Origin of the sequence: Bordetella tumbae, from assembly GCF_965139195.1 — a bacterium.
Taxonomy (GTDB): Bacteria; Pseudomonadota; Gammaproteobacteria; order Burkholderiales; family Burkholderiaceae_B; genus Bordetella_A; species Bordetella_A tumbae.
Map to the genome: position 1 here is coordinate 1 of NZ_CBCSJH010000001.1, position 55,030 is coordinate 55,030.

Annotated in this window: 60 protein-coding genes, 1 tRNA gene and 1 pseudogene (1 of these 62 cut by a window edge); 20 read left to right on the forward strand and 42 right to left on the reverse strand. The window is 58.9% G+C overall.

The annotated features are described in order from the left end of the window. Positions 1-272: 272 nt before the first annotated feature. The 7 genes from ACNA0J_RS00005 to ACNA0J_RS00035 all read right to left on the reverse strand — a co-directional run bounded on the left by ACNA0J_RS00005 (position 273) and on the right by ACNA0J_RS00035 (position 9,340). Positions 273-2,009, reverse strand: a complete 1,737-nt coding sequence (locus ACNA0J_RS00005; RefSeq protein ID WP_415815154.1) for a dipeptide ABC transporter ATP-binding protein — start codon at positions 2,007-2,009, stop codon at positions 273-275. 9 nt (positions 2,010-2,018) lie between these two features. Next, positions 2,019-2,945: an ABC transporter permease gene (locus tag ACNA0J_RS00010; RefSeq protein WP_415815156.1), complete on the reverse strand. Its 927-nt coding sequence runs from the start codon at positions 2,943-2,945 to the stop codon at positions 2,019-2,021. 10 nt (positions 2,946-2,955) lie between these two features. Further along, a complete protein-coding gene (locus tag ACNA0J_RS00015) occupies positions 2,956-3,927 on the reverse strand; it encodes an ABC transporter permease (protein ID WP_094824062.1) in 972 nt (323 codons plus the stop codon). Between the two features lie 202 nt (positions 3,928-4,129). Then, complete coding sequence (locus tag ACNA0J_RS00020; RefSeq protein ID WP_415815157.1) at positions 4,130-5,734, reverse strand: ABC transporter substrate-binding protein; 1,605 nt, start codon at positions 5,732-5,734, stop codon at positions 4,130-4,132. 405 nt (positions 5,735-6,139) lie between these two features. After that, positions 6,140-7,525 carry a GTPase/DUF3482 domain-containing protein gene (locus ACNA0J_RS00025; RefSeq protein WP_415815159.1) on the reverse strand — a complete coding sequence of 462 codons (1,386 nt, stop codon included), beginning with the start codon at positions 7,523-7,525 and terminating at the stop codon, positions 6,140-6,142. Beyond that, positions 7,518-8,963: a DUF2868 domain-containing protein gene (locus tag ACNA0J_RS00030; protein WP_415815161.1), complete on the reverse strand. Its 1,446-nt coding sequence runs from the start codon at positions 8,961-8,963 to the stop codon at positions 7,518-7,520. The genes ACNA0J_RS00025 and ACNA0J_RS00030 overlap by 8 nt, the downstream gene beginning before the upstream one ends. Continuing rightward, positions 8,963-9,340: a YkvA family protein gene (locus ACNA0J_RS00035; RefSeq protein WP_415815163.1), complete on the reverse strand. Its 378-nt coding sequence runs from the start codon at positions 9,338-9,340 to the stop codon at positions 8,963-8,965. The genes ACNA0J_RS00030 and ACNA0J_RS00035 overlap by 1 nt, the downstream gene beginning before the upstream one ends. Before the next feature lie 243 nt (positions 9,341-9,583). Here ACNA0J_RS00035 and ACNA0J_RS00040 point away from each other — a divergent pair, with 243 nt between their 5' ends. The 17 genes and pseudogenes from ACNA0J_RS00040 to ACNA0J_RS00120 all read left to right on the forward strand — a co-directional run bounded on the left by ACNA0J_RS00040 (position 9,584) and on the right by ACNA0J_RS00120 (position 24,219). Beyond that, positions 9,584-10,138 (forward strand): Csu type fimbrial protein, encoded by a 555-nt coding sequence (locus tag ACNA0J_RS00040; RefSeq protein ID WP_415815165.1) that lies wholly within the window; start codon positions 9,584-9,586, stop codon positions 10,136-10,138. Between the two features lie 71 nt (positions 10,139-10,209). Next, complete coding sequence (locus tag ACNA0J_RS00045) at positions 10,210-10,731, forward strand: Csu type fimbrial protein (protein WP_415815167.1); 522 nt, start codon at positions 10,210-10,212, stop codon at positions 10,729-10,731. 72 nt (positions 10,732-10,803) lie between these two features. Then, complete coding sequence (locus ACNA0J_RS00050; RefSeq protein ID WP_415815169.1) at positions 10,804-11,583, forward strand: fimbrial biogenesis chaperone; 780 nt, start codon at positions 10,804-10,806, stop codon at positions 11,581-11,583. 4 nt (positions 11,584-11,587) lie between these two features. Continuing rightward, positions 11,588-13,966: a fimbria/pilus outer membrane usher protein gene (locus ACNA0J_RS00055; RefSeq protein ID WP_415815171.1), complete on the forward strand. Its 2,379-nt coding sequence runs from the start codon at positions 11,588-11,590 to the stop codon at positions 13,964-13,966. Further along, a complete protein-coding gene (locus ACNA0J_RS00060) occupies positions 13,963-14,907 on the forward strand; it encodes a Csu type fimbrial protein (protein ID WP_415815173.1) in 945 nt (314 codons plus the stop codon). The genes ACNA0J_RS00055 and ACNA0J_RS00060 overlap by 4 nt, the downstream gene beginning before the upstream one ends. 249 nt (positions 14,908-15,156) lie before the next feature. After that, a pseudogene (locus tag ACNA0J_RS00065) lies at positions 15,157-15,303 on the forward strand (type II toxin-antitoxin system RelE/ParE family toxin); the annotation flags it as partial. A 6-nt stretch (positions 15,304-15,309) separates the two neighbouring features. Continuing rightward, complete coding sequence (locus ACNA0J_RS00070) at positions 15,310-15,603, forward strand: addiction module antidote protein (protein ID WP_415815175.1); 294 nt, start codon at positions 15,310-15,312, stop codon at positions 15,601-15,603. 1,235 nt (positions 15,604-16,838) lie between these two features. Beyond that, the gene (locus ACNA0J_RS00075) at positions 16,839-17,768 is read left to right on the forward strand and encodes a hypothetical protein (protein WP_415815177.1); all 930 of its coding nucleotides are present in this window, start codon (positions 16,839-16,841) and stop codon (positions 17,766-17,768) included. 93 nt (positions 17,769-17,861) lie between these two features. Continuing rightward, positions 17,862-18,155: a helix-turn-helix transcriptional regulator gene (locus tag ACNA0J_RS00080; RefSeq protein ID WP_415816461.1), complete on the forward strand. Its 294-nt coding sequence runs from the start codon at positions 17,862-17,864 to the stop codon at positions 18,153-18,155. A gap of 3 nt (positions 18,156-18,158) precedes the next feature. After that, on the forward strand, positions 18,159-18,395 hold the full coding sequence (locus tag ACNA0J_RS00085; RefSeq protein WP_415815179.1) for a helix-turn-helix domain-containing protein: 237 nt from the start codon (positions 18,159-18,161) through the stop codon (positions 18,393-18,395). A 275-nt stretch (positions 18,396-18,670) separates the two neighbouring features. Beyond that, a complete protein-coding gene (locus tag ACNA0J_RS00090; protein WP_415815181.1) occupies positions 18,671-18,931 on the forward strand; it encodes a hypothetical protein in 261 nt (86 codons plus the stop codon). After that, positions 18,924-19,127 (forward strand): hypothetical protein, encoded by a 204-nt coding sequence (locus ACNA0J_RS00095; RefSeq protein WP_415815183.1) that lies wholly within the window; start codon positions 18,924-18,926, stop codon positions 19,125-19,127. The genes ACNA0J_RS00090 and ACNA0J_RS00095 overlap by 8 nt, the downstream gene beginning before the upstream one ends. Then, a complete protein-coding gene (locus tag ACNA0J_RS00100) occupies positions 19,124-19,447 on the forward strand; it encodes a hypothetical protein (RefSeq protein ID WP_415815185.1) in 324 nt (107 codons plus the stop codon). Before ACNA0J_RS00095 ends, ACNA0J_RS00100 begins: the two co-directional genes overlap by 4 nt. After that, the gene (locus ACNA0J_RS00105) at positions 19,444-21,681 is read left to right on the forward strand and encodes an AAA family ATPase (RefSeq protein WP_415815187.1); all 2,238 of its coding nucleotides are present in this window, start codon (positions 19,444-19,446) and stop codon (positions 21,679-21,681) included. Before ACNA0J_RS00100 ends, ACNA0J_RS00105 begins: the two co-directional genes overlap by 4 nt. Before the next feature lie 469 nt (positions 21,682-22,150). Continuing rightward, complete coding sequence (locus ACNA0J_RS00110) at positions 22,151-22,579, forward strand: hypothetical protein (protein WP_415815189.1); 429 nt, start codon at positions 22,151-22,153, stop codon at positions 22,577-22,579. 6 nt (positions 22,580-22,585) lie between these two features. Beyond that, a complete protein-coding gene (locus ACNA0J_RS00115; RefSeq protein WP_415815191.1) occupies positions 22,586-23,080 on the forward strand; it encodes a hypothetical protein in 495 nt (164 codons plus the stop codon). Between the two features lie 71 nt (positions 23,081-23,151). Continuing rightward, positions 23,152-24,219: a head maturation protease, ClpP-related gene (locus ACNA0J_RS00120; RefSeq protein ID WP_415815193.1), complete on the forward strand. Its 1,068-nt coding sequence runs from the start codon at positions 23,152-23,154 to the stop codon at positions 24,217-24,219. An 87-nt stretch (positions 24,220-24,306) separates the two neighbouring features. On the opposite strand, the gene ACNA0J_RS00125 is transcribed toward ACNA0J_RS00120, so the two are convergent. The 9 genes from ACNA0J_RS00125 to petA form a co-directional block, all read right to left on the reverse strand. Next, positions 24,307-24,861 carry a hypothetical protein gene (locus tag ACNA0J_RS00125; protein WP_415815195.1) on the reverse strand — a complete coding sequence of 185 codons (555 nt, stop codon included), beginning with the start codon at positions 24,859-24,861 and terminating at the stop codon, positions 24,307-24,309. 332 nt (positions 24,862-25,193) lie between these two features. Beyond that, complete coding sequence (locus tag ACNA0J_RS00130; RefSeq protein ID WP_415815197.1) at positions 25,194-26,027, reverse strand: KilA-N domain-containing protein; 834 nt, start codon at positions 26,025-26,027, stop codon at positions 25,194-25,196. 461 nt (positions 26,028-26,488) lie between these two features. Further along, positions 26,489-27,727: a tyrosine-type recombinase/integrase gene (locus ACNA0J_RS00135; RefSeq protein ID WP_415815199.1), complete on the reverse strand. Its 1,239-nt coding sequence runs from the start codon at positions 27,725-27,727 to the stop codon at positions 26,489-26,491. Between the two features lie 175 nt (positions 27,728-27,902). Next, a tRNA-Thr gene (locus ACNA0J_RS00140) sits at positions 27,903-27,978 on the reverse strand. A gap of 132 nt (positions 27,979-28,110) precedes the next feature. Then, positions 28,111-28,575, reverse strand: a complete 465-nt coding sequence (locus ACNA0J_RS00145) for a ClpXP protease specificity-enhancing factor (protein ID WP_415815201.1) — start codon at positions 28,573-28,575, stop codon at positions 28,111-28,113. A 17-nt stretch (positions 28,576-28,592) separates the two neighbouring features. Further along, a complete protein-coding gene (locus ACNA0J_RS00150) occupies positions 28,593-29,204 on the reverse strand; it encodes a glutathione S-transferase N-terminal domain-containing protein (protein ID WP_415815203.1) in 612 nt (203 codons plus the stop codon). Positions 29,205-29,364: 160 nt separating this feature from the next. Continuing rightward, positions 29,365-30,207 carry a cytochrome c1 gene (locus ACNA0J_RS00155; protein WP_415815205.1) on the reverse strand — a complete coding sequence of 281 codons (843 nt, stop codon included), beginning with the start codon at positions 30,205-30,207 and terminating at the stop codon, positions 29,365-29,367. Positions 30,208-30,226: 19 nt separating this feature from the next. Further along, on the reverse strand, positions 30,227-31,615 hold the full coding sequence (locus tag ACNA0J_RS00160; protein ID WP_415815207.1) for a cytochrome b: 1,389 nt from the start codon (positions 31,613-31,615) through the stop codon (positions 30,227-30,229). A gap of 63 nt (positions 31,616-31,678) precedes the next feature. Further along, positions 31,679-32,320, reverse strand: a complete 642-nt coding sequence (petA, locus tag ACNA0J_RS00165; RefSeq protein WP_415815209.1) for a ubiquinol-cytochrome c reductase iron-sulfur subunit — start codon at positions 32,318-32,320, stop codon at positions 31,679-31,681. Positions 32,321-32,466: 146 nt separating this feature from the next. Between petA and mscL the strand changes: the two genes are divergently transcribed. Then, positions 32,467-32,913 (forward strand): large conductance mechanosensitive channel protein MscL, encoded by a 447-nt coding sequence (mscL, locus tag ACNA0J_RS00170; RefSeq protein WP_415815211.1) that lies wholly within the window; start codon positions 32,467-32,469, stop codon positions 32,911-32,913. A gap of 129 nt (positions 32,914-33,042) precedes the next feature. Here mscL and ACNA0J_RS00175 read toward each other — a convergent pair whose 3' ends face one another. Next, entirely contained in the window at positions 33,043-33,819 is a 777-nt protein-coding gene (locus ACNA0J_RS00175) for a Nif3-like dinuclear metal center hexameric protein (protein ID WP_415815213.1), read from the reverse strand. Between the two features lie 20 nt (positions 33,820-33,839). Here ACNA0J_RS00175 and ACNA0J_RS00180 point away from each other — a divergent pair, with 20 nt between their 5' ends. After that, entirely contained in the window at positions 33,840-35,027 is a 1,188-nt protein-coding gene (locus ACNA0J_RS00180) for a trypsin-like peptidase domain-containing protein (RefSeq protein WP_415815215.1), read from the forward strand. 33 nt (positions 35,028-35,060) lie between these two features. On the opposite strand, the gene tatC is transcribed toward ACNA0J_RS00180, so the two are convergent. The 25 genes from tatC to ACNA0J_RS00305 form a co-directional block, all read right to left on the reverse strand. Beyond that, on the reverse strand, positions 35,061-35,864 hold the full coding sequence (gene tatC / locus ACNA0J_RS00185) for a twin-arginine translocase subunit TatC (RefSeq protein ID WP_415815217.1): 804 nt from the start codon (positions 35,862-35,864) through the stop codon (positions 35,061-35,063). After that, positions 35,861-36,403, reverse strand: coding sequence for a Sec-independent protein translocase protein TatB (tatB, locus tag ACNA0J_RS00190; protein ID WP_415815219.1), 543 nt, complete (start codon positions 36,401-36,403; stop codon positions 35,861-35,863). The genes tatC and tatB overlap by 4 nt, the downstream gene beginning before the upstream one ends. Before the next feature lie 94 nt (positions 36,404-36,497). Beyond that, positions 36,498-36,728: a Sec-independent protein translocase subunit TatA gene (gene tatA, locus ACNA0J_RS00195; RefSeq protein ID WP_094824085.1), complete on the reverse strand. Its 231-nt coding sequence runs from the start codon at positions 36,726-36,728 to the stop codon at positions 36,498-36,500. Between the two features lie 18 nt (positions 36,729-36,746). After that, entirely contained in the window at positions 36,747-37,115 is a 369-nt protein-coding gene (locus tag ACNA0J_RS00200) for a histidine triad nucleotide-binding protein (protein WP_415815221.1), read from the reverse strand. Positions 37,116-37,128: 13 nt separating this feature from the next. Then, on the reverse strand, positions 37,129-37,476 hold the full coding sequence (locus ACNA0J_RS00205) for a phosphoribosyl-ATP diphosphatase (RefSeq protein WP_415815223.1): 348 nt from the start codon (positions 37,474-37,476) through the stop codon (positions 37,129-37,131). Next, on the reverse strand, positions 37,473-37,877 hold the full coding sequence (gene hisI, locus ACNA0J_RS00210) for a phosphoribosyl-AMP cyclohydrolase (RefSeq protein ID WP_415815225.1): 405 nt from the start codon (positions 37,875-37,877) through the stop codon (positions 37,473-37,475). Before hisI ends, ACNA0J_RS00205 begins: the two co-directional genes overlap by 4 nt. Before the next feature lie 9 nt (positions 37,878-37,886). Continuing rightward, on the reverse strand, positions 37,887-38,729 hold the full coding sequence (gene hisF, locus ACNA0J_RS00215) for an imidazole glycerol phosphate synthase subunit HisF (RefSeq protein ID WP_415815227.1): 843 nt from the start codon (positions 38,727-38,729) through the stop codon (positions 37,887-37,889). Further along, complete coding sequence (gene hisA / locus ACNA0J_RS00220) at positions 38,726-39,466, reverse strand: 1-(5-phosphoribosyl)-5-[(5-phosphoribosylamino)methylideneamino]imidazole-4-carboxamide isomerase (RefSeq protein WP_415815229.1); 741 nt, start codon at positions 39,464-39,466, stop codon at positions 38,726-38,728. Before hisA ends, hisF begins: the two co-directional genes overlap by 4 nt. 60 nt (positions 39,467-39,526) lie before the next feature. After that, positions 39,527-40,180, reverse strand: coding sequence for an imidazole glycerol phosphate synthase subunit HisH (gene hisH, locus ACNA0J_RS00225; protein WP_415815232.1), 654 nt, complete (start codon positions 40,178-40,180; stop codon positions 39,527-39,529). A gap of 22 nt (positions 40,181-40,202) precedes the next feature. Next, the gene (hisB, locus tag ACNA0J_RS00230; protein ID WP_415815234.1) at positions 40,203-40,790 is read right to left on the reverse strand and encodes an imidazoleglycerol-phosphate dehydratase HisB; all 588 of its coding nucleotides are present in this window, start codon (positions 40,788-40,790) and stop codon (positions 40,203-40,205) included. Positions 40,791-40,807: 17 nt separating this feature from the next. After that, positions 40,808-41,908 carry a histidinol-phosphate transaminase gene (gene hisC, locus ACNA0J_RS00235; protein WP_415815236.1) on the reverse strand — a complete coding sequence of 367 codons (1,101 nt, stop codon included), beginning with the start codon at positions 41,906-41,908 and terminating at the stop codon, positions 40,808-40,810. Beyond that, the gene (gene hisD, locus ACNA0J_RS00240) at positions 41,905-43,209 is read right to left on the reverse strand and encodes a histidinol dehydrogenase (protein WP_415815238.1); all 1,305 of its coding nucleotides are present in this window, start codon (positions 43,207-43,209) and stop codon (positions 41,905-41,907) included. The genes hisC and hisD overlap by 4 nt, the downstream gene beginning before the upstream one ends. A gap of 95 nt (positions 43,210-43,304) precedes the next feature. Then, positions 43,305-43,985 carry an ATP phosphoribosyltransferase gene (gene hisG / locus ACNA0J_RS00245; protein ID WP_415815240.1) on the reverse strand — a complete coding sequence of 227 codons (681 nt, stop codon included), beginning with the start codon at positions 43,983-43,985 and terminating at the stop codon, positions 43,305-43,307. Beyond that, positions 43,982-45,250 carry a UDP-N-acetylglucosamine 1-carboxyvinyltransferase gene (gene murA / locus ACNA0J_RS00250; protein WP_415815242.1) on the reverse strand — a complete coding sequence of 423 codons (1,269 nt, stop codon included), beginning with the start codon at positions 45,248-45,250 and terminating at the stop codon, positions 43,982-43,984. The genes hisG and murA overlap by 4 nt, the downstream gene beginning before the upstream one ends. Beyond that, positions 45,250-45,495, reverse strand: coding sequence for a BolA family protein (locus tag ACNA0J_RS00255; protein WP_415815244.1), 246 nt, complete (start codon positions 45,493-45,495; stop codon positions 45,250-45,252). Before ACNA0J_RS00255 ends, murA begins: the two co-directional genes overlap by 1 nt. Positions 45,496-45,499: 4 nt before the next feature. Next, entirely contained in the window at positions 45,500-46,312 is an 813-nt protein-coding gene (locus ACNA0J_RS00260) for an ABC transporter permease (RefSeq protein WP_415815246.1), read from the reverse strand. Further along, positions 46,309-47,118: an ABC transporter ATP-binding protein gene (locus ACNA0J_RS00265; protein ID WP_415815248.1), complete on the reverse strand. Its 810-nt coding sequence runs from the start codon at positions 47,116-47,118 to the stop codon at positions 46,309-46,311. The genes ACNA0J_RS00260 and ACNA0J_RS00265 overlap by 4 nt, the downstream gene beginning before the upstream one ends. A gap of 88 nt (positions 47,119-47,206) precedes the next feature. Further along, positions 47,207-47,839, reverse strand: a complete 633-nt coding sequence (locus tag ACNA0J_RS00270; protein WP_415815250.1) for an MlaC/ttg2D family ABC transporter substrate-binding protein — start codon at positions 47,837-47,839, stop codon at positions 47,207-47,209. Positions 47,840-47,868: 29 nt separating this feature from the next. Then, positions 47,869-48,672 carry an MlaA family lipoprotein gene (locus ACNA0J_RS00275; RefSeq protein WP_415815252.1) on the reverse strand — a complete coding sequence of 268 codons (804 nt, stop codon included), beginning with the start codon at positions 48,670-48,672 and terminating at the stop codon, positions 47,869-47,871. Positions 48,673-48,767: 95 nt separating this feature from the next. Next, the gene (mlaD, locus tag ACNA0J_RS00280) at positions 48,768-49,277 is read right to left on the reverse strand and encodes an outer membrane lipid asymmetry maintenance protein MlaD (protein ID WP_415815254.1); all 510 of its coding nucleotides are present in this window, start codon (positions 49,275-49,277) and stop codon (positions 48,768-48,770) included. Between the two features lie 14 nt (positions 49,278-49,291). Beyond that, positions 49,292-50,080 (reverse strand): lipid asymmetry maintenance ABC transporter permease subunit MlaE, encoded by a 789-nt coding sequence (gene mlaE / locus ACNA0J_RS00285; protein WP_415815256.1) that lies wholly within the window; start codon positions 50,078-50,080, stop codon positions 49,292-49,294. Beyond that, a complete protein-coding gene (locus tag ACNA0J_RS00290; RefSeq protein WP_415816463.1) occupies positions 50,077-50,937 on the reverse strand; it encodes an ABC transporter ATP-binding protein in 861 nt (286 codons plus the stop codon). Before ACNA0J_RS00290 ends, mlaE begins: the two co-directional genes overlap by 4 nt. Positions 50,938-51,132: 195 nt before the next feature. Then, the gene (locus tag ACNA0J_RS00295; RefSeq protein ID WP_415815258.1) at positions 51,133-52,119 is read right to left on the reverse strand and encodes a Bug family tripartite tricarboxylate transporter substrate binding protein; all 987 of its coding nucleotides are present in this window, start codon (positions 52,117-52,119) and stop codon (positions 51,133-51,135) included. A gap of 84 nt (positions 52,120-52,203) precedes the next feature. Further along, positions 52,204-52,830 (reverse strand): OmpW/AlkL family protein, encoded by a 627-nt coding sequence (locus ACNA0J_RS00300; RefSeq protein ID WP_415815260.1) that lies wholly within the window; start codon positions 52,828-52,830, stop codon positions 52,204-52,206. Between the two features lie 121 nt (positions 52,831-52,951). Beyond that, positions 52,952-53,893 carry a LysR family transcriptional regulator gene (locus tag ACNA0J_RS00305; RefSeq protein WP_415815262.1) on the reverse strand — a complete coding sequence of 314 codons (942 nt, stop codon included), beginning with the start codon at positions 53,891-53,893 and terminating at the stop codon, positions 52,952-52,954. A 207-nt stretch (positions 53,894-54,100) separates the two neighbouring features. Here ACNA0J_RS00305 and ACNA0J_RS00310 point away from each other — a divergent pair, with 207 nt between their 5' ends. Next, on the forward strand, positions 54,101-55,030 hold the 5' portion of the coding sequence (locus tag ACNA0J_RS00310) for a Bug family tripartite tricarboxylate transporter substrate binding protein (protein ID WP_415815264.1). Its footprint extends 54 nt past the window's final position; 930 of the gene's 984 nt are visible here — the first part of the coding sequence; its start codon is at positions 54,101-54,103; the stop codon falls past the right edge of the window.

The window sequence follows — 55,030 nt, forward strand, 5'->3', positions numbered from 1 at the left end:
TCTATGGAGGCGTCCCNGTCGCGTGCCTGGGCGGGGCGCCGGGCCTATCGCACGGACTCGGCCCATGAGCAGGGGGCTCGGCCTCGCTGCGCGAGGCTAAATCCGTGCTCTACGGCCCGGCGCAGCAGGCCGGCACGCGCCCGGGACTCGCGATTGAGATGAACAACGGATGCTGGTTCAAAGGCGGCGGGTATGGACTTTGTCTGGCGGGCTGGCGAGTTTGTGAGATCGTCGATGTGTCGGCTGCAGGTGTGTGCTCTCGGGCAATCGTGTCAGACGGTGGTTGCCTCGATCTCCAGGGATTCCCGGGACATGGCTTGTAATTGCGGCATCAGGTTCAATAGGTGGCGGGTGTAGTCGTGCTGCGGGGTCTTGAATAGGGTTTCGGTGTCTGCGACCTCTAGTAGTTCTCCGTGACGCATGACGCCTACACGGTCGCACATCTGGCGGATGACCGGGAGGTCGTGGCTGATGAACAGCATGGTCAGGCCCAGTTGTTCCTGCAGGTCTTTGAGCAGATTCAGGATCTGCGCCTGGATGGATACGTCCAATGCCGAGGTAGGCTCGTCGCAGATCAGAAAGCGCGGGCGTGTTGCCAACGCGCGGGCGATACATATGCGTTGGCGCTGTCCGCCGGAAAACTCGTGTGGATAGCGGGGCGCAGCGTTCGTGCCGAGTCCGACTACATCGAGCAAGTCGGATACAACACTACGCACCTGTGTTTCGTTATCGGCCAGTTTGTGAAATCGAATCGGCTCTGCGACGATGTCGAGTACGCGCATGCGTGGGTTGAGCGATGAAAACGGGTCCTGGAACACCATCTGGATTTGGCGTCGAAAGGCGTTCATACGTTTTTCGTCTTTTAACGCGGTGAGGTTGGTGCCATTGAAAGTCACGGATCCGCTGCTGGGGGTATATAGCCCGCTGATCAATCGTGCTACGGTCGATTTGCCTGAGCCCGATTCGCCTACCAGGCCAAAGACTTCGCCCTGTGCAATGGATAAGTTGACTTGCTTGACGGCATCCAGCGTGCGGCGATTGCGCGCCAGAAAGGCGCTTTTGAGCACGAAGCGCATGCCGATGTCTTGCACCTGCACCAGTGGCCCATCGGTACGTTCGCCAAAATCACGCCGTTGGCCTAACCAGTGCGTGGCCACGTCCATCGGTTTGACCGGAGTCTTGACGTCTTCGATGTAGGTCACCAAGGGGAAACGCCGCAGTTTGATATCGGGGCGAGGAACGGCCGATATCAAACTGCGTGTGTAGGCGTGATCGGGGTTGCCCAGGATTTTTGCGGTGGGGCCATGCTCGACCAGTTTGCCGCGATAGAGCACGGCGACACGATCGGTGATGTCTGCGATCACGCCCATGTCGTGCGTGATGATGATCATGCCGACCTGTTTTTCTTTACATAGCTTGCGCAGCAGATCGAGGATCTGGGCTTGAATCGATACGTCCAGCGCCGTGGTGGGTTCGTCGGCAATGATGATCTCGGGTTCGCAGCACAAGGCCAGCGCGATCACCACACGTTGACGCATTCCCCCCGAGAACTGATGCGGATACTGTTTGACGCGCAGTTCTGGCTGGTCGATGCCGACTTGCCTGAGCAGATCAACCGCACGTTGTTGAGCTTGTGCGTGGCTTAAATCCAGATGCACGAGCATGGTTTCCACTAACTGGCTTTCTACGGTTTGCAACGGGTCCAGCGATGTCAGCGGGTCTTGAAAGATCATGCCGATGCGACGTCCTCGCACTTTGCGTTTTTCGGATTCGGACAAGGTATCGATGCGTTGTCCATCCAGATGCACCTCGCCGCCGGCCAGGCGGCCTGGATATTCCAACAGGCCGATGACGGCGTTGCCAATGGTGGATTTTCCCGCGCCGGACTCCCCGACCACGCCGAGAATTTCGCCACGATCCAGCGAGAGCGATACGCCATCGACGGCGACCAGGGTACCGCGCCGGCTGGCGAATTCGATGCGCATGCGGGCAATATCAAGTAATGCCATGACAGTCCTTTAGCGCAATTTGGGATTGAGTGCGTCGCGTAGCCAATCACCCAGCAGGTTGACTGACAACACCAATGCGACCAGGGCAATGCCTGGGAAAATCGATATCCACCACATTCCGGAAAACAGATAGCTGTTGCCGATACGAATCAAGGTGCCCAGCGATGGCGCGGTGGGCGGAACCCCAACGCCCAGGAACGACAGCGTGGCTTCGGTGATGATGGCAATGGCCAGATGGATGGTGGCGATGACCAGTACCGGGCCCATGACATTGGGCAAGATATGCCGGCGCAAAATCGTCAACGGACCAATGCCTATCAGTTTGGCGGCCTGCACGTATTCTTTGTTGCGCTCGACCATGGTCGAGCCGCGCACCGTTCGCGCGTACTGCACCCAACCCGAAATACCGATGGCAAAGATCAACACATACAGCGCCAATTGATCGTGCATGTCGCGCGGCAAGAGACCGCGTGCCACGCCGTCGATCAATAGCGCGATCAAAATCGCGGGGAATGATAGTTGTACGTCGGCGATACGCATGATGATGCTGTCGACACGGCCGCCAACGTAACCGCTGATCAAACCCAGCGAGACGCCCAGCACCATGGAAAACAGCACCGATGCAAAGCCAACAAACAGTGATACGCGAGAGCCATACAGAATCGCCGACAAAATGTCGCGGCCCTGATCATCGGTACCGAGTAAAAAGTCGGCCGTGCCATCGGGGTTCCACGCCGGTGGTGTGTTGGCATCCATGATATTCAACGATGCCAGATCGAACGGATTGTGTGGTGCGATGATCGGTGCGCAAAGTGCACCGATCACGATGACCAGAGTGATGACGGCAGAAATGACGGCGCTGGGTGTGCGTTTGAAGCTATACCAAAGGTCGCTGTCGGCCGCGCGTGCAAACAATGGGGCCATGCGGGCAATCATGAATGCTCCTTCACTTGCTTTGCACGCGCAGGCGCGGGTCGACGACGACATACAGAATGTCGACGATGAGATTGATCAGCACAAAAAAGAACGCAGTCAATACCAGATAGGCGGCCATCACCGGGATATCGACGGTGCTGATGGCCTGGATGAAGAGCAGCCCCATGCCGGGCCACTGGAACACGGTTTCCGTAATGATGGCAAAGGCGATGATGGAGCCCAACTGCAGGCCCGTAATGGTGATCACGGGAACCAGCGTGTTTTTTAATGCGTGGCGGAAATTGATCAAGCGCTGCGGCAGGCCGCGTGCACGGGCGAATTTGATGAAGTCCGCGCGCAGGATCTCCAGCATCTCGGCGCGTACCAGACGCATGATCAGCGTCATTTGAAACAAGGCCAGCGTGATCGCCGGCAGGATCAGTGCAGCCAGACCCGATGGCGTGAGCAGACCCGTCGTCCAGCCGCCGATGGCGATGACTTCACCGCGCCCGAAGCTGGGCAGCCAACGCAACTGCACGCTGAATACCAGGATGAGCAAAATGCCGATCAGAAAAGTCGGCAAGGAAATGCCTGCCAACGATAAGGCCATGAAAGCCCTGGACAGTACGCCGTGGCGGCGCAGCGCGGTATAGATGCCCATGGGAATGCCAAAGGCCAAGGCCATCAACGCAGAGACAAAAGATAGCTCCAACGTGGCAGGCAGGCGCTGCTCGATGAGGTCGCTGACAGGTTGGCGCTGCCGATACGAGATGCCGAAATTTCCCTGTGCAGCGTTGCTGACAAAGCGCGCATACTGTACGACGAATGGATCATTGAGTCCTAAACTTTCGCGCAGCTCGGCGCGTTGAGCCTCGGTGGTGTCTTGCCCTACCATGCTGACGATCGGGTCGCCAACATAGCGGAACATGGCAAAGGCAATGAGCGCGACGGTCAACATGACCAGGACCGATTGCAGCAGGCGTCGCCCGATAAAAGCCAGCATGAGCGGATTCCGTGAGGGGAAAATCAGATACGTGGGATGTGACGGTTCGTGCGTATCGTGTTTTCGTAAGCGGTGCATCGCGCAGCAGGGATCGAGCCTGCCGCGCGAGACATGAATTCAGCTTGTCCCGCGCTGCGCAAAGATGCGAGATAACCAGCGAGTCTTGTCCTGATCAGTCTGCTCATCCTCGCGCAGCGGTTCGTCAAGGCATGACGACGTTGCGTAGGTCCAATACATCGTCGGCGCGTTGCACGACTTGGAGCGAATCTTTGATACCCCATGACATCGGTTGCTGATGCAAGGGCAGGTAGCCGTAGTCTTTGCGCACGATCTCAAAGGCTTCTTTGATCATGGCATTGCGTTTTGCCTGATCGGTTTCCACGCCGATCTTGTTGGTGAGCTCGTCGACTTTCGGATTGCAATAGCCGCCGAGATTGAACTGGCCTGCTGCTGTCTTGCTGTCTCGGCACGACGTCAGGTTCAACAGCACGTTGTGGGCATCGGTGGAGCTCGGCGTCCAGCCGAGCATGTACATGCTGGTGTCGTTGCCGGCTTGCAGCAGAATTTTTCCGAAGTACTTGGACTTGGTCTGCGCGAGCAGATTGATCTTGATGCCGATGCGCGCCAGCATGCCGGCGACAGCCTGGCAGATCTTTTCGTCGTTGACGTAGCGATCGTTGGGGCAGTCCAGTGTGACGGTAAAGCCATCGGGATAGCCGGCATCGGCCAGCAGTTTCTTGGCCTGGGCGGGATCGGGTTTGTAGGGTTCGCCATAGGAGGCATCGTAGCCGTTGACCGAGGTCGCAACTAACGAGCCCAGGGGTTTGGCAGCGCCGCGCATGATCTTTTGGTTGATGGCATTGACGTCTACTGCCAGAACGACTGCCTCGCGCACGCGGGCATCTTTGAAGGGGTTTTTACCCTTGATGTTCGAGTACAGCAGTTCGTCGCGATGTTGGTCCATCCCGATGAACACGGTACGGGCCTCGGGCTCGGTCAAGGGTTTCACGCCGGGGGCGTCTTCCAGGCGTTTCCAATCCTGTACCGGCACGGGCTGCACGATGTCCATCTCGCCCGAGATCAGTGCCGCGACACGCGTGGCCTCTTGCGTGATCGGTTGGAAGACGACTTCGTCGATGTTGGTCTTGATGTCCTTATTCCAATAGCCGTCAAAGCGTTTGAGCGTGGTTTTTACATCGGGTTGGCGCTCTACCAGGACGAATGGTCCGGTGCCATTGGCATGCAGGTTGGCGTAGTTGCCCTGGTTGTCCCCTTTGACGTTCGTGGCCTCGGTGGTTTTGTTTTTCTCGGACCATGATTTGCTCATGATGTAGAGAAAGGTCCATTCGCGCGGCAAAATCGGGTTGGGGGTAGGCGTTGTGACCTCTATCGTGTAGTCATCGATTTTCTTGACTTCGGAAGCTTTGGCGCCGTAGCCCTTCATGTCCGAGCCCGGCGTCATGCTGCGCTTCCACGAGAAAATCACATCGTCTGCCGTAAAGGGCGAGCCGTCATGAAACTTGACTCCCTTGCGGAGCTTGAACACCCATTTCGTCGGCTCGGTATTTTCCCAACTCTCCGCCAATAGCGGGACGAGTTTCATGTCGCCGTCGTAACCGGCGAGCGTCTCGTAGATGTTGCCCTGAAAGCCCAGCGTAAAGGTTTCGTTTAACGCCATGGGGTCCATCGACGTGGCATCGCCCTGATAGGCCCAATGCAAGGTCTTGGCATGTGCGGCGCCCGCAAATGTCGCGGCGCAAATGGCCAGCGCCAGCGCCGAACGCTTGATGATAGGTGTGATACGCATAGCCCTTTGTGCTCCGTGTAATGCGCGGATTGCGCGACAGAAGTAACAGGGCCCCCGCCCCTAGGGTTTGTGCAGGCCGGGGGCTCGGCATATTGCTTATGACGATGCGAGGCCTCGCAGGGGACGATGGACGGCGGCGTGCGCAAGGTGGTGCGCAACGGTGACGGCGATCACTGCGTAGGACGTCGTGTTCACGATAGACCTGGCCTCGGGTGATTCGGTTGCCTGGCGTGGGATAAGTGCTGCCAAGGTACGTCGAATCTTATAGAGGCAGTGATTTAAGCGTCAACTGTTTTGGCTTGGGGTTAGTACTCGGTTGCGGCTAGTGAAAAACCCGGGTGTATGTGGGCGTGAGGCGATTGGCAAAGCCTGGGCTGGGCGGCAGATTTCCCCAGATGCACTGGCTCAGGATGTGCCATCCTGCGCCGCCAGAATGCGTGCCAGCTCAGCCACGGTGCGCTTGCGGCGTTCGTCGTCCTCGTGGCCCTTGTTCAATGCGGACCACTCGGGGCGGCTGCGGGCTTCTTTCAGGACGTCGGGCAGGCGGCCCGAGCGCCATGCGTCGTCGGCAGGCCGATCCAGATGGACGGGATCGCGTGCGGCATGGCCGCGGCGCTCCAATGCGTTGATCAGCTGACGTTGCCGCATTGCCAACAGGCGTAATACTGCATCGTCAATGGTGATTTCGCGATAGCCGCGCAGTTTGCCCATCAGCCGCCCGCCAAAGCGTTCGACGCCCTGCCAGAGGCCTCCTGCGGCCGCGCCGATCAGCATGCCGGTACCCAGGCTCAGGCCTGCGCTGAGCATATCGACGGCGGCGCCAGCCATGGCGCCCGCGGCCATGCCGGTACCTAGCTGGATCCCCATGTCTTTCAGAGCCTGTGGGTGAAACAGATCCATGCCCCACCGGGTGTCGGTCAATGGCAGATCATCGTCGGCATAATCGCTGCGGTGAAAGTTGTATAGCGCGAGCAAGGCATCGACGCAGGCCTGTTCGCGACGCCGCACTTGGTCACGTAGCGTGGCGGCGTGTGTCTGCAGGGCCTCGTCATCGGGCGGGCTGGCTGTCCGTAGCGCGGCTACGTCTATCAACAGGTCCGCGGCCAATTGCCAGGCGGCTTGGCTGCGTTCGGTGCGCTGGCGTACCAGCGCATCCGAGAGGCGATGAAGTGTCGCAGCATGACGATCGAGCAAGACCGCCAATTTGGCATACAACTGGCGTTCGCCATCGAGAGGAGGCGCCACCGTGTCGAACTCCAGGGCTGCATGCAACCCCAGACGCGACATCGCCTCGCGCCATTCATCGGCACGGTGTGCCGGCGCATTGACGAAATTCAACACCGGCAACAGGGGCCTGCCGCATGCCGCCAGCAGGGCCAATTCGTCCCGATGTTTGCTCAGCACAGGATCGCGTGCGTCGATCACGTACAGGGCTGCATCGCAGTCCAGCATTTTGGTCAATACGCGAGCTTCTTGTTCGTAGCGCCGGTGCGCCTCCGGCGAATCCAGAAAACGGCGAATGCGTGCGGGACCATCGCGACGCGTATCGGGGTCGTCGAGTCTTTCGAGGTACTCCAGCAAGGCGATGCTGTCTTCCATGCCTGGGGTGTCAAACCATTCCAGCACAGGCCTGCCATCCAATTTCAGGCGTGCGCCCTCGACATGGCGGGTGGTGCCAGGACTATCTGCGACCTGACCGAATTCGCTATTGCGCGTCAGCGTGCGCAGCAACGACGTCTTGCCGGTATTGGTGTGTCCAACGACTGCGATTTTCAGCATCGGATCAGTCATTGCCCGTCTCCAGCCAGCGCAGGGGATGGTCGGTATTTTGCACTATGGCAGTCGGCGCCATGCCTGCCGCCATGAGGCGTTCGCGCCATGTTTGCAGGCGGCTCGATGACGAGGAATGCGCCTGGTCTGTGTATAACCATACGCGCGTCTGACTGGCCTTGTCCGTCAGCGAGGCGATCAGTCCCAGCGTGCCACGATCAGGCGTCTGGCGGGCGTCGCACGCGACCAGCAGACGCGGGGTATGGCTTTGGGCCAATGCATCCTGCAAACGATTGCGTTGCTCGCGGGAATCCAGATTGCCTGCGTCGACCACGCCGACGGGGACGTCCTCAGGCGGCCAGGGCAGATCGGCGGGCAGTTCCAAACCGACTAACAGAGGCTGAGTGTCCAATGCGTCCAGCGCGTCTGATCCGATGATGCGCCCGCTGCTGATCTGCGGTTGATGTAAAGGATCGACCGGCCGGTCGATGCCGCTGGACTGTATTGCCGGCAGCAGGCGATCACGCAATGCGGCGTAGCCAGGCAACGACGGATCGATATGCAGACGCCGCTGTGCACGGATCGTTTGCGTCAGGCACATCAGCCAGGCAACGAGCCGGGGCAGCAAGCCATACACGACGATCACGCCGATGAGCCAGATAGACCATTGCGCCTGTGCCGCTGCAGGCAGAACCTGACTGTTGTCGCTGGCTCGCACGATGTCGTCGGCCGGGATGGCGAAGCCCAGTTGCGCGGGTAACCAGCCGAGCGCGCGCGTCAGAAAAACGAAGGTGTCAGGTTGCAGTAGCGTTGTCGCCCAGACAAAGCGATAACTGGCAGTAGACAGCATCACCAGCAAGGTGATCAGCGCTGCGCCCAGCCCCGCCAGCCACAGGGTGTGGCTGATCGTACCGAATAAGCTGCGCAAGGCCCCTGCCCGTGCCAGCAGGTTCATCAACGCTTGCGGCACAAGTGCCGCGTCGGGGCCGCGCGCAAATTTGCGGGTTGCCCAGAGCCACAGGCGTCCTAACCCGGTGGCCTGGCTGGGACGCAGCAAAAATGACGCCAGCCAGAGCAAAAACGTCAACGCATGCAGGCCGAGCAGCGCACCGACTGCCCACAACACATTAACGGGGCGCGTTCCATCGCCTAGTGTGCCCGCTGCTGAACCGATGCCGGCCAGGACAGCGATCAACAGCAATAGCAGCAGGCTGATGACTGCGCCTTGGCGCCAGCGTCCAATCAGCCCATCCAGACCCTCGCGGCGGCCGAGCCATTGTGCGCGCAGCAAGACGCGGTCTTGCAACGCGTCGGGCCCATTGCGGGCGTGGCGTACGGCGTCGGCGTCCTCGAGAGGTCCCCAGTGTTCTTCGCGCAGACGTATGGTTTCGGCCAGCCAGTGAGTTTGCCACGGCGGGTTGTTCTGGAAAGCCGTCGTAGGGGCGGCAGGGGGAACCATCAATGAGTGGGTGGCGCGTCGGTCTTGTCTGAGGTGCCAAACCAGTCCTGCAGCTTGGCGCTGGCTTGCTGTTTGACGTCGTCATTGATGTAGAACGCCACGGTCGCCAGCGCCGCGGTCATGACGCTCAGGTCATCGGTGTAGCCAACGAGTGGCGCCAAGTCCGGGATGGCGTCCAACGGCAGCACGAAATAACCCAGTGCGCCATAAATGACCCGGCGCGCCCATTTGGGCGTGTCGGGGCTTTTCACGGCGTAGTACAGCCATAGAGCCTTTTCCACTGCCTGCCGGCCCGCAGCCGACGCATGGCGCGTCGCCTTGCGCCAGAAGCGCTGGTCGGAATAGGCCTTTTCGTAGGTGGGATTCGCAGTTGACATGGTGCGTCGGGCATCAGGCCCAATGTGATCAGGTAACAGCCCATTGTAGACCCCCCGGTAGAGCTCGGGGGGCAGGCAACTAGGAAGGATTATTTCGCATAAAAACAAAAATAATTAAAAATTGTGTTGATTAATTTCTGAAGGAAGCGCTAAATTTCAGATTATTGTCTCAATAAATGTCTATTAATTTCATTAACTCATTGATCGTGGCTCCCGATGCCACCCTTCCCTGCGGAGAGACTCATGATGTTCAGCAAAAGATGGATAGCCGTTTGCGCAGTAATGACCACGTTCGGTCAGATGTCGATTGCGAACGCGGGTTCGATATCTGGGCAGATCGGCGTGCAGATGGTCATCGAGCCAAGTTGCATGGTCACCAGCGGGAGCGATGCCAGTAGCGGGACAGAACAATGGGGGACCCTGGATTTTGGCACTCACAGCGATTTGGTCAATACCAAGAACGCTCAATTTGTCGGTGTGTCAGGTAACGCCGCGCTCGAGATCTCATGCAGTCAGGGGCTGACGTCGGCCGTCCTGACCATCGACGGCGAGATGGACGGCGATCTGCGCTATATGACGAATACGAGCTCGTCATCCAGCAGAATCGCGTATCGATTGTATGCGGATTCCGCATTTAATCTTGCCATCTCAGCGGGCGTCGCAGTGGAGAGCAATGGCCCGTCAGCCGATAAGCCTCGCTATATGCTCTTCGGCCGAGCGCAGCCTACCGAGCAGTCAATCGTAATGCCCGCTGCGGGCACGTATACCGACACGCTGCTGGCGACGTTGACCTGGTAGCCGAGCGCTCCATGCCCCCGGTGGGGGAGCGCCACCCTCCTGCGGCTCGTGTACCGACACCGAGGTGAGTCATGCGGATGCTGCCATGGCTGCTAGTCTTCGTTACCGCTCAAAGTGCCGCTGATCTCTCCCCCGTCAGCCGCGCGTTTCAGGTGCAGGCGGTGGTGATCAACGGTTGCGTATTCGGTACCAGTGCCTCGAGCGCCGTGAGCGATTTGGGGACCATCGATTTCGGTACCGCCACGGACCTCTCCAGCGGGCGGGATGCGGTGAGTACGGCTGGCAATGGCTCCGTCACACTGACCTGCACGCCAGGCATGAGTGTGAGCGTGGCGTTGGGCAGCGGTTTGCATGGAGCAAGCACCAGCGCGCGTTATCTCAAGCGAGTGAATGGTGCCGAGTTGTTGGCCTATCAGCTATATCAGGACACGCAGCGTACGACCGTGTGGGGTACGGGCGCACAGGCGTTGACGATCAACAATTTTCCGCCATCCACCCAGACCTATACGGTCTATGCGCGGATGCTCAATCGCAGTGGTTTTCCGGTTGCTGGCGAGTATCGCGACACCGTCGTGGTCGAGCTGAGTTATTGAGTTCTATATGAGAACAATCGCACCGTGAGGCGGATCGAGGCGTTCGTAATAGCACATTGCACGGAGTGTGAGATGGTTGGATTATTTCGCTGGTTGCTATGGCGATGGTGTTTGTCGTTGTCGATGTTGGTGTGCGGTGTGGGACACGCAGCGAGTGCGCTCCTCATCTGGCCGGTCAATCCCGTGCTGGAATCGGATCAGTCGGCGACGGCGCTATGGCTGGAAAATCGCGGCAAGCATCCCGTTACGATGCAAGTGCGTTTGATGGCCTGGAGTCAAGCCGACTACGAGGACCACTACGCCGCACAGAAGGATATTGTGGCCAGTCCTCCCTTTGCGCGGATCGAGCCCGGCAAGCGGCAGCTGGTGCGCTTGATCCGCCAAGGCCCGCTGCCCACGCGCGCCGAGGACTCCTACCGATTGTTGATTGACGAGGTTCCGGACGCGGCCGCCCAACCACAGCCGCAGAGTATAGGCGTGAGGTTTCAGATGCGTTATTCGCTGCCCTTTTTTGTTACGGGCTCAGGCGTGTGGACGCAGCCACGCAGCGATATGGAGCGAGACCCCGCCAGTGCGACGTTGCCAAAATTGAGTTGGCAATTGACGACCGTGCATGGCATGCGCTATCTCGATGTGAGCAATGAGGGGACGGTGCACGCGCGTCTGAGCCAGGTAAGTTGGTCCGGCAATGGTGCGAAAGTCACATTCAACAATGGTCTGTTGGGATACGTGCTGGCCGGGCAGCGCATGCGTTGGAAACTGCCAGACCATGTGATGACGCCTGCACCCGGTATGCAATTGTCGGCGCAATTGGCGGACAACGCTCCTCCTGTCGACATTCCCGCACAGTGAATCGATGTCTCGAGTGCCGTGGGTCATTGTCGCTGCAGGGGCGGCATGGATGGTGTGTACGGCCAACGCCGCACATAGCGCTAAAGGGTTGCCGCCCGCGCCCGAGGCAATGCAATCGGACGTTGTGCTGAATTACTATCTGGGCGTCACCGTGAATGGTCAGGACCGTGCTCGCGTTGAACCCATGCAACAGCGGGATGGCCATTATTGGATGCAGGCCGACACCCTGCGTAGCCTGGGCCTGCAAGTGCCCGCCAGCGCTGCAGGGCCTGTGGCAGTTGATCAACTCGCGGGGGTGACGGTCGATTACGACGGCGCGAGTCAGATGCTGCATCTGACCGTGCCTGGCGATTGGCTGCCTATGCAATACGTGGGCGCGACAAACCCGATCGCGCCAGTACAGGCGCGCAGCAGCTTCGGGGCGCTGTTCAACTATGACGTCTATTACTCCGATCCGGCAAATGGCGGGCTGAGGTATATGTCGGCATTGACTGAGCAGAGGCTGTTTGATGGTTTCGGCATGATCTCGAATACGGGAGTCTATACGCGTTACCTAGGCTCTGGTACCGAGTCTGGCGGAGCGCGGGACAGTTATATGCGCTACGACACGTACTGGCGGTATAACGATCAACGCAATATGTTCAGTTATCAGTTGGGCGACTACGTCAGCGGTTCGCTCAACTGGAGCAACTCCGTGCGTCTGGGAGGCTTACGTTTTTCGCGCGATTTTTCCGTGCGCCCCGATCTCGTGACATATCCGATGTTGAATTTCAGCGGCGATGCGGCGGTGCCCAGCGCTGTGGACCTTTTCATTAACGGCGCCAAGGCCAGCAGCACCGAGTTGCAGCCAGGTCCGTTCACGCTGTCTAACGTACCGTATATCAACGGCGCGGGCCAGGCCACGGTGGTGACGACGGATGCTTTGGGCAGGCGGGTGACAACGAGCGTGCCCTTTTATGTGTCGAATACGCTGCTGGCGCCGGGGTTGAGCGACTTCGATCTGTCTGTGGGAAAGTTGCGGCGGGATTATGGCGTGCGCAATTTTTCATACGGCACTACGGCGGCGAGTGGGATTTATCGCTACGGCGTAAATCCGTATTTGACGCTCGCCGCCCACGGAGAAATTGCGACCGGTCTTAAACTCATCGGTGCGGGAGCCGATATTGGTGTGGGCGTATTGGGCACATTGAGTCTGGCGGCCAGCAACAGTCGCAGCAATAGCAGCCCTGATGCAAACGGCCGGCAGTATCTGGCGGGCTATTCCTATTACTCGGGCCGCTTTGGTCTGGCCCTGCAGCGCGTGCAACGTGTTGGAGACTATGACGATCTGAGTACATTAGGCACGATGTCGCGCCTGGCTCGGCGCAGCGATCAAGCGACTGCGACGATTAATTTGAACAGTCTGGGCTCCGTAGGAACGGGTTATTTCGACGTTCACGCCGATGATGGCAGCCGTACGCGTTTGCTTAATCTCTCGTACAGCCGTTCGCTGTGGGGCAATAGCAGCGTTTATTTATCGGTCAACAAGGAGCTCGGCGCCAAGGGCTATAGCGCGCTGCTGCAGCTTGTGATCCCGCTAGACCGTTACGGCATGATGAGCTCGGCGGTGACGCGCGATTCCGAGCACAACTACACCGAGCGCGTCTCATGGAGCCGCGCAGTACCGAGTCAGGGTGGTATTGGGGCAAACGTGAGTTATAGCGGTGGCGGTCAGCATTATCAGCAGGCGGATATGACTTGGCGCACGCAAATTATGCAACTGCAAGGCGGCCTGTATGGCGAGCGCGGAAATTACACCCGCTGGGCAGGACTGAGCGGCTCGCTAGTGTGGATGGACGGCGCGGTTTTCGCCAGCAATCAAATCAACGATGCGTTTGTGGTCGTCAGCACACAAGGCTATGGCAATGTGCCCGTGCGTTATGAAAATCAGCTCATGGGGCAGACCAATGATCGCGGGCAATTGCTCGTTCCTTGGGTCACGTCTTACACCCCGGCAAAGTTCGCGATCGATACATTGCAATTGCCTGCGAATGTGCGCGCCGGTGATACCGAAAAGCGAGTGGCCGTCAGTCAGGGCAGCGGATTTCTATTGGATTTTTCTTTGCAAACACGAGTGTCCGCCACCGTGACGTTGGTGGATACCGATGGCCAGCCGCTCTCGTTGGGTAGTCGTGCGACAGAACTTAATAGTGGTGTCAGCAGTGTGGTCGGCTGGGACGGCCAGGCCTATTTTGAAGGCTTGCAACGCGACAACCGCGTAAAGGTCGTTACGCCCGAGGGACGGCAATGTCAGGTCGCCTTTACGCTCGATCCGAAGCAGACACAGATCGCTCAGGTCGGGCCCTTGAGCTGTGCATTGCGCGCGCTGGAGGGCTCACCATGAAACATGTATTGCTGGTCTGGTTTGCCATCATTGCGATGCTGACCAGCTCGATAGCGTGGGCGGCGACATGTACCGCATCGAACGGTACGGTCAACTTAGGGACATTGAGTTCGTTCGCCGCGGCTAGCCCATCCACCTCGACGCAAGGCAGTACGGGCTTTAAATGCACGGGGAACTCGTCGTCCCTATCAAGCACCAACACTATCGATGCCACGTTAAACACGAATAGCAATGCGCTGGGAACAACGCCCCGCCTGCGTAACGCCGAAGCGGGCGCCTATCTGCCCTATGCGATTTGTGCAGATGCAAGCTGTGGGACGATTTATAACCTCGGCTCGACCGTGAAGTGGAATGCCTCGACGGTGACGGGCCTGCTGAGTCTTTTCACCGCCCCAGGCGGCGCGTTGCCTCTGTATGTGAGACCCGAGGCGGGCATTCAATTGCCCAAAGGGATTTATACCGACACGATCAACGTGGGCTGGTCATGGAGTGTTTGTTCTCAGGAGATCCTTGGCCTCTGTCATAACGAAACCAAAAGCGATGCGAAAGCGATCAACGTGACACTTGAGGTATTGAACGATTGTTTTATCGACAGTGCGCCAGATTTAAGTTTCGGCAGTGCTGCGCTGATTTCGGCTTTCACGCCTGTCACTCAGAATGTCCAGGTGCGTTGTACGCCGCAGGCTACTTATAGCGTGGGCTTCGATATGGGAAATAATCCGGCGGACGGTTGGCGCAGGATGTTGAGCGGCGCCAATGCGCTGCAATACAACATCTACATTCCTGACACTTCGACAGTATGGAATACCACGACCATGGTGGTTGGCACGGGTAACGGTGCTGCTCAGCTAATTCCCTATCGCGCGATTATCAATCCTGCGCAAAATAATGTGCCCGCGGGGGGCTACACGGATACGGTGCGCATGATTTTGAGCTATTGAATGCCTCGCTCGGACCCCCTGCACCACGATCGCCTGTGACGGTTGCTTGTTAGGCGCGTTGACCGACCTAGATTTATTCGTGTGTTCATACTCATTCATACGCGAGCCCGATTACCGAGCGGCCATTTGGGAGGGCCGGATGGATCCAACCCTCGTCTGAGGATTATCCGCTAATAGGATCGGTCGGATTCGACTGGATGCTTGGCGAGAATGCAGAATTTCAGGATTTAGGCGGATAGGCTGGCGGACCGTATCGATTATGGTCCGGGTTATCGGGTGTATTACATTCCGCGTGGATCTGTGTTGGTGATATTGCTGTGTGGTGGCGATAAGAGCACACAAAAGGCCGATATTGCGCGAGCTAAAGTTATTGCCAATTCGCTTGATTTGGACTGATTTGCCATGACCAAAATACAAACGCGCCCGTGGGACTCTGCCGCCCATCTCCGTACCGATGAGGAAATGGCTGCCTACCTTGATGCGGCACTTGAAGAGGCGGGGGACGATCCGCGATTCATTGCGCACGCGCTCGGTGTAATTGCCCGTGCGCGTGGCATGAGTCAACTTGCCCGTGATACAGGCGTTAAGCGGGAGAGTCTTTACCGGGCGCTCTCGGGTGACGGTAATCCCGAATTTGCCACCATTTGGAAGGTCGTACGAGCGCTGGGTATTCGGTTGCATGCCGAATTGGCGTGATCGCAAGGAAGACACGGCGCTGACGGCATCAAATTGCTGTGTGAACCCTAGTACTGCGTGTGGTGCGGTGAAAGGAATGGAACAAAGTTCGGAGACCCGCATAAACACTCGATATTCTGTTATTTAAAGTTCATTGCGCCCCCAAAAGCGCCCCCAAATTTATGGCATTGGAGGGAGACGACCATATACGTTCGTAGACTATTCCGGCCTGACGAACGGTCAAAGGGGTGAGGTGCTATTTCCGCACCCCATCGCTGTGGTTACTTCGGGCAGTCTTTGTCCGGGTGCGGTTGCGAAACACGACGTCATCATTGAGGTGCACAGACACGGTGTTGATCCCGATGACCTCGCGTTTCGTTAGGTCATCTACGCGGAATTCCTGCGTTGCCGTCATTCTGATAGTCTGAGTTATCCACAGGCCCCCTCCTTTAAACGGTACTGTTCCGTTTTCGGGACTCTTGGGTTGAGCAAAGGGCGGAATTTTCACCCGAGAATTTGTCGCCTCTAGATGCCGGGAATTACCGGAATCGAGATTGCTGGAATTCCGGCAATGCACCGTGGCTCAATTCCTCATATCTGAGGAATTCTCTACCCAGACGGGACATAGTGTCGGGCGCTGAAAGCCGGGTACCTAGTTGCATACCGTGTGCGCATTTGCGAAAGACGGTTTTCCGTCTATCCCTGTTTTGCCATGTCGGCGGCGAGCGCAGCTCTCAGGCCCACGGTTGTCGGCTCCACTTCCGAAGGGAGTGGAAATACTAAGAAATCTCGAAACCCGAGAGGAAGCCAATCGCATCGAATATGCGTATTTCTGCTCTTCTTTTGATTAAGTTGCTCATCCCCAGAGAGTGTGCACCTTAATATTTTTTCGCCCGGCTCATCGCCCGGAAACCCGCATGAATACTGGCTTTGATTAAGATTCTCAAGGTTGGGATTTTTAAGATGTTCATCCCCCCTTTGATCACCTAAATAACATTGGCCAAACAGGGCGGAAATCCGCCTTCTGAGGCGATCTACCGTCGCTGCGCAACAGTCGGTTTTTTGGTTCTTGGCCAGCCGTCCGGACATGAATTACCGCATTAACAATTTTCGCGGGCCTTGCTGTGAATACGTCCAGTATCATCTATATGAATATAGATTCGTCTATGCCAGCACCTAACCCGACGGGGTGAAAAGCCGGAACGTCTACCGGCCTGGTGCTGGCTTCAAATTTGGACGGCATAGGACGATGCAGAATGGGTAAGGCTTTCTCGTTTGATGACTCAGTTGATCCCTCAGGAGATTTGGTGTGGTGTATCAATGTGCAGCCGGAAAACGCTTGGTACCGGGAAGTGTTCGACCTCTACATTGAAACTAGATGTCGATTTGCGGGCCAGAGCCTAAGCATGGAGACGGTAACTAAGTTGTCGGATCAACTAGCGAATAACTGCGAGCAAGAGATCTCCAGAAACAGGCGTGAGCTGCTAGACGGTTTGAGAAGTGGAGATCCGGAGCGCCGTCTCCAGATCTCCAGGACTTTGCATCAGGGGGGCGTTGGGTTATCACTGGATGAGGTTTTGGAGGAACTTAACGATGAGTCGGATTGGATTCCGCCCGCACAAGGAACGGCTGAAGGCTTGTTCGTTGTGTTAAGAATTTTTGATGTCGACGATCCACCGCGACCTATCTATAAACGATATTTGTCATCTGACATGGATATCAGTCCCGTATCTATGATGGCTGCTTTCGTATTGAATAGATTGAACGATGTGCTGTGGGCGCAGGCACATGATGTTTTGGATATCGATCAGAACAATTTGCGACAAGCGCTTGAGGGTTTGCGGTACCTTGGAATGCTTCAGGAGGAGGAGGGAAAGCAATCCTTGTTCGCTGATGCGGGGGCGCCAGCTTCTAATGGCTTAGGGCGGCTAGGCGGAATTGGTCGGAGTCAAAAATATCTGGTAATTGCCAAAGAAGCGAGACGATTGGCCACCGAGATGCTCCCGGATAGTGGTCAATGGAAAAGTCGACAGCAAGCTGTACGTACCATTCTTCCGTCAGTATTAGAGTTCGCTCGCAAGAACAACACTATCTATTCAGATATGCAAGCGGAATCAACTATTTATGGCTATTTGAAGCCTCTGCCAGATAGCATGTTTGCTAGCAAAAATAGGTCGCCTGCCTAGCAAAAGGGGCGTGCCAGCTGGTAGCTGCCCTATCTTGTATTACGTAGGTCCAGCATCCTGACTCCATGATCAATGACATGGAGCGCATCCGGGATGCACGCCACCACGATAAGTCCGGGTCGTACCGCACCGTCTACCAAGCCGGTACACTGCACAGAAACCTACACCGCCGCTTTGCCCGCTACAGGCTACGTTCGTTTGCCTGTGGTTGCAGCAGTCAGCGGGCTGGCCAAGTCAACAGTATGGAAATGGTGTGCTGAAGGTCGACTCCCGAAGCCGCTAAAACTCTCCCCGCGTGTCAGCGCCTGGCTGGTATCGGATATCCGTGCATGGTTGGCGGATCCCGCTGGATGGCAGGCTGCTAACGCCTCCAAGGTGGAGGGCTAAGCGATGCCTCTTGCCGGGAATAGCGCAGAGGCGCAACGAGGGCGTTTACTAGCTGCGCTGAAGCGCGGGCCGGTAGATACCGTTCACGCATACCGCCATCTAGACATTCTCCATGTGCCGCGCCGAGTGTTCGAGCTCCGTAAACAGGGCTACGACATCAGCACTCATTGGACGCAACGCTACACCGAATCCGGTAACTCGCATCGTGTGGGTGTGTATGTGCTTGGGGGCGAGGCATGATTACGCTTGCGCTGCTGACGATACTTCGCCATAATTTGGCCGTCGCGAAAACAAACGCGACCTGGTTTGGCGACCAGATTTTCGATAGGCGGATGACCGCCGCCAGGCGGTTTTTTTACGTCCGCACGCTATTGCGCACCCTCTTTGGGCGGGCGATTGCGGGGAGGGCTCACGCCCTGCCGGTGTCCTATCGAGCCGGTTCGCCAACCCTGCTTTCTGCCCGCCCACCTCATTTGGCGATGAGGAGCGGGTCTAACGACTCGATAGGAGGCGCTATGCGTGCCAATGCCCTCGCTCGTTCTGAGCAAACGTCTTTCCCCTTTACAACTACTGAAGCCGTACACGCTGCTCATCGCTGGTTTGCTGATGCCAAGCCCTCGATGACGTTGGCCGCATGGCGTGACCACCTGCTTGCGTTGCATCTGGCGGGTGTACGCGCTACCGATCCGCGCGAATGCACGGCACGTACGAATGTCTGGAACCAGGCTTTTTGCACCGGTGTCGCTCAAGCCATCTCGGGGGCGCATCATGGTTAATCAGACTCAGCACACTGATCCGCTCGAAACAGAGAACAACGCCGCGCAGTTGTCGTCTTTGCTGATGCTGCTGCATGGCAATGGCCAGGAGAGCTTTAACGCGCTGTCCGAACGTGATCGAGACAACATTCTTTGGCTCGCGTCCGATCTGGCGTGCAAGATCGATGTTGCCGTCAACGGTGAGGTGGCCAAATGAGTGCGCCTACTTATATCGACACTGCACAGCATTTCTTTAGCGACCGGGTACACCAAGAGGCCGCACGTCGCAGGGCTGGACCGTTCGTGACGTTCTCTGAAAACGCTGTTGATGCAGCCGCTGGTATCGAGACGGTGTCTGGCATTCTGCTCAGCCATGCTGTGGACACGGAGTCGGATAGCAATCATCGAACGCTTTCGCCTCAGGACGTGATGTCGTTGCTGGGCCTCATCAAGTTTGCAGCTAAGTCGCTGCGGTTGGAGGCATGTGGGCTCAGCGACTGGGCCGAAAAGCACTTCGTTCCGGAGGCTGATCAATGACCATCACTATGTCTATTGAGGAACAATTTTCGGGGGCGCTGCACGCAGTCGGGCTGATGCCGAAAGTCATTGTGGCCGACGGCAAGCTGCATCGCTTTGATACGAACAAGCCAGGGCGCAAGAGCGGTTGGTATGTTTTGCACGATGATGGTCTTGCTGCTGGCGCTTATGGCGACTGGGCCACGGATCTGCAAGAGACCTGGTGCGCAAAGGCGGAGCGTCAGCTTTCAGAGCATGAAAGGCAGGCCCACCGAGAGCGCATCAAGGCCGCACGTATGGCCGCTGCGAAGGAGCAGGCCCGAGAGCATCAGACTGCTGCTGAAGCTTGCGCAGCTATTTGGGATAAGGCGCGGGATGCTTTGGCCGATAACCCCTATTGCACTGCGAAGGAGATAAAACCGATTGGGCTGCGTGAATTCCACGACAAGCGAACCCTGTTAGTCCCCCTGAGGGATGCGGCCGGCAAACTGTGGAATTTGCAGTTCATTGATGCGCATGGCCACAAGCGTTTTAAGACACATGGCAAGGTGCGCGGCTGCTATTACGCATTCGGTGGTAAGCCGGTCGATGTGCTGCTGCTGGTGGAGGGCTACGCCACCGGTGCGACCCTCTATGAGGCAACGGGCCACCCAGTTGCAGTGGCATTTAACGCCGGGAACTTGGGCTCGGTGGCCACCGCATTGCGCGCCAAGCTGCCCCATGTGCGCATTGTGGTGTGTGGGGATGTGGATAACTCGGGCACGGGTCAGAAAGCGGCGATTGCGGCCGCGGGCGCCGTCAACGGTCTGGTAGCCCTGCCCACGTTCGCCACTGGATCCGAGATAGATGGAAAGCTGCCATCTGATTTCAACGACATGGGGCGCTTGTCCGGCTTGGACGCCGTGCGGCAGCGCGTACAGGAGGCGATAGCTGCATCACCCGCTACCGAACGCCCCAAGGATGTGTCAGCTGGGAGTGTGTCGCTGATGTGTGCGGCCGACGTCGAGGAAAAGCCTATTCATTGGTTATGGGATGGATGGGTAGCGCGAGGGAAACTGAGCTTGTTGGCTGGCGCTGCGGGTACAGGCAAGACCACATTGGCCCTCGGACTGACGGCAACGGTCACCACCGGGGGAATCTGGCCCGACGGACAACAGTGTGTCGAGCCGGGGAATGTCCTGATTTGGTCGAGCGAGGATGACCCTGCCGACACGCTTAAACCGCGCCTGATGGCATGTGGCGCAGACGTACGCCGCGTGTTCTTTGTTCAGGGCGTCACGGATCCAATGACTGGCGACATGTTGCCATTTGATCCGGCGCGGGATATCCCGACCCTCACGGCGGCTGTCTCGGCGATCGGGGGCGCATCCTTACTTCTGGTAGATCCGATCGTGAGCGCCGTGGCTGGTGATATGCACCGCGCTAATGATGTACGCCGGGGATTGCAGGCTGTTGTGGACTTCGCTGCCGCACATAACTGCGCCGTGCTGGGTATTACACACTTTTCCAAGGGGTCGGCAGGGACGACCCCACAGGAACGCGTTATAGGCTCTCAGGCTTTCGGTGCATTCGCTCGGGCAGTGTTGGTCGCTGCCAAGCAGGATGGCCACGAGGGTCGAGTTCTGGCGAGGGCCAAGAGCAACATATCCGTAGATGACGGGGGCGTTACCTACTTCATCGAACCGGCCAGTCTGGACAGCGGCATCCAGACCACTCGCGTCGCGTGGGGTGACAAGATCGAGGGCTCTGCCCGCGACATCCTGGGGGCGGTGGAAGGGCCTGAGTCTGAGGACGATGAAGCTACGGCGTTAAAGGAGGCTACCCAGTTCTTGCGCGACATGTTGGCCGCTGGCCCCATGACCGTCAAAGCAATCAAAGCCGAATCGTCGGACGCGGGTCATTCGTGGGCAACCATTCGCCGCGCATCCGCGGTACTCAAGGCCGAGTCTTATCGTGAAGGCGAAAAAGGCCGTCGCGGTGGCGGTATGTGGCTATGGCGTATCCCGAGTTATTTAGGTGTTCAAGGGGGTGATGATTACCTTAAAAATCCCAACCTTGAGAATCTTAATCAAAGCCAGTATTCATGCGGGTTTCCGGGCGATGAGCCGAGCGGAAAAATATTAAGGTGCACACTCCCTGGGGATGAGCAACTTAATCAAAATAACGCCGATATTGTGACCTCAGAGGGCACTAATCGGGCGGTTTTGCCTGCCCCTGATGCCGCTGCTACGGCGAGCAAAGAGGAGGAGTTTTGATGGACTCCCTACTCTCTCCGCTCTACAAGGCTGGCCTGCACGTCGAGGTACGTCCGCCCAGCAGGCTCATCGTATCGGGCGATTTAACCGACGAACTGAGGCGCTACATCCGCACCCACAAGGCGGAAATCCTCCTGGCATTGGAGGACAGCAATTGTCAGCGGTGCATACATCTGCGCCGACCGGGGGCGGCTTATGGCTACTGCTCGATCAGAGACGATTTGCCGCCCGCCTATGGTGATACGCATCCGCTCCGTATATGCCCCGCAGATGGCGGGGCATCGTGCGCCGTGGTGTGTTTCATCCGACCTCACTGAGCAATAGCGCAAAGCAAAACATGTTCCGTGCGAAATGTCAGACCCAATCGGCCAAGCCGGTACTGGGCGGGCATCGCGCACTTAACCGCAGCCTGAATCTATGGAGTTTGCATCAGGCTGCAATCAGCCCTAAGAGGGCAAGGAGTAAGGCAATGGGACAGGTCAACAAGCCTGAAAAAACCCGGTCAGATATTCACGCTGAGTTTATGGCGAAGCTCAGTCCGGCATTGATCGACAAGGTGAGTCGTCTCGTCAGTCAACGTAAAGCGGCACATGCGGCATTGATGTCCGTATCGGACGAGTATCTCCAGGTGCACGCCGAGATTAAAAACATGGAGAACGATCGTGAACGCGTTCGGAAAAGCAGCGCGAATGATGGACGCAGCGATTGGAATATTCTCGGCCATCGTATCGAGGCGGCAAAACTCCGTCGGGCTCAGATTGAAGCGCAGAAACAGCGTATGGAGGAGTCCTGGCAAGTCGCAATCTCGGTCGGCGAGGGGGTTGTTAAGGCTGTAGCTGACGAGTTTGGGGGCGGTGTGTATCAGACCGAACTGTTTGAAACCTTGGGATGGAGATAAGAGACCATGTCACAAAAGCTGAACAAGATCCGCACACAAATCGCAGCCCTCAAGGCCGAAATTCGCGAGGTAAAAGGAGCGGCGCTGGACGATGCTGGAATAGCCGCTCGTGTCGATCGCTGGTTGAACGCAAAGGAAAAGACCAGCGAGCGCAATTTCTCGGATCTTGCCTATGAGCTCGCTTATGAACCTCGTCATACTGGGGGTACTGAGTGGCCGTTGCTAGATGAGCGTGTCAAGCTGGTCCCCGATCTCGCGCTTTCGTTGTTGGTCAGCACCAACCGCGAAGCCTTCCGTTCCATACTCATTAACGCTGCGAAAGCGGGCGTAGAGGGCCGACAAGTGGCGGACAAGGGGGCGGAGCTTGCTCGCCTAGAGGCGCAGCTCTATGAGCTGGAACTGGCAGAAGAGGCCGAGTTTGAGCGTCTAGAGGCTGCGGGCGAGACGGTCTTGCGTCGTGCTGATGCCAATCCCCGCGCCATTCTCGGATTCCCTCTTTGAGCTACTAGCTATCAAGCAGCGCGGCCGTTACGCAGTTTGACGATCGCGCTGCGATTTAAGGAAATGGTTTTATGAGTATGAACAAGCAACCCTGGTACACCATTAAGAGCAGTGTCAATGCCAGAAATTCCCGTGTTGAAATCCGCATTCACGATGAGATAGGCGCGGGAGGCATTACCTCAGAGACTTTCATTAAGGATCTTGAGCGCCTTGCTCCTGGGGGAAAGGATTTTGTGCTGTCCATTAACTCGCCTGGCGGTGATGTTTTTGCGGCGAACGCCATCTATAACGAACTGACCCGTTATAAAGGGAAAATTACGGGTCGTGTGGAGGGTATTGCGGCGTCTGCTGCGTCGTTAATCCTGATGGCGGCGGATAGGATCGTCATGCCTGAAAATGCCATGATCATGATCCATAACCCATGGACCGTGACGGGTGGCGAGGCAAAAGACCTTCGCAATCTGGCTGACATGATGGATGAGCAGCGGAAAAACTTTGTGAAGGCTTATGCTAAGAGAAGTGGCCAACCCGCCGCCGAAATAGAACGCATGATGGATGAGACAACATGGATGGGCGCGGATGAGGCCATGCGCTTGGGGTTTTGTGACGAGGTAGAGGACCCCGTACGTTTGGTGGCCTCAGCTGACGCGATTGCAATGCTGGCCAAGCACAAATCCATACCAGAAGATCTGATCGCCAGTATGAGGCGCGGGGCACAGCGCCAGCAGAAAGACAGCGTGGTCGACACCGCTCAAACGGTCGAAGAATACGTTCGTGCAGAGTGCCGTACTCGCAATCTCTCGCATTTAACGGATGCGGTGCTTTTGAAAGCATCAAACGGTTCACGTGAGGTTGCACAGCGCCATATCCAGTTTGCATCAGATGTTCAGAGTCTGTGTACCGCTGCTCGTTTTCCCAGGCTCAGATCTATCGAATTCGTCAAATCCGGGCTCGATCTCGAAAGCATCAGGGAACGCATCTTCGATGAGATCGTGAGTGCGAGTGACGCTGATGTTCTCAATAATAGACCACCTGCAGGCGGCCCCTCTGTGCTGGAGCAATTGCCGAAAGACGTCTATGCAAGGCGACGTCAAGAACAATCCGACGGGCGCTCACACCATCTCGTTAACAAACAATAGAAAGTGAGTTTGCATTTGAGAGTAACGCTTACCTGCGACAGCAGCGATCGGCGACGACTCCCCATATAAGTGAGCGCCCCATTGCTACTATGGAGCAGTGGGGCGTTGCACTTCGGCCCACCCGCCGATGGCGCAGTCAAGCTCTTGACCCGGCGGTATTTTTGAGCAATCGAGTAGCTGCTTCTTAAAGGCTTTCGCATTATCAAACAAACGCCGGGCTGCCTCAGGAGTGCAGTCGGACCTCCATCCATACTTCATCGCCGCATCAAGCTCGGCTTTGGAGCTGGCTTCGGAAACAGAATGGTATGGCTTGCCGTGGGCCAAAGCGTTGCGAATAGCTTGGAGTCTTTGAATCGACTGGACGGGTTGTCTACCAGCGTCGTACTCCATTCCAACGGACTCGCAGAGAGACTTCAAACGCCGGGGAAATTTATCGCCAGGGTTTTCTTTATAGTCTGTTTCTTTGGCGACAAAATTGAGAAGGGCTTCGACGGCGAAGGCCGTAAACACGATGCAGCTCACACAATCTAAAGTCAGGCCATCAGGCGTGTCATCTTGTACTTTATCCTCTGCAGTGCGCAGATGATAAAAGGCAATATTGAAGAGCGTGTTGTGCGGGTTCATCTTGATTCGAAAGCCCATGATGCATTGTCCCTAAATATTGTCGAGGTTAGCGCAAAGCCCGGGGGCCCCTAGGAGAAAGGGCGAGATAAGGGTAATTCGAACCCCGAGCGCTCGCTAGTCACGGGGACTCTATAGGGGGTAATAATAATTTTAGATCAACCTATTGATCTAAAAGGGCTTTCTGGCTTGTTTTATAGTGTGCAGGCTGAGGGGGGTTATATCCTTTATAAAAAACAGCTTTGCTGCGCCTTCTGCCGATTTTCCCAATGGTGCTGACGCCATAATTGATGCTATTTCCTTTGCTCACGAAGAAAGCCGCCCGAAATGGGCGGCAATGAGCTTACTTCTGTCTAGAGGCTACTTATGCGGCTTCGGTGGCTTTTACGGCTCGGAATGAGTGTGGGGCGCGGCGCTGCAGATAGGGCCGGGTGGCGATCCAAATAAACTAGGCTACCAGGGTCTTTACTTTTGAAGTATTTGACGCCATTCACAGGCAACCACACAGTACGAAACCATGTCCGAAAGTCCGCAAGCATGACGTCGGGGTAAAGATTGGCTTTGACGATGCGCCCGTCCTGATAGTCATGCATATATGTTGGTAGCTCATCGGTATCTATGCCTTTTTCGTCGCGTAGCCATTTGCAGAATCCCTTGCCCACCGAGATATCGGGCACCCATCCCTGGGGGATCTGAAATCCGATGTTGTGCATCGGCCCAAATAGATTAAGAGCCGTTTCCTGCAACACAGAAAAATACCCGGGCGAAACTCGCACATCGTTAGCCAGATAGCGTTGCAGATGATACGGCAGAGGCGCCGGCTCATTTGCTGCGCCCTTTCCGGACATCCAGCTGTGAACCCATTCTGATACCTGAACCGCAAAGTCCGCTGACAGCCACTGGCCCAGATTAATCGCAATGTGAGGATGTATCCAAGTGCTAGCCACTCCATCTGAGTTCCTAACCCTTTGAATTAAAAGCAATACCGGTTTTCCGGTTTTGCGTGCAAGGGCTTCAAAGAAGTCTTGACTACGCTTGGGCTCAAAATAGTCGTTCCAGCGCTTGCCTGCTGCTCGGCAGAGTTCGGTCGCGTTAATGTATCCATCGCTTGCTCGTTGCTGTACGATGGAGCTGCCCACATGATGTGGGATCAGGGATAGTGAGTACTGATGCTGTGGCTTGACCATTCCGCATACCTTTTTTGTAAATGCGGTTGACTGGACCGTCAGCAATACGCAGAATGCGCTCTGTCACAAGTGAGTCTGCATAGCTGTCACGGCGTGGAGTCTCAAAAGGGCTCGTCTATTGGTAGTAGGCGAGCCTTTTTCCTTTGGGACAGAGCTATTTTCGCGGTAGCCGATAGCGGTTACAAGCGGAAAGTTAAAGGCATTTTTGGTTATTTTGTAACCATCAGAACGCATTATGAATTACATGCGTTTATGCGATAGTGAGCGGACACTATTTTTTTGAAAATCCACAACATCTTGTGCGCAGTGATGCTAATTCTAGTTTTTCCGCACAAGATATAGTAGAGATATCGTGGCCCTGATTTGTGTCTCTGCGTAGAACATTGATTCACACATGAGTGTCATTTTTCAGCCTTGGTAGTCATATCGGGGAAATATTGTCTGTCCGGTTGGCAGTTGCTCTACGACGCTCGCGCAAGGGGAATGACATGCCCACCTACTTTGATAGAGTCCAGATAGTCCGCCCATATCTGCATCATGGCGCGTCGTTCCTTGATGAATTTGGTACGGTTATAGGCGGCTCCCAGCATGTCCGGCACGGCGTGGGCTAACTGATGTTCGATGACTTCGGGCTTTTGTCCTAGTTCCTCATGCAGGATAGTGCGCGCCATAGCTCGGAAACCGTGGCCTGTTATTTCGGTGCGTGTGTCATACCCCAGCCGTCTTAGTGCGGCATTGATCGCTGCTTCCGACATGGGGCGTTCGTGGCTACGTGCTCCTGGGAACACATATCGGCCGTGACCGGTCAGCGCATGAAGTTCGCGCAGGATGGATACCGCTTGGGTAGCCAAGGGCACTAGATGATCAGTTCCGGTCTTACTCACCCGATAGCGCCATTCGGCCTTGTCTAAGTCAATGTGCGCCCACTCGGCGGTACGGAGTTCGCCGGGCCGTACGAATAGCACAGGGGCGAGCTTGAGGGCGCACTGGACAGCGAACGTTCCGGAAAAGCCTTCGAACGCTCGGAGCATCTCCCCTACCTTGGCCGGATCCGTGATTGAGGCAAAGTGGGTTGTTTTCGGTTGAGGGATGGCGCCGATCAGATCGCGTGCAGGATCTGATCGGCAATACCCGTGACGGATACCGTACCGGAATACTAGGCTGATTTTGCTCCGTACTTTGTGGGCGGTATGTCGAGCGCCACGCCCATCAATACGCTTGAGCACGTCCAGAATCTCGGGGGCGTCGATTTCGGCTAAGGGTCGACGGCCTAACCACGGGAATACGTCGTTCTCCATCCACGCCTTGGCGTGGTCATAAGTGCTCCCTGTAACGGTTGGCCCGTACTCGGCTAGCCATTCTTTTGCGACTGCTTCAAAGGAATTGGCTGCTGCCATTTTGGCCGCTCGTTTATCAGCTTTCCTTCTCTCGCCGGGGTCTATCCCTTCGGCAAGCAGCTTACGGGCCTCCTGGTGCCGTTCTCGAGCTTGGGCAAGGGTGATTGTCGGGTACTGCCCATAAGTTGACCGCTTTTCCTTTCCAGAGATCCGGTACTTTGCATTCCATGATCGTCCGCCGGCGGGTGTGAACAGCAAATACAAGCCTGCGCCGTCAGCCAACTTCTGTGGCTTGCCGGTGTCCTTGGCCAAGGCGTGCAGAGCCCTTGTCTTGGCCTTGATAACTGCGTCTGTCAGCTTCATCTGGGGGCGTTTTTTATTGATGGGGGCGGAATATCGTCCGACGCCCCCAATAATGCCCCCACGTGGGGGCGTCTTGCAATAGATTCTATTGGACTATCGTAGACAACAAAAAACCCGCATAGCTTTAGCTGGTGCGGGTTTCGTAGACTTTCTGATACTGTTGTGTACTGCTAAATGGTGCCGGTGAAAGGAATCGAACCCTCGACCTTCTCATTACAAGTGAGCTGCTCTACCAACTGAGCTACACCGGCAGACGCGCCGCCATGGCTGGCATGGCGGGCGAAGGGTTTGCATTGTATAGGAAACTAAGGGCGTGCATGTGCCTACCCGGGTTTCCGTCGGCAAATCCAAAGAATTTACCGATAACGAACGGCATTATCGCCCTACTTGACGATGGTCAAGCGGGGACGTTTGGGTTCGTCGTCGTCACCGCCGTCGCCATTGCCGTCATCGGCAGCGGCGGGGGCCAATTCGCCTGGTTCGACGCCTGAGGCGTCGGCAGGCACAGCGGCGTCATCCGCACTGGGAACCTCGTAAGGCTGGACTTCGAAGCCCATGCCGGCACCTGTTTCGCGCGCGTAGATCGCACTGACGGCGGCTACGGGTACCCAGACGTTTTCCGCGACGCCACTGAAGCGGGCTTGGAATTCGATGAATTCGTTGCCCAGCACCAGCTTGTTGGTGGCCAGGGTGCCCACGTTGAGCGTGATCTGGCCATCGCGGACATGTGCCATGGGCACACGGGTATGCTCGTCGACTTGCACGGTGATGTACGGCGTATAGCCGTTGTCCGTGCACCATTCGTGCAAGGCGCGCAACAGATACGGTTTGGTGGAAGTTTCACCCATCGTACACAGCCCTCCGCTTAGCGACGCATCACTTTTTCAGAAGGCGTCAGTGCCTCGATGTAGGCAGGACGCGAGAAGATGCGTTCAGCGTACTTTTGCAGCGGTGCGGCGTTCTTGGGGAGCTCGATGCCGTAGTGATCCAGGCGCCACAGCAAGGGGGCGACTGCCACGTCCAGCATGGAGAATTCTTCACCCAGCATGTATTTGTTTTTCAACAGCAACGGGGCCAACTGAGCCAGACGGTCGCGGATGCTCTGGCGCGCGGTGGCGAGCTTCTTTTCGTCGGGCTTGCTGCTGCGGTCTTCCAGGGTGGAGACGTGCACGAACAGCTCTTTTTCGAAGTTGTACAGGAACAGGCGGGTGCGCGCGCGCATGACCGGGTCGGCCGGCATCAATTGCGGGTGCGGGAAACGCTCGTCGATGTATTCGTTGATGATGTTGGACTCGTACAGCACCAGGTCACGTTCGACCAGGATGGGCACTTGGCCATACGGGTTCATGACAGAGATGTCTTCGGGTTTGTTGTACAGGTCGATGTCGCGGATTTCGAAATCCATTCCTTTTTCGAAGAGCACAAAGCGGCAGCGTTGCGAAAAAGGGCAGGTGGTTCCGGAATAGAGCACCATCATGGCGGTGAGTCCTTGTATGAAAAGCGAAAGGCCAGCGCCGCTAATCTAGCAAACGCTGGCCCCGATTACCAGGGTGGGGCAGGCGGACAGCAGCCCGATCGGGATTAGGGTGCCGGCCCCGAAGTGTATTGCATAGTCCAACTGTTCGGTGGGGCGAACTTCAGCGAACGTGTTTCCAATAGGAAGCGTTCAGACGCCAAGCCACCAGCAGGAACAGGCCCAGGAACAACAGCACCCAGACCCCCAATTGCTTGCGGAACAGCTGTTGGGGTTCGGCCATCCAGGACAAAAATGCGGTCAGATCGGCCACATCATTGTCGTAGCTGGCCACTTTGGCCGGGTCCAGAGCCTTGAACTTAGCCTCAAGTGTAGCGTGTCCGTGGAAATTCGCGACTGGCTCGGTCTTGACCTGGGCGTAACCCTGGCTGTCGTAGGTGGTGGTGACGCGTTCCCAGCCGCCGCCCGAGGCCTCGTGCATGGCCACGGTGGTGAGCTCGCGCGGGCCTTGCAGTTCCCAGAGTACGTGCGGCATCCCCACGTTGGGAAAGACCAGGTTGTTCCAGCCGGTGGCCCGGGCCGTGTCCCGGTAGAACGTGCGCAGATAGGTATAGATGTAATCGGCGCCGGTGGGGCCCGCGTTGACCGATTTGGCGCGGGCAATGACGGACAAGTCTGGCGGCATGGTGCCGAACCATTTTTTGGCGTCCTGGGGCGTCATGGCGACATGCATCAGATCGCCGACTTTTCCGCCGGTAAATAGCAGGTTTTCCTTGATCTGCTCGTCGGTCAGGCCGATGTCCTGGAGCTTGTTGTAGCGCATGGAGGAGGCGCTGTGGCAGTTCAGACAGTAGTTGACGAATAGTTTGGCGCCATTTTGCAGGGCTGCCACGTCATTGACGCGGTTGGGGGCGGTTTCCAGGGGGTAGCCGCCCTCGGCGGCGTAGGCGCCAGTGCACGCGAACATGAACGCGACAGCACCAATCAGCTTCTTGATCATGGTCATTCCGTTTTCGGTTCGTGGGTCAATGGGCATGGAACGTCACGCGGTCAGGCACGGGCTTGAAGGTCCCCAGCCGGCTCCATACCGGCATCAGGAAGAAAAAGCCCAGATAGATCAGCGTGCCGATTTGCGACATGAGGTTGTACACGTCGTTGGGCGGTTGCGTACCCAGGAAACCCAGCACCAGGAAATTGACGATGAAAATGCCGTAGAACCATTTATGCCACGTGGGGCGATAACGGATGGATTTGACGGGTGAGTGATCCAGCCACGGCAGGAAAAACAGGATGACCACCGCGCCGCCCATGGCGACCACGCCCCAGAACTTGGCGTCGATCGTGCGCAGCAGGACGGCGACGATGATCAGCAAGGCGGGGATGGCGATGCGCAGGATGCCTTTCAGGCTGCTCTTGAACAGCAGTGCGATTGCACCCAGGACGGCAGCACCGGCCAGAATCCATGTGAATTCGGCCGTGGTGGCGCGCAGCATGGAGTAGAACGGCGTGAAATACCAGACCGGGGCGATGTGCGGCGGTGTCTTGAGCGGGTCGGCAGGAATGAAGTTGTTGTATTCCAGGAAATACCCGCCCATTTCCGGGGCAAAGAACACAATCGCGGCAAAGACGATCAGGAATCCGGCGACGCCCATGATGTCGTGCACGGTATAGAACGGATGGAATGGAATGCCGTCTTTCGGGCGGCCGTATCTGTCTTTGGGACCTTGCTTGATCTCGACGCCGTCGGGGTTGTTGGAGCCGACTTCGTGCAGCGCGACCAGATGCGCTGCCACCAGGCCGATCAGTACGAGCGGAATGGCGATGACGTGGAACGAGAAGAAGCGGTTCAGGGTGGCGTCGGACACGACGTAGTCGCCGCGGATCCAGATCGACAGTTCAGGGCCGATGAAGGGAATGGCCGAGAACAGGTTCACGATGACCTGAGCACCCCAGTAGGACATCTGGCCCCAGGGCAGCAGGTAACCGAAGAACGCCTCACCCATCAGGCACAGGAAGATGGCGACGCCAAAGATCCAGACCAGCTCGCGCGGCTTGCGGTAGGAACCGTAGAACAGCCCGCGCAACATGTGCAGGTAGACCACGACAAAGAACATCGAGGCGCCGGTGGAGTGCATGTAGCGCACCAGCCATCCCCATGGAACCTCGCGCATGATGTATTCGACCGACTGGAACGCGCGTTCGGCGTCGGGCTTGTAGTGCATGACGAGGAAGATACCGGTGACGATCTGGATGACCAGCACCAGCAGGGCCAGGGACCCGAAGAAATACCAGAAATTGAAGTTCTTGGGCGCGTAGTACTCGGAAAGATGCGCCTTCCAGGTTGAGGTTACCGGAAAGCGCCGGTCCAGCCAGCCCAGCAGCCCTGTTGTCTCGACGGTTTTTTCGCCAGCCATGAATGGCTCCTTCTATACGAGGCGTATTTTGCTAAGGTCGGGTAAAGCCGCGCGCAGCGCGCGTCAGGCCTTGTTGTCTTCGTCAACCCCGACGATGATGCGGGTGTCGCTCAGGTATTGATATGGCGGAACTTCGAGGTTGTCGGGCGCGGGTTTGTTCTGGTACACGCGACCGGCCAGATCGAAGGTCGAGCCGTGGCAGGGGCACAGAAAGCCGCCTTCCCAGGATGCGGGCAGGCCGCCACCGCCACCGGTTTCGAAGTGCGCAGTGGGAGAACAGCCCAGATGGGTACAGATGCCGACACAGACGAATAGATCGGGTTTGCGCGACCGGTCTTCGTTCTTGGCGTATTCCGGCGTAAAGCCAGGCCGCTCGGAATTGGGGTCCGCGAGATAGGGGTCTTGTTTTTTGATGCCGGCGAGCTGGGCGTCGCTGCGACGCAGGATCCAGACCGGCTTGCCGCGCCATTCGACGGTGCGCATTTGACCGGGGGTCAGATCGGCAACGTCGACCTCGACGGGGGCACCCGCGGCGCGGGCTTTTTCGGATGGGGCAAAGGTACTGACTAATGGAATGGCGGTCGCCACACCGGCCACACCGCCCACCGCACAGGCCGTCGTGACCCAGAAGCGGCGAGAAGGATCTGGTGGCAGGTTGGGATCAACCGCACCGTCTTCGTCATGCAACAACGTATCCTGACTCATCTTCCCATCCTTATTGATGCGCATGCATTACCTGTATAGCATCAGGATTCACGCACGCAGCACCTGTTGTGTGAAACATGTAACAGTGTCGCAACCGCTTATTATAGCGCCTGCCCAGTCACGGGCGAACGACCTAAGGAGTATTCATGAGCAAGGCATCGGGTTTTCTCAAAGAGTTTCGCGATTTCGCGGTCAAAGGTAATGCAGTAGATCTGGCGATTGGTGTCATTATCGGGGCGGCATTTGGCAAGATCGTGGACTCGATAGTGAAAGACTTGATCATGCCGTTGGTGAATTTCATCCTCGGCGGCTCGGTTGATTTTTCCAACAAGTTCCTCGTTTTGTCTATGCCCGAGGGCTACACCGGCCCCATGACCTATGCCGATTTGAGCAAGGCAGGCGCCAATGTGTTGGCTTGGGGCAACTTCTTGACGATCCTTATCAATTTCATTCTGTTAGCGTTTGTTGTTTTCATTATCGTCAAGATGATCAACAAGGCACGTCGCAAGGAAGAAGAAGCGCCCGCCGCGCCTGAAGCTCCCCCCGAAGACGTGGTGGTCCTGCGCGAAATCCGCGATTTGCTGAGGAAGTAAGCCCCGATGATGCTGCCCCGAGGCACACCGGGCTCGCAATGACGCATGCCCCTGGCCGAGTTGGTCAGGGGCATGCGTCATTTGGTTTGCGGTGAAACCTCGGGCTGGTTTCGGACGTGCGGCGCCGGTTTATACCGGGTTGTCGATGTCGATGAATTCGACTCGGATGCCGAATTGTTTTGCTACGGCTTCACCCAATGCCTGGGCGCCATAGCGCTCCGTGGCATGGTGGCCGGCGCCAATAAATCCTGTGCCGGTTTCGCGTGCCAAGTGATAGGTGGGCTCTGAGGCCTCGCCGGTGATGTAGGCATCGGCGCCGGCATCGATGGCATCGGCCAGCATGCTTTGTGCGCCACCTGTGCACCACGCGATGCGGCGCAGGGGTTGATCGGGGTCGCCAATGACCAGGGGCTGGCGTCCGAGGCGTTGCTGCACGCGTGTGGCCAATGCGCCCAGTGTGCTCACGTCTGGCGCATTGCCGAGCCAGATCAGGTCGCCGTGGCCGCACGTGAGGGGAGCCCCTGTGTCGTCGCGTTCGGGGGTCAATCCCAGCACACGTGCCAGTTGGGCGTTGTTGCCCCATTCCGGGTGGGCATCCAGTGGCAAGTGGTAGGCGAACAGATTGAGGTCGTGCGCCAGTGTGAGGGCCAGGCGAGTGCGGCGAGGGCCTCGTACGCGAGGATCCTCGTTTTTCCAGAACCAGCCGTGGTGTACGAGCACGGCATCTGCGTTACGCTCGATGGCGGCGCGTATGAGCGCCTCGGAGGCAGTAACTCCGGTGATAATGTGGCCTACGCGCGGTTTGCCTTCGACTTGCAGACCGTTGGGACAGTAATCTTTGAATCGCGGCGCTTGCAGCGTGGCGTCCAGCCACGCAGCCAGTTCGCGGGTGTCGATCGTTTTCATTGCCCTACCTTGTCAGGATTATGCGTCGCTATTGGCTGATATTTGCTCAGGCCGTCACGGTGTGTCTGGCCATTTTATTCGTCGTGACTACGTTGCGGCCCGATTGGCTGCGTCTGTCTGCGCCTGCGCCGGCATCGGATTCGGCCAGGCAAAGCGCTCCTGCCGCGCCTGTGACGGGTGCAGGCGTGCCTGCCGTCATTGAACCTGGTGTCTCGTCGTACGCGTATGCCGTGTCGCGTGCGACGCCGGCGGTGGTGAATGTGTACACCAGCAAGCACGTGAATGTACCAGTCGTGCCATTGCCCGAGGATCCGATTCTGCGGCAGTTGTTTGGCCAGGTCCCGGGCTTGAGCCGCCGCCAGGCGTCCACCAGCCTGGGGTCCGGCGTGATTGTGAGCAGTGAAGGCTATGTGCTGACGAATTATCACGTGGTCGAGGCGGCCGATGCGATCGAGGTGGCGCTGGCCGATGGCCGCGCCGGGACCGCAAAGGTCGTGGGAGCCGACCCGGATACCGATCTGGCGGTGCTGAAACTGGCGGATAACTTGCGTCCGCTGCCGGTGGCGGTGTTGGCCACTGACCGCAGCCTGCATGTCGGCGACGTGGTCCTGGCGATTGGTAACCCGTTTGGCGTGGGACAGACTACGACGCAAGGTATCGTGTCGGCATTGGGCCGCAATGGCCTGGGCATCAATACGTATGAGAATTTCATCCAGACGGATGCCGCGATCAACCCTGGCAACTCTGGTGGTGCGCTGATCGATACACAAGGCAATCTGGTGGGGATCAATGCGGCGATTTATTCCGAGACGGGCGGCTCTCTGGGGATCGGATTTGCGATTCCGGTGGATACGGCGCGCAAGATCATGGAAGAAATCATCAAGACCGGTGCGGTACGGCGGGGTTGGCTAGGAATCGAACCGCAAGACATCACCCCTGATTTGGCGCGTGCCTTCAGTCTGCCGACGAATACGAAAGGTGTGGTGATCGCCGGGGTGATTCGTGATGGTCCTGCAGGCAAAGGCGGGCTGCGTGTCGGCGATATTGTGCAGACGGTAGATGATGCGGAGGTGCAGGATACGATGACGCTGCTGCGTTTGATCGCGGCATTGCCGCCCGGAGAAAAAGCCACGCTGGGCGTGATGCGCGGCGGCAAGTTGCGCGATATGTCGGTGACTATCGGCATGCGGCCGACACAGCCACGTTGAATCTGGCGAGCTATCGGGGCGTCTGTGTAACGGTTAGCGTTGTTCGGTGAGGCTGCCCGTATCGTCTGAATCGGTGTCTTTGCTGTTGGGCGTGACCATGCGCGCCACGATCAAGCCGACTTCGTACAACAAGCACAGCGGGACGGCCAGCATGAATTGGCTGACGACGTCGGGCGGGGTGACGACCGCAGCAATGACAAAGGCGCCGACGACAACGTAGCCGCGCGCGCTGCGCAGTTTGCTCAATTCGACGATGCCGGTCTTGACCAGCAAAACCACTGCGACCGGGACTTCGAACGTGATGCCGAATGCCATGAACATCGTCATGACGAAGCTGAGATAGGCCTCGATATCCGGCGCGGGCGTGATGGATTGCGGGGCGAAGGTCGCAATGAAGTGAAAGACCGTACGAAAGACGAAGAAATAGCAGAACGCCATGCCCAATATGAACAGCAGCGTGCTGGACACGATGAGCGGCATAGCCAGGCGTTTTTCGTGACGGTAGAGGCCGGGCGCGACAAAGGCCCAGGCCTGATACAGCACGACCGGCAACGAGATGACAAAGGCGGCCATCAAGGTGACCTTGACCGGCACCATGAACGGCGTAATGACGCCCGTGGCAATCATACGTGTGCCTTCGGGCAGCGAAGACAGCATGGGTTGCGCCAGGATGTCGTAAATGACCGAGGCGCCCGGATAGAGAAACAGCACTACGAAGACGCCGATCACGGTGATGGCGGCCTTCATGAGGCGGCTGCGTAGCTCGACCAGGTGCGAGATAAAGGTTTCTTGCGGCTGATCCTGGTCCAGCTCGTCGTGCTTGGCGTTCTGGGTCACGGCGTGGTCGGGGTTTTCGGTTGGGGGGCGGTCGCCGAGTCAGGGGAGACGGCCGCGGTATCGGTGGTGGGTGCTGAGGCAGATGGTGCCGTGGGAGCAGACGGCTGCGTCGCGGTGGCGGCCGGTGCCGGTGTGCTGGCCGCTGCCGTATCGGCTGCGACGGACTGGCCTGCATTCAGCGCGGGAGTCTCTGCTGCTGTCGGGCTGCCAGCGGGAGTCTCGACTTCTTTTTTCAGGTCCGAGATGCCTTGCGTGGCCTCGCGGGCGGTGTCATTCAGGTTGGTGCGCAGCGAGTTTTCGGTGTCCCGCAGAGAGGTTTTCACGCTGCTCGCGGCATCGTCCATCTCGCTTTTGAACTTGCGCAGTTCGTCGATTTCGATCTCGCGTTGGATGTCGCTTTTGACGTCATTGACGTAACGTTGGGCACGGCCGAGCAAATGTCCGACGGTGCGTGCCACTTTGGGCAGCCGTTCCGGCCCGATGACAATCAGCGCAATGACGCCAATCACCATCAGCTCAGTGAAACTGACATCAAACATGCGACATCTGCTCGCTTAAACAAAGAGACTAGGAACGCGGCAAGGCAACGCCCGGGGACGTTGCCTGAGGGGGGTTAAACCCGAGCCACGCGGATTAGGAGTTGTTGGTCTTTTCTTTGGCCTGGACGTCGATGGTGTCGTCGGCGACTTTTTGCTGCGAGACCTGTTCGGGCTTGGTATCGCTGTTGGCTTCTTTCATGCCTTCCTTGAAGCCTTTGACGGCGCCGCCAAGATCTCCGCCGATATTGCGCAGTTTCTTGGTGCCGAATACGAGTGCCACGATGACCAGGACGATCAACCAATGCCAGATGCTAAAGCTACCCATGATGACGGTTCTCCGGGGTTATGCGTTGGGAGCCACGCGCCCTTTCCAGGGACGCTGACCGCCGATGATATGGAAATGCAAATGCGGTACTTCCTGGCCGCCCTCGGTGCCGGCGTTGGCAACGAGACGAAATCCCCCATCGGGGCCCGGTCGGCAGCCATTTTCCGCTGCTAGGCGGGATGCCAATACTGTCATTTTACCTAACCAGCCCGCATCGTCTGCGCTGACGTCCTGCAGCGAGACAATGTGTCGGCGCGGGATGAGCAGCAGATGGACGGGCGCGGCTGGGTTAATGTCGTGAAACGCAACGAATTCCTCATCTTCGTAAACGATTTTTGAGGGAATTTCGCCGCGGGCGATTTTGCAGAAGATACAGTTGTCGCTCATGGTTGTTCCGTACTCAAGACGCGGGGCGCCGTGCTTTTTCTTCGAGGCCCGAGAGGCCTTCCCGTCGTGCCAGCTCGGCCAACACGTCTTCGGGGCGCAGATTGTAGTGAGTCAACGTGACGAGACAATGAAACCACAGATCGGCAGTTTCGCTGATGATGCGCTCCGGCACGCCGTCCTTGGCGGCCATGACGAGCTCGGTGGCTTCCTCGCCGATTTTCTTCAGAAAGGCATCGGGGCCTTTGGCCAGCAGTTTGGCGACGTACGACGATTGCGGATCGCCGCCGTTTTCGGGGCGGCGGGTTTCCAGGGTGTCGGCGATACGCGCCAGCGTGTCGGTGCCGGATAAGGACGGGCTCATTTGTAAATGTGCTCCGGGTCTTTCAGGACAGGGTCGACGGTCACCCAGGAGGCGCTGTCGGCTGGGCCCTCCAGGCGGCGGAAAAAGCAACTGGCCCGACCGGTATGGCAGGCGATACCGCCCTCTTGGTGCACCTTGAGCAGGATGACGTCGCCGTCGCAGTCCAGGCGCAAATCGTGCACGGTCTGTGTGTGGCCGGATTCTTCGCCTTTGCGCCAGAGGCGTTGGCGCGAACGCGACCAATAGACAGCACGCCCCGTGGCGGCTGTTTCGGCCAGGGCGTCGCTGTTCATCCAGGCCACCATCAGGATCTGGCCGTTTTCGGCGTCTTGGGCGATGGCGGGAATCAGGCCGTTGTCGTCAAAAACAACCTCGGCCATCCAGGCGGGATCGGTATTCATAGGCACAGTCTAATCTAGTCTGACGGCGATGCCTTGGTTGGCCATGAATGTCTTGCATTCGCGCACCGTGTGTTGGCCAAAGTGGAAAATGCTGGCTGCGAGCACTGCACTGGCGCGCCCGGCGGTGACGCCGTCGGCCAAGTGCTGCAGGCTGCCGACGCCGCCTGAAGCAATCACGGGAACCGGTACCGCGTCCGATACGGCCCGGGTGAGCTCGATATCAAAGCCTGATTTGGTGCCGTCCCGGTCCATGCTGGTCAACAGGATTTCGCCTGCACCATAGGCCGCCATCTGGCTGGCCCATTGCACGGCGTCCAGGCCGGTCGATTTGCGGCCGCCGTGGGTAAAGACTTCCCAACGGGCGGGCTCGCCAGGCGCGGAAACTCGGCGGGCATCGATGGCGACCACGATGCATTGCGAGCCGTGGTAACTGGCAGCGGCGCGTACCAACTCGGGGTTGGCGACGGCCGCGCTGTTGATGCTGATCTTGTCGGCACCGGCATTGAGCAGGCGCTGCACGTCGGAGACCTGGCGTACGCCACCGCCGACGGTCAGAGGGATGAATACCTGCGAGGCGACCTGCTCGATGATGGGCAGAATCAGATCGCGATCATCGCTGGTGGCGGTGATGTCCAGGAACGTGAGTTCGTCGGCGCCCTGCTCGTCGTAACGGCGGGCGATTTCAACAGGATCGCCCGCGTCGGTCAGGTTGACGAAATTGACCCCTTTGACGACGCGCCCGGCTGTGACATCCAGGCAAGGAATGATGCGGCGGGTCAGCGCACCGGATAGTCCGGCGATATTCGAGGACGTTACCGGCGTCGTGGCTGTCGTGGCAGTAGGCGTGTTCATGGATTGAGTTCGTCGGCGCGGGCCTGGGCGGCTTGAAAATCAAGCGTGCCTTCGTAGATGCTGCGGCCCAGAATGGCGCCCTCGACGCCTTCGTCTTCGACTGCGCACAGGGCTTCGATGTCTTTCATGTCGGCGATGCCGCCCGAGGCGAACACGGGGATGCGGACATGTTGCGCGAGCTTGACCGTGGCATCAACGTTGACGCCCGAGAGCATGCCGTCGCGGCTGATGTCGGTGTAGATGATCGATTCGCAACCGTAGTCTTCGAACTTTTTGGCCAAGTCCAGCACGTCGTGGCGGGTGAGCTTGCTCCAGCCGTCAGTGGCGATCTTGCCATCCCGGGCGTCCAGGCCCACGATGATCTTGCCGGGAAAGGCGCCGCAGGCGTCTTGCAGGAATCCCGGGTTTTTCACAGCGGCGGTGCCGATGATGACGTACGAGATGCCGGCATCCAGATACGACTCGATGGTGTCGAGGTCACGGATACCGCCGCCGATTTGCACGGGAATCTCGTCGCCTACGGCCTCCAGAATGGCCTTGATGGGAGCGTCGTTCTTGGGCTTGCCGGCGACGGCGCCGTTCAGGTCGACCAAGTGCAGGCGGCGTGCGCCCAGGTCGAGCCAGTGCGAGGCCATGGTGGCGGGTTCTTCAGAGAATACCGTTACCTCGTCGAGGTCTCCCTGGCGTAGGCGTACGCAGCGCCCGTCTTTGAGATCGATGGCGGGGATCAGCAGCATGGTGAATAGCGAGCGTTGAAAAAAGGTTGAAAGAGGTCCGGCCCGAGGCTCGTACGGGAGTTATGGGTTCCAGTCTACAAAATTGCGATACAGGCGCAAACCGTGCGCCGCACTTTTCTCGGGGTGAAATTGCACCGCGAAAATGTTAGCGGCTGCGACAGCGCACGTAAACGTGCCGCCATAGTCGGTTTCCCCGATAGTCAGCGCGGGATCGGCGGGCGCGGCGTAGTAGCTGTGCACAAAATAAAAGTGTGTCAGGTCTGGAATCCCGTCCCACAAAGCATGGGAGCGCGTCTGGCGGACTTGGTTCCATCCCATGTGAGGGACTTTCAGGCGCTCATCGCCTGAACGGGACGGGGTGCCGTCCGCAAACTGGTCGCCCGAGAATCGGCGTACGGTGCCGGGGAACACGCCCAGACACGGGGTATTGCCCTCTTCGCTGCTCTCGAACAGCATTTGTTCGCCTACGCAGACACCTAATAGCGGTTTGGTGTGCGCGGCGCGCACGACGGCGTCGCGCAGCCCCGATTCGTTCAGGGTGCGCATGCAATCGGCCATGGCGCCCTGGCCTGGAAATACGACGCGATCGGCCGCATCAATATCGGCGGCACGGTTGCAGATGCGGATGTCGGCATCGGGCGCAGCGTAGCGCAGCGCGCGCGCCACGGAATGGAAATTGCCCATTCCGTAATCGACGATGGCAATAGTGGTCACTGAATTCTGCCTGCGGGTGGGGTTACAGCACGCCTTTGGTGGAGGGCACGGCGTCGCCCACGCGCGGGTCGACTTCCAGCGCCATGCGCAGGGCACGGCCGAATGCCTTGAAGACGGTTTCGCATTGGTGATGGGCGTTGAAGCCGCGCAGGTTGTCGATGTGCAGCGTGGTCAATGCGTGATTGACGAAGCCCTGGAAAAATTCGCGGGTCAGGTCCACGTCGAAATTACCAATGCGCGCCCGCGTAAACGGGATGTGATATTCCAGGCCTGGCCGGCCGGAAAAGTCGATGACCACGCGCGAGAGGGCCTCGTCCAGCGGTACATAGGCGTGTCCATAGCGGCGCAGGCCGGCCTTGCTGCCTACGGCCTTGGCGACGGCCATTCCCAATGTGATGCCGACGTCTTCGACGGTGTGGTGCGCGTCGATGTGCAGATCCCCCTCGGCCTTGATGTCCAGGTCGATCAGGCCATGCCGGGCGATTTGGTCCAGCATGTGGTCCAGAAACGGCACGCCTGTGTCCAGGGTTTGCTTGCCGGTGCCGTCCAGATTGACGGACACGCGGATGCGCGTTTCGTTGGTGTTGCGGGTGATATCGGCGGTACGCATAAAAAGAAGGGGCGAGCCTAATGGGAACGGAGAATGTCTTGTAGAGCGGATAGCAGTGCGGCGTTTTCGGCGGGCGTGCCTATCGAGATTCGCAGGCAGTTGGCCAGCAACGGGTGTGCGCTGGAAACGTTCTTTACCAGTATTTTGCGCGTTTTCAGCGCAAGATGCACAGTGTTACCGTCCAGCTCACCGGAAAAGCGCGCCAGAACGAAGTTTCCGGCGCTCGGAAAGACGGTGACGCCCGGCAGATCGGCCAACGCACGGGCCAGCGGCTCGCGATCGGCACGCAACTGGGCTGCCTGCTGGTCGAGAACGGCCTTGTGACGTAATACCACGCGCAACGCAGCCTGCGTCAGGACGTTCAAGTTGTACGGAGGACGTACTTTGTCGAATTGTGCGATCCAGTCGGGGTGGCCGGACAGATAACCGAAGCGCAGACCCGCCAGGCCGATCTTGGAGACGGTACGCAGGATCACGGCATGGGACAGCGCCGGCAGACGTGTCATCCAGGTATGGTCGGCAAAGGGCTGATAGGCCTCGTCCAGGACGACCAAGCCGGGCGCGGCATCGATGATTGCCTGTACGGCCTCGTCGGGCCATAGACCGCCGGTGGGGTTGTTGGGCAGGGCTAAAAAGACGACCTTGGGACGATGCTGGGCGATGGCCTGCAACATCGCGGGCAAATCCAATTGCAGATCCGCAGTCAGCGGTACGCCGACGAAACGCGCGTGATCAAAGCGTGCCGCCATGTCGAAATAGACAAACGATGGCCACGGCGACAGTACGGTGTCGCCGGGCTCGCAACAGGCTTGAACGATCAGATGAATGAGTTCGTCGGATCCGTTGCCAAACAACAATCCGGATTCGGCAGGAATGCCGAACGCCTGACGTACGCCATGGGCGAGTTCGGTGGTGTCACCTGCCGGGTAGCGATTGAGCGCGGTATCGCGCACGGCGCGGGCGATGTCGTCGCGTACGGCATCGGGCAGCTCGTACGGGCACTCCATGGCGTCGAGCTTGATGCCGCCCGCGGCAGGCGGCACCGGATAGGCGCTCAGCGTCCTGATATCCGCCCGGACCGTACCGGCGATGCGGTCGGCCACGGTGCGCGACGTCATGGCTTGTCCAGCCGGTATTGCGCGCTGGCTGCGTGGGCCTGCAGGCCCTCGCCCAGCGCGAGCTCGGCGGCAATGCGGCCCAGGGTCTGGGCGCCCTGTTGGGATACCTGGATCAGGCTGGAGCGCTTTTGAAAATCGTACACACCCAGCGGCGAGGAAAACCGGGCCGTGCGGGACGTGGGCAATACGTGGTTGGGGCCGGCGCAATAGTCGCCCAGCGATTCTGAGCTGAAGCGGCCCATAAAGATGGCGCCGGCATGCCGGATGCGTGCCGTCCAGTGTTCGGGCTGCTCGGTCGAGATTTCCAAGTGCTCGGGGGCGATGTCGTTCGCAATGGCACAGGCTTCGTCCAGATCCCGCACCAGAATCAAGGCCCCGCGATTGGCAAGGCTCACGCGCAGAATGTTGGCGCGCGGCATGGTGGGCAACAGACGCTCGATGGCGGCCTCGACCTCGTTGATGAAGGCAGCATCGGGGCACAACAGGATGGATTGCGCCAATTCGTCGTGCTCGGCCTGCGAAAACAGGTCCATGGCGATCCAATCTGCCGGGGTATTGCCGTCGCAGATGACCAGAATCTCGCTGGGGCCCGCGATCATGTCGATGCCGACGGTGCCGAATACGCGGCGTTTGGCGGCCGCGACATAGGCGTTGCCCGGACCGACGATCTTGTCCACTGCCGGCACGGTCGCCGTGCCGTAGGCCAATGCACCGATGGCCTGGGCGCCGCCGATGGCGAAGGCGCGATCCACACCGGCAATGGCGGCGGCGGCCAGGACGATCGGATTGCGTACGCCGTCAGGCGTGGGCGTAACCATGATCAACTCGGGGACACCCGCGACTTTGGCCGGGATTGCATTCATCAGGACTGACGAGGGGTACGCAGCCTTGCCGCCGGGCACGTACAAGCCCACGCGGTCCAGCGGGGTGATCTGCTGGCCCAGCAGGGTGCCCTCGGCATCGGTGTAGGTCCAGGTCTCGCCGCGTTGGTGCTCGTGATAGGCGCGCACGCGGTCGGCAGCGGTTTCCAGCGCATTACGCTGCGCGGCGGGCAAGGCCGCCAATGCGGCATGCCAGTCGGCCTTGGGAATTTCGAGAGCGTCGGCCGACGACTCGGCAACGCGATCAAAGCGCTGGGTGTATTCCAGCAGCGCCGTATCGCCGCGATGGCGGACGTCCGCCAGAATGCCGGCCGCGGCGCGGTCGACGGATTCGTCTTCGGTGGCTTCGAAAGCCAGCAGTTTGGACAGCGCGGCAGCAAAATCCGGCTGACGGGAATCGAGGCGATTGATCAGAGCCATGGCGTCATGGTGAAGCAAAGAGACCCCCGGCGGCGCCGTATATCAGCGCGGCCACCGGAGCAGGTAAAGACATAGTGTAGCGGGCGCAGGCCGTGTCAGGCCGCGGTGCCGGCATTTGCCGCCCGTTGGAACGCGTCCAACAGGGGCTGCAGCCGCGCGCCGCGCGTCTTGAGCGAGGCCTGGTTGACGATCAGGCGCGACGAAATGGCCATGATGTCTTCTACGGCGACCAGGTCATTGGCGCGCAGCGTACCGCCTGAGGACACCAGGTCGACGATGCAGTCGGCCAGCCCGACCAGCGGGGCGAGCTCCATCGAACCATAAAGCTTGATGATGTCGACGTAGACGCCTTTGGCCGCAAAGTGCTCGCGTGCCGATTGCACGTATTTGGTGGCTACGCGCAGGCGTGCGCCTTGGTGGACAGCGGCCTCGTAGTCGAATCCATTGCGCACCGCGACGCACAAGCGGCATTTGGCGATGTTCAGGTCGATGGGCTGGTACAGGCCGCCAGGATGCTGGGCTGCGTGCTCGATCAGCACGTCTTTGCCGGCGATACCGAGATCGGCGGCGCCGTACTGGACGTAGGTGGGTACGTCGGAAGCACGAACAATGATCAGGCGCAGGCCGGGGTCGCTGGTAGGCAGAATCAGCTTGCGCGAGCTCTCCGGATTTTCGGGGACTTCGATGCCGGCCTCGGCCAGCAACGGCAGCGTTTCCTCGAAAATGCGGCCCTTGGATAACGCCAGGGTAATGGGAGCGTTGGCGACGGGACTCATAGGGATTCCTTGCCGCTCAAGCGCTGAATGTCAGCGCCCAGCGCACGTAGTTTGACTTCCATGCGGTCGTAGCCGCGATCCAGGTGGTAAATGCGGTCGATGGTGGTTTGCCCTTCGGCAGCCAGGCCGGCGATGACCAGGCTGGCCGAGGCGCGCAGGTCGGTGGCCATGACGATGGCGCCCGACAGGCGTTCGACGCCGCGCACCACGGCGGTGTGGCCGTCGATGTCGATGTCCGCACCCATGCGGCGTAGCTCTTGTACGTGCATGTAGCGGTTTTCAAAGATGGTCTCCACGATCACCGAGGTGCCTTGTGCAATGGTGTCCAAGGCCATCAGCTGGGCTTGCATGTCTGTGGCAAAACCGGGGTATTCATGAGTGCGAAAGCCGACTGCGCGCGGCCGGCCGTGCATGGCGCCGCGAATCCAGTCCGGGCCGGTTTCCAGCGTAAGGCCGGCTTCGGTGAGCTTGTCCAAGGTCGCGCCCATCATCTCTGGGGCGACATTGCGCAAAACGATGTCGCCGCCCGCCGCTCCCACGGCGCAGAGAAAGGTTCCTGCTTCGATCCGGTCGGGGCTGACACGATGTTCGGCGCCATGCAGGCTGTCCACGCCATCGATCACGATGCGGTCCGTACCATGACCCTGGATCCGCGCGCCCATTTTGATCAGCAACTCGGCCAGATCGACCACCTCGGGTTCGCGGGCAGCATTCTCGAGAACGGTCTGGCCCTCGGCCAATACGGCGGCCATCAGCAGGTTTTCCGTGCCCGTGACGGTGACCATGTCTGTGAGAATGGACGCGCCCTTTAGCCGTGGAGCTTTGGCGATGACGAAGCCGTGTTCGATGCGAATGTCGGCGCCCAATGCGGCCAGGCCCTTGATGTGCTGGTCGACCGGCCGTTGGCCGATGCTGCATCCGCCGGGCAGGCTCACGCGAGCCTCGCCAAAGCGTGCAAGCAGCGGCCCGAGCACCAGGATCGAGGCACGCATGGTCTTGACCAGATCGTAGGGGGCCTCCAGGTTGTCAACCTGGTTGGCCTGCAGGGTCACGATGCCATCGGCGCCGCGCTCAGCCTTGACCCCCATGCGGGCCAGCAGGCGCAGCATGGTGGACGTGTCGTTCAGCGCTGGCACGTTGGCCAGGGAGACGGTGTCGGCAGTAAGCAGGCCTGCGCACAGAATGGGCAATGCCGCGTTCTTGGCGCCGGAGACGGTGACTTCGCCGCGCAGGGGTGCGCCGCCGGTGATGCGTAGCTTGTCCATCAGTTGCCCGCCTTGGAGTATTCGTCGGGTGTCAGGGTGCGCATCGAGAGCGCGTGGATTTCGGCTTTCATGCGGTCGCCCAGTGCGGCGTAGACCAGCTGATGGCGTGCAATCAGGCGTTTGCCTTCGAACGCAGGGCTGACGATGACTGCGTCAAAATGGGAGCCATCGCCCTGCACATCCAGATGATCGCAAGGCAGCCCGTCGGCGATATATTGGCGAACCTGCTCGGGGGTAGGCAGCATGGCGTCAATTCCTGAGTTTGTAGCCGCTGGCCAAGAGCCGCAAGGCACAGATCACCAAAACGGCGAAGACCCCCGTCACGACGGCCAGGCTGTGCCACGGCGATACGTCCGATACGGAGAAGAACCCGTAGCGAAAGCCATCGATCGTATAAAAAATGGGGTTCCAGTGCGACACGGTTTGCCAGAACGGCGGCAGTGTGTGAATGGAGTAGAACACGCCGGACAGAAATGTGGCCGGCATGATCAGAAAGTTTTGAAATACGGCGAGTTGGTCGAATTTCTCTGACCACAAACCGGCAATCAGGCCCAATGTGCCCATGATGCCGCAGGCCAGAATGGCGAATACGACGATCCAGCCCAGATGCACCAAGGGCAGCGGCGTGAAACAGATGGCCACCAGCCACACACAGGCGCCTACTGCCAGACCACGCACGATCGCGGCCAGCAGATAGGCCGAAAAAATCTCGCGGTGCGATAAGGGCGGCAGGAGCACGAACACCAAATTACCGGTGATACGGCTCTGGATCAACGATGATGAGGGATTGGCAAAAGCATTTTGCAGCATGCTCATCATCATCAATCCTGGAATCAGGAATGCGGTGTACGGCACGGTGTTGTACACCATGACGCGCCCTTCCAGCACGTGAGCAAACACCAGCAGGTAAAGCAAGGCTGTGACGACCGGGGCGGCAATGGTCTGGAACGCGACTTTCCAGAAGCGCAGGAGCTCCTTGCGCAACAGCGTGGGAAAGCCGGAGCCCGCATCCAGGCGAGGCTGCACCAAGGGTTGTTCGGTCGGGGTCAGCGGCGGGGTCACGAAAGAGCCTCTTCAGGTTCGAGTTCGGCCGACAACGGCGTGTCCTGGTGCATGATGCGCACAAAGGCGTCTTCGAGATCCACGCCGCCCACGCGCGCCAGCAAGGCCTGCGTGGTATCCAGTGCCACGATGCGCCCGCCTTTGAGCATGGCGATACGTCCGCACAAGGCCTCGGCTTCTTCGAGGTAGTGCGTGGTCAGCATGATGGTGTGGCCAGCCTTGTTCAGCCGCGAGATGAATTCCCACAGGGTGCGGCGCAGGTCGACATCCACGCCCGCGGTGGGCTCATCCAGCACGATGACTGGCGGGCGATGCACCAGCGCCTGGGCGACCAGGACGCGCCGCTTCATCCCGCCCGACAAGGCGCGCATATTGCTGTTGGCCTTGTCTGCCAAACCTAAATTGAACAGGATTTCGTCAATCCAGTCGTCGTTTTTTCGCAGGCCAAAATAGCCCGACTGGATGCGCAGCGTTTCGCGCACGGTGAAAAACGGGTCGTAGACCAGCTCTTGCGGCACCACGCCCAACGCGCGACGGGCCATTTTATAGTCGGTGGTGACATCGTAGCCACAGACACTGGCACTGCCACTGGAGGCACGCGCCAAGCCCGCCAGAATGGAAATCAGAGTGGTTTTGCCGGCCCCGTTGGGACCTAGCAAGCCGAAAAACTCGCCGGGCTCGATGCGCAGGCTGACGTCGTTCAGGGCCTGAAACCCCTGGCCGGGGGTACGCCCAAGCCATTTTTTCCAACCCGCCTGGCGTGGTGGATAAATCTTGGATACGTGTTCTAGACTGACTGCAGACATGGCAACGGCGAAGGCCCGGAAAAGAGCGAATCGCCCATTATAAATGGCGGCCCCTCCGGGACGGCTTTGTCCCGGTCGCCGCTTGGGTTTATTGGTTGCGCTGGTTCAGTGCCTTGATCAGCCCGTCAATGCCGGATTGCTCGATCTGCTGCGCGAATTGATTGCGGTAGTTCTGGATCAGCCAGATACCTTCGACGTTCATGTCGTAGATGCGCCAGCCTTGCTGGGGGTCTTTTTCGAGGCGATAGTCAACGCCGACGGGCTGGCCGTTTGCCTGCGTAATCAGGCTGCGTACGACCACGTCGTCCGCGTTCGGATCATCCCGGAACGGCAGCAGCTTGATGGAAGTGTTTTGGGTCACGCCGGTCAGCGCACCGCTATAAGTGCGGACCAGGGTGCCGCGAAAGGCGTTGGCCAGGGCCGTTTGTTGCTCGGGCGTGGCTTGGCGCCAGTAACGGCCGGCAGACAACTGCGTGGTTTTGCGGAAATTGACGTACGGCAGGATGTACGTGTCGACGACCTGGTTGATGTGGGCGAGATCGCCGGATTTGACCTTGGAGTCGGCCTTGAGCACATTCAGGGCCTCATTAGCGGCGTCAAGTACGAACTTGTCGGGCGCGCCATGGGCATCGGGCTTGGCTTGGGCCGCGGTGGCGGCCATCAGGCCGATCGTCGCGGCCAGGAACAGACGTTGCAGCAAGGAAAAAGCAGAAATTCGCATGAGAGCTCCTTTTGAGTGGGGCATCCTGGTTATTGGGTGGGCGTGGGCGCAGGGGCGGCAGGTTGAGCCGGCGCGGCGGCTGCGTCGTCATCGTCATCGATGTCGTAATCGGGCAGATTGCCCTCGCCCTCGGCGCTGCCACGTACCATGGCGGCGCGGCGTTGCAGGTAGGCGTCACGGATAAAGCTGTAGGGATCCAGCGCCACCCGGTCGACCATATCGGTGGTGTCGAGCAAGCTGGCACGCGTGTCGACGAGATCGAGGCCCCACAAGCTGTTGCGGATCGGCACGTTGTCGATCGAACCCGGGCTGCTGTAGGTGTAAATGCCGCCTTGCCAGTCGCCGATCAGGCCGGCGCCGTCACGCACGCTGCTCGAACCAAAGAACGGCAGCACCAAATAGGGGCCCTGGCCAAAGCCCCATACGCCCAGCGTCGTGCCGAAGTCGTTGGGGATCTTGCGGGCGCCATTGGCCGACGCGACGTCAAAGCAGCCGCCTATGCCCATGGTGGTGTTGAACAGGAATCGTCCCAACGTGTTGACGAAATCGTGGCCGCGGCCCTGCAGGAAACTGTTGGTGGCCGACCAGAGATCGCCCACGTTACTGAACATGTTGTGGACGCAGCTACGTACCGGCTCAGGCGTGACGTAGGTATAGGCCTGCGCGACAGGCTTGAACAGAGCCCGGTCGACCGTGTCGTTGAATTTGTATACGCCGCGGTTGAAGCCTTCCCAGGGATCGCGGGGATCCGGGTTGCCTGGAGCGGCGCAACCGGCGGTCAGCGCGCAGACGGCCAGGGCAGAGGCAAATCGAGCGTAGGTGGGCATAGTCATGATGGGGTCAATGCCAAGCAAAGGTTCTGTTCACAAGTCGCCTGCCGGAGCAGGTTGGGCAAAGGTGTTCGGTCAACGGCCGCCAGTGCGGTATTTCAGTTCGTTGGCGGCGCACTGGGTTGTTCGCCGGATTTTTCCGAATTGGACCCTTGGTTTTGCGCGCTGTTGTAGAGGAATTGGCTAATCAGGTTTTCCAGGACAACGGCGCTTTGGGTATAGCGGATTTTGCCTCCATCGGCAAAATTTTGCTCGTCGCCGCCCGCCGTCAGCCCTACGTACTGCTCGCCCAACAACCCCGAGGTCAGGATGGAGGCCGACGTATCTTTGGGGAATTGGTAGCCTTCTTCGAGATTGAGCGCGACAACGGCCTTGAAAGAACGGTCGTCGAAGGTGATGTTACTGACGCGACCCACCACCACGCCAGCGCTCTTGACGGGCGCGCGCGCTTTCAGGCCGCCAATATTGTCAAAATCGGCGGTCAGCGTGTATGTCGGCGCAAACGAGAAGCTGCTGAGGTTGCCGGCGCGCAAGGCCAGAAACACCAGGGCGGCTGCGCCGAGCAGCACGAAGAGCCCTACCCAAAAATCGGTTTTTTCGCGTGACATGATGCAAATCCGTATTAGTTGCCAAACATCAGGGCGGTAAGCAGGAAATCCAGGCCCAGCACGGCGAGCGAGCCTACGACGACAGTCCGGGTGGTGGCCCGCGCCACGCCCTCTGGGGTGGCGCGGGCGTGCCAGCCCTCGTAGAGCGCGACGAGCGTGACGGTGACCCCGAACACAATGCTTTTCAGGACGCCATTGGCGACGTCATTCCAGACATCGACGCCATTTTGCATTTGCGACCAGAATGCGCCGGCATCTACCCCAATGAGCAGTACGCCGACAATCCAGCCGCCCAGGATGCCTACCATTGAAAACACGGCGGCCAATACCGGCATGGCGATGATGCCGCCCCACAAGCGCGGCACGAGCACCCGGCGCATCGGATCGACGGCCATGACCTCCATGGCCGAGAGCTGCTCACCCGCCTTCATGAGACCGATCTCGGCGGTCAGCGAGGTACCGGCGCGGCCGGCAAACAGGAGTGCCGTCACCACGGGGCCCAGTTCGCGAACCAGGGACAGGGCGACCAGCAGGCCGAGGGCTTCTTCGGAACCATAGCGGTTCAGCGTGTAATAGCCCTGCAATCCCAGCACGAAGCCGACAAATAGGCCCGATACGACGATGATCAGCAGGGAATAGTTGCCGATGAAGTGCACTTGCTGGGAGACCAGCCGGGGACGCGACACGACGATGCCGCTGCGCGCCAGGAGGCTGTTTACAAAGCGGGTAAACCCGCCGACGCCGCTGATGCTGTCGCGCACCCAACGGCCCACGGCGCTGACCGCTCGAACTGGCCCGATCATGATTTTCGGCCTCCGAGGGAAGACTGGGCTGCGCCGGCTTGTTTGGCCAGCCAGGCCTGAAACGCCGGCGTGTCGGGATACTGAAAGGCGACCGGGCCATCGGGCTCGCCACGCAGGAATTGCTTGACGTACGGGTCTTGCGATTCGGACAGGGATTGCGGTGACCCGGAGATGACCAGACGGCCCTGGCCGACCAGGTAGACCTGATCGGCAATGGAAAATGATTCCTGCACGTCGTGGGTGATCAGCACTGATGCGCAGTGCAGCCGGTCGGACAGGTCGCGGATCAGGCGGGCGGTGATCCCCATCGAGATCGGATCGAGCCCCGCAAAGGGTTCGTCGTACAAAATGAGTTCGGGCTCCAGTACCACTGCGCGAGCCAGGGCCACCCGCCGGGACATGCCGCCAGAGATTTCCGCTACGCGCAGATGCGCCGCCGCACGCAGCCCGACCGCGTCGAGCTTGTCCAGCACGCGTGACACAATCTCTGCCTCAGGCAATCGGGTGTGCTCGCGCAGGGGAAAAGCGACGTTTTCAAAGACATTCAGGTCCGTAAACAGCGCGCCCTGCTGGAAAAGCACGCCCATGCGCTTGCGCAACGCCTGCAGCTCATCATGGCCGATTTGGCCCAGATCAGTGCCGAATGCATGGACTTGGCCGCGCAAGGGCCGAAGCTGCCCGGTCGCAGCGCGTAGCAGCGTGGTTTTGCCAGAGCCGGAGCCGCCCATGATGGCGACGACCTGCCCGGGCTGAACGGTCATGGTGATGTCTTGCAGCACCGTGAATTCGCCATAGCCAAGCGCCACTGCGTCCAGTGACAGAACAGGGGGCGGGCTATCGGGCGTGTGATCGGGCATAGGCAACAGTGTGGGCCTGGACAGGTAAACAGTGTCCGACAAAGGGGACGACCATAGAGTTTTTGGCCGAACCGGTCAAGGCGTCGACCTCGGGTACTGTACCTGTCAGACGACCGTGATTATTGCGGCGGCATGTTTCAGGCAAATGCCATTGTAACTTGCCGCCTCACGGTGATTGTCGCCGCAAACGTGTCGTTATTGCAGCGTAATGTTGCCTTTCTGGATCACTTCGGCCCATTTCCGGGTTTCGCTGGCGATGAATTTGGCGAAATCCTCGGGGGTGCCGCCTCCCGCTTGGCTGCCTGTATCAGCAATGGCTCGTTGCACTTCCGGGTCTTGCAGGATGTTGTTCAACTCGGTGTTCAGCTTGGCAATGATGGGGGCGGGCGTCCCTGCGGGCGCAATGATTCCCTGCCAGTTATATGACTCGAACCCAGGCAGTCCTGCCTCGGCCAGGGTGGGGACATCGGGCAGCACCGCGAGGCGTTTGGCCGACGTCACGGCAATCGGATGAACCTTTTTGCTCTGAATGGCGGGCAACGCCGCATATCCCATTTCGAACATCATCGAAATATGCCCGCCCATCAGGTCCGCAGAGGCCGGGCTGCCGCCTTTATACGGTACATGCACGATGTCGATGCCTGCCTGTTCGCGGAACATTTCTCCCGACAAGTGGTGAGCGCCGCCCACACCCGAGGAGCCAAAAGTCAGTGTCCCTGGTTTTTGCTTGGCCAGATCAATCAATTCCTGCAGGTTTTTGACCGGCAATGCGTTCGTCACACTGAGCACGAGAGGGCTGTTCTCGACCAGGATGATGGGCGCCAGGTCTTTGTCCGCCTTGTAGGGCATCTGAGCCATCAGACTGGGATTGACCGCCAACGGAGCCAGATTGCCCGCGCCGATGGTGTAGCCGTCGGGAGTCGCTTTGGCGACCAGGTTGGTGCCGATGACACCTCCGGCGCCCGCCTTGTTTTCGACAACGACGGTCTGCTTGAGCACATCGCCCAGCTTGCGTGCGATGAGACGCATGCGAGTATCGGCAAAGCCGCCGGGCGCGTAAGGCACGATGAAGGTAATCGGTTTGGACGGCCAATCACCGAGATCTTGGGCGCGGGCCTGCGACGCGCCGGCCACCGTGGCGATCGCCAACAGGCTGGCGAGCAAGGGACGTAAAGATTTCATGCGCGGGCTCCTCTTTTCTTAGACATAGCGCGGGTCAACTATTATGACCGTTATGACCTCTTCGCGCCCACTGCCGCGCTGGCGTTAAAAGCGATAACCCACCGCCAGGGTCGTGACCCACGGGTCAATGCGCGCAGTGCCGATGCGTTGGCCGTCGAGTTTTACCTTCGACGAAATGTCGATATAACGAATATCTGCGTTCATAAACCAGCGGTCGCTGAGTTTGATATCAACGCCAAGCTGTCCGGCGAATCCCCAGGAGTCGCTGAGTTTCAGGCTCGAGCCGGCGAGTGGGCCGCGTGTGTGCGTGTCAAAGAAATGGGTGTAGTTCAGCCCCACGCCGACGTAGGGTTGTACCGTGTGATCCGGCAGGAAATGCCATTGCACGCTGAGCGTGGGGGGCAGTTGTTTGGTTGTGCCGATTTTTCCCAGCCCGGCGTCGCCGGATACGTTGTGCTGAAAGGGCAACGCGCCCAGCAGTTCGATACCGATGTGCCGAGTGGCCATATAGGTCACCGTGAAACTCGGCCGCACGTTGCTGCTGACGTCGAGATCGACTGTGCCATCGAGCACGCTGCCATTATTGGATTTCGGGCTGACCTGGGTGACGCCCAGTTTGAAAAGCCAATCGCCGGCCTCGTGGGCGTGGGCCGGGATGGCGCTCAGGCTGACCAGGCAGAATGCGGCCGCCAAGGTACTGCGTAATGACATGACTTCTCCGTAAAGACCGAGAGCTATCGGCACGGAGATGGTGGCAGGGTCTATCGATATCTGGCTTGATCCATATCAAGCACGGCAGCATTGCGCGAAAAATTGATGCTGATCGTCAGGGCTAGGCGCCCTGTTCGATGACACATCGCGCGGCGTCGAGAAAACGGCGGCCGAGCAGCGGCAATGGGGCTAGCGTGGAGTGGGTGGCCCAGATTTCCACATGGGCTTCTGGATGAATGGGCCGGATGGCCACGCGTTCAGCTAATTCTGGCGTGATGCACCAGCGATCTACGAGGGCCGGCCCCAAACCCTGCAGTACGAAAGCACAGGCCGTGACTGGCGAATGGACTTCGACCGCGGCAGGGCACGGCTGCGTATTGCCAAAGAACCCGGTGAGTGCGTGACTGAGGGGCGTGCCAGCGGGATAACCTATCCATTGCGCAGAGCCGAAATCATGAGCGTGCACGATGTCGTGGCTTGCCAACGGGTGATCGTTCGGCGCGATACAGACAATGGGTACCGTTCCCAGCCGCACCGAATTCAGATGCGGGTGTTGAGGTGGGGACATGGATAGACCGACGTCGGCGCGCCCTGTCAGAAAGTAGCCCGCGAGTTCGTCAAAAGTAACGCTGCGGTAGTCGACCCGGCTGCGTTCCGTGCGTCCGCGCATGGCCAGTAGCGTGCGCGGCACCAGGCGCTGCCCGTAGCTGGCGGAGCATACGACGCGCAACACGCCTGCGCCTGCCTCGCCCAACGCAATCGCGAGATCGTTGACGCGCTGAATCCCGCCATAGACCTGCTCGACCTCTGCGTAGAGGCGTAGCGCTTCTGGAGTAGGCGTCAACCGGCTTTTCGCGCGCTCGAAAAGCGGATAGCCCAGGCGCGATTCCGTGAGCGACAGCACGCGGCTGACCGCGGGTTGCGAGACATGCAGTAATCGGCCCGCTCCACTGATCGAGCCCGCCATCATGATGGCGCGAAAGACTTCGATCTGGCGCAGATTCAGAGGTCTCGCGGCGGGGTGGGCCGAGGCACCTGTGTCAGTGATCGCGTCGTCCTGCATCGCGGTTTTCCTGTCTGGGGCAATAACGGCGGATTATAGGTCTGGGACATTTTTCGATGAGGGCTCTGGCGGGTCCCGGTGATAACCTGATTTGCTAGAAAACGCCGGGCCATTCCACGTTTTCTTGCTCCCCGGATCCGGGCCGGTAACGCCTGGTCCCGAGGAGTGCAGCAATGAAACCAAACCACATATATCCAGGGGAATTACATGTATCGAACTCTTGCCCGCTATTTGAGCGTCCTAACTGTTGCCTGCACGGCCACGGGCGCTGCCGTCAGCGCTCATGCCGCTTTTCCGGACAAGCCGATCACCTTCATCGTGCCATCTGCCGCAGGCGGATCGCCCGACGTGTTGTCGCGCTTGATCACGACGCAGATCGCCAAGGACACTGGCGCGACGCTGGTGATCGAGAACCGTCCTGGTGCGGCGGGCAACATCGGCGTGTCGCTGATCAAGCGCGCAGAGGCCGATGGCTACACCATCGGCTACGGCAATATCAACACCTTGGCCGTGAACCGCTCGCTATTTAAAAAGCTGCCTTACGATGTGGATAAGGATCTGGTCCCGGTAGGTCAGATGTTCAATATTTATAACGTGCTGATCGTGCCGGCTGATTCGCCGATCAAGTCGGTGCAGGACCTGGTCGCCCGTGCCAAGGCCGAGCCGGGCCGCCTCTCGTATGGTGCCTCGGGTGTCGGCACCACGGGTCACATGGGTGGCGAGCTTTTCAAAAGCATGGCTAAAGTCGATGTCATGTTCATTCCCTACAACGGTGGCCCGGCCGCGATGCAGGATCTGATGGGCGGACGGCTCGACTTTACCTTTGCGAATACGTCAGAGGCTGTGCCGCTGATTCAAAGCGGAAAAGTGCGCGCCCTGGGCGTCAGCAGCCTCAAACGTTTGGCCTTGCTGCCCGATGTCCCGACGCTGGACGAAAGCGGCCTGAAGGGCTACGAGACGATCGCCTGGGGAGGCGCGGTGGCGCCTGCAGGCACGCCGGCCGACGTCATCAAAAAGCTCAATGCTGACTTGAACAAGGCGCTGGAAAATCCCGAGGTCCAAAAATCACTGGCAGCACTCGGCGCCGATCCTGCCGGCGGCAGCCCCGAGGATTTCAAGCGGCTCATGGACGCAGAA

Excerpts from the sequence above, each read along its gene's own strand:
- ACNA0J_RS00005 (WP_415815154.1), bottom strand. The coding sequence starts at position 2,009 with ATGGCATTACTTGATATTGCCCGCATGCGCATCGAATTCGCCAGCCGG.
- ACNA0J_RS00010 (WP_415815156.1), bottom strand. The coding sequence starts at position 2,945 with ATGATTGCCCGCATGGCCCCATTGTTTGCACGCGCGGCCGACAGCGAC.
- ACNA0J_RS00015 (WP_094824062.1), bottom strand. The coding sequence starts at position 3,927 with ATGCTGGCTTTTATCGGGCGACGCCTGCTGCAATCGGTCCTGGTCATG.
- ACNA0J_RS00020 (WP_415815157.1), bottom strand. The coding sequence starts at position 5,734 with ATGCGTATCACACCTATCATCAAGCGTTCGGCGCTGGCGCTGGCCATT.
- ACNA0J_RS00025 (WP_415815159.1), bottom strand. The coding sequence starts at position 7,525 with ATGACTGATCCGATGCTGAAAATCGCAGTCGTTGGACACACCAATACC.
- ACNA0J_RS00030 (WP_415815161.1), bottom strand. The coding sequence starts at position 8,963 with ATGGTTCCCCCTGCCGCCCCTACGACGGCTTTCCAGAACAACCCGCCG.
- ACNA0J_RS00035 (WP_415815163.1), bottom strand. The coding sequence starts at position 9,340 with ATGTCAACTGCGAATCCCACCTACGAAAAGGCCTATTCCGACCAGCGC.
- ACNA0J_RS00040 (WP_415815165.1), top strand. The coding sequence starts at position 9,584 with ATGATGTTCAGCAAAAGATGGATAGCCGTTTGCGCAGTAATGACCACG.
- ACNA0J_RS00045 (WP_415815167.1), top strand. The coding sequence starts at position 10,210 with ATGCGGATGCTGCCATGGCTGCTAGTCTTCGTTACCGCTCAAAGTGCC.
- ACNA0J_RS00050 (WP_415815169.1), top strand. The coding sequence starts at position 10,804 with ATGGTTGGATTATTTCGCTGGTTGCTATGGCGATGGTGTTTGTCGTTG.
- ACNA0J_RS00055 (WP_415815171.1), top strand. The coding sequence starts at position 11,588 with ATGTCTCGAGTGCCGTGGGTCATTGTCGCTGCAGGGGCGGCATGGATG.
- ACNA0J_RS00060 (WP_415815173.1), top strand. The coding sequence starts at position 13,963 with ATGAAACATGTATTGCTGGTCTGGTTTGCCATCATTGCGATGCTGACC.
- ACNA0J_RS00070 (WP_415815175.1), top strand. The coding sequence starts at position 15,310 with ATGACCAAAATACAAACGCGCCCGTGGGACTCTGCCGCCCATCTCCGT.
- ACNA0J_RS00075 (WP_415815177.1), top strand. The coding sequence starts at position 16,839 with ATGGGTAAGGCTTTCTCGTTTGATGACTCAGTTGATCCCTCAGGAGAT.
- ACNA0J_RS00080 (WP_415816461.1), top strand. The coding sequence starts at position 17,862 with ATGCACGCCACCACGATAAGTCCGGGTCGTACCGCACCGTCTACCAAG.
- ACNA0J_RS00085 (WP_415815179.1), top strand. The coding sequence starts at position 18,159 with ATGCCTCTTGCCGGGAATAGCGCAGAGGCGCAACGAGGGCGTTTACTA.
- ACNA0J_RS00090 (WP_415815181.1), top strand. The coding sequence starts at position 18,671 with ATGCGTGCCAATGCCCTCGCTCGTTCTGAGCAAACGTCTTTCCCCTTT.
- ACNA0J_RS00095 (WP_415815183.1), top strand. The coding sequence starts at position 18,924 with ATGGTTAATCAGACTCAGCACACTGATCCGCTCGAAACAGAGAACAAC.
- ACNA0J_RS00100 (WP_415815185.1), top strand. The coding sequence starts at position 19,124 with ATGAGTGCGCCTACTTATATCGACACTGCACAGCATTTCTTTAGCGAC.
- ACNA0J_RS00105 (WP_415815187.1), top strand. The coding sequence starts at position 19,444 with ATGACCATCACTATGTCTATTGAGGAACAATTTTCGGGGGCGCTGCAC.
- ACNA0J_RS00110 (WP_415815189.1), top strand. The coding sequence starts at position 22,151 with ATGGGACAGGTCAACAAGCCTGAAAAAACCCGGTCAGATATTCACGCT.
- ACNA0J_RS00115 (WP_415815191.1), top strand. The coding sequence starts at position 22,586 with ATGTCACAAAAGCTGAACAAGATCCGCACACAAATCGCAGCCCTCAAG.
- ACNA0J_RS00120 (WP_415815193.1), top strand. The coding sequence starts at position 23,152 with ATGAGTATGAACAAGCAACCCTGGTACACCATTAAGAGCAGTGTCAAT.
- ACNA0J_RS00125 (WP_415815195.1), bottom strand. The coding sequence starts at position 24,861 with ATGGGCTTTCGAATCAAGATGAACCCGCACAACACGCTCTTCAATATT.
- ACNA0J_RS00130 (WP_415815197.1), bottom strand. The coding sequence starts at position 26,027 with ATGGTCAAGCCACAGCATCAGTACTCACTATCCCTGATCCCACATCAT.
- ACNA0J_RS00135 (WP_415815199.1), bottom strand. The coding sequence starts at position 27,727 with ATGAAGCTGACAGACGCAGTTATCAAGGCCAAGACAAGGGCTCTGCAC.
- ACNA0J_RS00145 (WP_415815201.1), bottom strand. The coding sequence starts at position 28,575 with ATGGGTGAAACTTCCACCAAACCGTATCTGTTGCGCGCCTTGCACGAA.
- ACNA0J_RS00150 (WP_415815203.1), bottom strand. The coding sequence starts at position 29,204 with ATGATGGTGCTCTATTCCGGAACCACCTGCCCTTTTTCGCAACGCTGC.
- ACNA0J_RS00155 (WP_415815205.1), bottom strand. The coding sequence starts at position 30,207 with ATGACCATGATCAAGAAGCTGATTGGTGCTGTCGCGTTCATGTTCGCG.
- ACNA0J_RS00160 (WP_415815207.1), bottom strand. The coding sequence starts at position 31,615 with ATGGCTGGCGAAAAAACCGTCGAGACAACAGGGCTGCTGGGCTGGCTG.
- petA (WP_415815209.1), bottom strand. The coding sequence starts at position 32,320 with ATGAGTCAGGATACGTTGTTGCATGACGAAGACGGTGCGGTTGATCCC.
- mscL (WP_415815211.1), top strand. The coding sequence starts at position 32,467 with ATGAGCAAGGCATCGGGTTTTCTCAAAGAGTTTCGCGATTTCGCGGTC.
- ACNA0J_RS00175 (WP_415815213.1), bottom strand. The coding sequence starts at position 33,819 with ATGAAAACGATCGACACCCGCGAACTGGCTGCGTGGCTGGACGCCACG.
- ACNA0J_RS00180 (WP_415815215.1), top strand. The coding sequence starts at position 33,840 with ATGCGTCGCTATTGGCTGATATTTGCTCAGGCCGTCACGGTGTGTCTG.
- tatB (WP_415815219.1), bottom strand. The coding sequence starts at position 36,403 with ATGTTTGATGTCAGTTTCACTGAGCTGATGGTGATTGGCGTCATTGCG.
- tatA (WP_094824085.1), bottom strand. The coding sequence starts at position 36,728 with ATGGGTAGCTTTAGCATCTGGCATTGGTTGATCGTCCTGGTCATCGTG.
- ACNA0J_RS00200 (WP_415815221.1), bottom strand. The coding sequence starts at position 37,115 with ATGAGCGACAACTGTATCTTCTGCAAAATCGCCCGCGGCGAAATTCCC.
- ACNA0J_RS00205 (WP_415815223.1), bottom strand. The coding sequence starts at position 37,476 with ATGAGCCCGTCCTTATCCGGCACCGACACGCTGGCGCGTATCGCCGAC.
- hisI (WP_415815225.1), bottom strand. The coding sequence starts at position 37,877 with ATGAATACCGATCCCGCCTGGATGGCCGAGGTTGTTTTTGACGACAAC.
- hisF (WP_415815227.1), bottom strand. The coding sequence starts at position 38,729 with ATGAACACGCCTACTGCCACGACAGCCACGACGCCGGTAACGTCCTCG.
- hisA (WP_415815229.1), bottom strand. The coding sequence starts at position 39,466 with ATGCTGCTGATCCCCGCCATCGATCTCAAAGACGGGCGCTGCGTACGC.
- hisB (WP_415815234.1), bottom strand. The coding sequence starts at position 40,790 with ATGCGTACCGCCGATATCACCCGCAACACCAACGAAACGCGCATCCGC.
- hisC (WP_415815236.1), bottom strand. The coding sequence starts at position 41,908 with ATGACGTCGCGCACCGTGGCCGACCGCATCGCCGGTACGGTCCGGGCG.
- hisD (WP_415815238.1), bottom strand. The coding sequence starts at position 43,209 with ATGGCTCTGATCAATCGCCTCGATTCCCGTCAGCCGGATTTTGCTGCC.
- hisG (WP_415815240.1), bottom strand. The coding sequence starts at position 43,985 with ATGAGTCCCGTCGCCAACGCTCCCATTACCCTGGCGTTATCCAAGGGC.
- murA (WP_415815242.1), bottom strand. The coding sequence starts at position 45,250 with ATGGACAAGCTACGCATCACCGGCGGCGCACCCCTGCGCGGCGAAGTC.
- ACNA0J_RS00255 (WP_415815244.1), bottom strand. The coding sequence starts at position 45,495 with ATGCTGCCTACCCCCGAGCAGGTTCGCCAATATATCGCCGACGGGCTG.
- ACNA0J_RS00265 (WP_415815248.1), bottom strand. The coding sequence starts at position 47,118 with ATGTCTGCAGTCAGTCTAGAACACGTATCCAAGATTTATCCACCACGC.
- ACNA0J_RS00270 (WP_415815250.1), bottom strand. The coding sequence starts at position 47,839 with ATGCGAATTTCTGCTTTTTCCTTGCTGCAACGTCTGTTCCTGGCCGCG.
- ACNA0J_RS00275 (WP_415815252.1), bottom strand. The coding sequence starts at position 48,672 with ATGACTATGCCCACCTACGCTCGATTTGCCTCTGCCCTGGCCGTCTGC.
- mlaD (WP_415815254.1), bottom strand. The coding sequence starts at position 49,277 with ATGTCACGCGAAAAAACCGATTTTTGGGTAGGGCTCTTCGTGCTGCTC.
- mlaE (WP_415815256.1), bottom strand. The coding sequence starts at position 50,080 with ATGATCGGGCCAGTTCGAGCGGTCAGCGCCGTGGGCCGTTGGGTGCGC.
- ACNA0J_RS00290 (WP_415816463.1), bottom strand. The coding sequence starts at position 50,937 with ATGCCCGATCACACGCCCGATAGCCCGCCCCCTGTTCTGTCACTGGAC.
- ACNA0J_RS00295 (WP_415815258.1), bottom strand. The coding sequence starts at position 52,119 with ATGAAATCTTTACGTCCCTTGCTCGCCAGCCTGTTGGCGATCGCCACG.
- ACNA0J_RS00300 (WP_415815260.1), bottom strand. The coding sequence starts at position 52,830 with ATGTCATTACGCAGTACCTTGGCGGCCGCATTCTGCCTGGTCAGCCTG.
- ACNA0J_RS00305 (WP_415815262.1), bottom strand. The coding sequence starts at position 53,893 with ATGCAGGACGACGCGATCACTGACACAGGTGCCTCGGCCCACCCCGCC.